We start from the raw sequence: 55438 nt of genomic DNA on the forward strand, positions 1-55438 counted from the left end.
GCACAAGCGTTTCCTGTTCGATGAGGTCGCCGAACTGGAACGGCTGGCGCGCGAAGCGAACCGGCCCTTCAATGGCGATCTGGAACGCGAAAATCGCCTCGGCACGATCGAGGACGTCAATTTCGATGATGGCGGCCGCTTCTTCCTGCACCCCGATATCAAGGATGAAGCGGGCATCACCGACGTGGCTTTCTTCTATGGCGTGGGCCGCTATTTCCAGATCTGGAAGCCGGAAGCCCTGATCGAAAGCCCCGATCGTCCGGCGCTGATCCGCAACAAGGTGAAGCGCTGGCTCGACGCGCGCACAGCGGAGGGCGGCAAGTGAGCCTGTCCGACGCTGATACCGGCACTGGCACCGCCCCGCATATCCCCGTTCTCCTCGACGAAGTTCTCCGCGCTCTTGCCATTACCCCTGGCGAGATTCATGTGGATGGCACGTTCGGCGCGGGCGGCTATTCGCGGGCGATGGCGATGGCGGGGGCGAGCGTCTTTGCACTGGATCGTGACCCCGATGCGATCCGTGAAGGGCAGGCGGTGGCGCAGGCGCATGGCATCACGCTGATCGCGGGCGAATTTTCGCGCATGGCGGAGTTGCTGGCCGAGCGCGGTATCGAGAAAGTGTCGGGCATCACGCTCGACATCGGCGTATCCTCGATGCAGCTCGACCGGGCTGACCGGGGCTTTTCGTTCCAGTCCGATGGTCCCCTGCTCATGACCATGAGCCAGGACGGGATGAGCGCGGCGGATTTTCTGAACAATGCGACGGAAGAGGAGATCGCCAACGTCCTCTATCGCTATGGCGAGGAGCCGCGGTCGCGCCGGGTCGCCCATGCCATTGTCGATGCGCGCCCGCTGGAGCGGACCGGGCAACTGGCGCATGTCATCCGCCGCGCGCTGGGCCACAAGCCGCACGACAAGAAAGACCCCGCGACCCGCGCCTTTCAGGCGATCCGCATCCATGTGAATCGCGAACTGGAGGAACTGGAGCGCGCGCTGGAGGCGGCAGAGGCGCTGCTTGAGGAGGGCGGCCGGCTGGCCATCGTCAGCTTCCACAGTCTGGAAGATCGCATCGTCAAGCAATTCCTGCGCAATCGCAGCGGTGGCGAGGGTGGCTGGTCACGGCACATGCCTGAAAAGCGCGCCGCCGACGCGCCGACCTTTGCCAAGCCTGCCAAGGCGGTGCGCGCGGGTGAGGCGGAACTGGCGCGCAACCCCCGCGCCCGGTCCGCCACGCTGCGTAGCGCCGTCCGCACATCTGCCCCTGTTTCGTCCTCCGGGAGTCCCCGCTCATGATCGCTGTCAAAAGGTTGCAGAGCCTGATCTGGGTGTTGCTGGTCGCGCTGGGTGCGCTGGGGGCGTATCTGATATCCTTGAAGGTCGCGACCGAGCGCAACGAGCTGATGCAGGTGCGGATGCAGATTGCGCGGGCGAAGGGGGACATTCGCTATCTGGAGACGGAGTTCAGCGCGCGGGCGTCGATGCGGCAGCTGGAAAGCTGGAACCAGCATGACTTCATGTATGGCACGCCGACCGTCGGCCAATATCTGGCGGGTGAGCGGGCGCTGGCGCAGCTGGACGGGGTGCAGCCCAACGGGCCGGACTATGTCGCGCCGCCGGTGATGGTGGCGATGGTCGAGACCCCCGCCGACCTGCCGTCCGCCCCGCAGGCCGCACCCGCCAGCCCCGCGGCGACCCAGATCCGCAGCGACATTGCCGTGATTCGTGAGGCGCACGCCGCCGACAATGTCGAGAAGCTGGCCAAGCCCGCGCCGCGCACTCCGGCGGTGCAGGCGAAGGCGGACGCCGACGTGTCGAAGCCCAATCCGGTCGCGCGCAAGGCGGAGCGCATGGCGATGCTGGACGCCAAGCTGCTGGACGACAGCACGCTGGGCGAGTTGAGCGCCACGGCGGCGCGCGAGCGCAAGAAGGGAGCGCGCTGATATGGCCACGATCATCGTCCAGCCCGGCGGGGCGCGGGCGGGACGGCAACGGGTCAGCCTGACCGCCATCGCCCATAACCGGCTGATGTTGTTGCTGATCCTGTTCATGGCGGTGACCATGGTACTGATCGGCCGACTCCTGTGGGTCGGCGTTTTTGCGCATGGCAACACCGGGGACGATGTGCTGAGCGCCTTCCTGCCCGCGCGCGCCGATATTGTCGATCGCAACGGCGTGCCGCTGGCACGGACGATGGACGCCTATTCGGTGGCGGTACGCCCGTCCAAGCTGATCGGTGAACCGGCCGAACTGGCGCGCAAGCTGCACGAGATTTTTCCCGATGAGGCTGAAGCGGTTTTTTACAAGAAGCTGACCGGCAAGGGCTGGGCCTATCTGCGCCGCCGCGCCATGCCCGAACAGGTGGCGGCGGTGAATGCGCTGGGCGAAATCGGCATCGAATTTCCGCGCGAGAAGGAACGCCTCTATCCGCAGCGGACGCTGGCGGCGCATGTGCTGGGCTTTGCGCCCAATTCCGAAGGCGTGGGTGGCATGGGGGTCGAGGCGGCCTTTAACGACCGGCTGACCGACGCGCCGCTACGTGGCCAACCCTTCGCCGTCTCGATCGACAGCCGGGTGCAGGGTGCGCTGGAAAGCGAACTTTATGCGCAGATGGTCGCGCAACATGCCAAGGGTGCGGGCGGCATCATATTGGACGCCAACACGGGCGAAGTGATCGCCATGGCCTCCATCCCGGTGTTCGATCCCAACAAGCTGCAAAATTATGCGGGCAAGTCGTGCAGCCAGTCGCCTTTGTGCAATCAGATGGTGCAGGCGCGCTACGAACTGGGGTCGACCTTCAAGCCGATCTCGATCGGGGCAGCGATGGACCGGGGCGTCGTCACGTCTATGAGCAAGCGGTACGACGCGACGGCACCCATCTCGATCGGCGGATTCCGCATCAAGGACGACCATGCGCTGGGCCGCTGGATCAACGTGCCTGACACGCTGGTCCATAGCTCCAACATCGCGACCGCGCGCATCGCCGACGAAATGGGCGCCGTCCCGATGCAGCAGATGTTCCGCGACCTGAAGTTCGACCAGCGCGCGCCCATCGAGCTGAAGGAGCAGGCGGGTACGATCTGGCCCAGCACTTGGGGGCGGATCACCACCATGACCGTATCCTATGGCCATGGCATTGCCGTTACCCCGCTGCATCTGGCCAGCGCCTATGCCGCGCTGGTCAATGGTGGCATCTATCGTCCTGCGACCCTGCGCAAGCTGGAGCCGGGTGAAGCGCCGCAGGGACATCGTGTCTATTCCGCCGCGACCAGCGCGCGGATGCGCCAGCTGTTGCGATTGATCGTGGCGGCGGGTACAGGGCGTAGCGCCGACGCCAAGGGATTCCGGGTGGGTGGCAAAACGGGTTCCGCCGAGAAACCTGAAGATGGTCGCTATAATAAGAGTTCGCTGGTGACGACATTTGCTGCCGCTTTCCCGATGGATAATCCGCGCTATGTCGTGCTGACCATGATGGACGGCGCGACCAGCGCGATCGGCCTGCGCACCGCCGCCTGGACCGCAGCGCCGGTGGTCAAGCGGGTGATAGAGCGCACCGGGCCGATGCTGGGCGTAATGCCGGACGAGCGGCGCGACGTCGATATTTCGGACCTGACGCCATTGCTGTGGAAGCCCAAGGGAGAGAGCGAATGACCCGCCTTGGCGGTCTGATCGACGGGCTGGATGCGGCGGTGAGCGACGGGGCGGCGCTGGACGCCAATGTCACAGGCTTTGCCATCGACAATCGCAAGGTCGCGCCCGGCACGGTGTTCGGCGCGTTCCAGGGGCTGCGCGTCAATGGCGAGGATTATATTGCCGACGCGGTGAAGGCGGGTGCCATCGCGGTCGTTGCCCGGCCTGAAGCCAAGGTGGAAGGCGCGATCCATATCGCCCATGCCAATCCGCGCCGCTTGTTCGCACAACTGGCCGCGCGCTATTTTACGCCCTTTCCCGATGTGACCGTTGCGGTCACGGGGACCAATGGCAAGACCAGCACGGTCGAACTGACCCGGCAATTGTGGCGGATGATGGGCTATCATGCCGCGTCGATCGGCACGCTTGGCGTCACTACATCGGTCGATCAGGTGTCGACTGGCCTAACCACGCCGGACATCGTCACTTTCCTGTCGAATATGTCGGGCCTGCGCCGCGAAGGCATCACCCATGCCGCGTTCGAGGCGTCGAGCCACGGGCTGGCCCAATATCGCACCGAAGGGCTGCCGGTGCTGGCGGGCGGGTTCACGAACCTGTCGCGCGACCATCTCGATTACCATGGCGACATGGACAGTTATTTCGACGCCAAGATGCGGCTGTTCGATGAGGTCGTGGCACCGGACGGCGCGGCGGTGGTGTGGGCGGACGACGCCTGGTCTGACAAGGTGATCGCGCGGGTTACGAAGCGGGGGCTTCGTGTGCTGAGCGTCGGGGTGCAGGGGCAGGCACTGCGTCTTGTCAACCGCACCCCGACCCAGTTGGGCCAGACGCTGGAAATCGAGGCGGACGGCAAGACATATAAGGTCAATCTGCCGCTGATCGGGGCTTATCAGGCGGCCAATGCGCTGACGGCGGCGGGGCTGGTCATTGCGACCGGTGGCGACGTGGCCAAGGTGCTGGAACTGCTGGGCCGGGTCCAGCCGGTGCGGGGGCGGCTGGAACGGGCGGTCATCAGCAAGGCGGGCGCGCCGGTCTATGTCGATTATGCCCATACGCCCGACGGGTTGCGCGCCGCTATCGAGGCGTTGCGGCCCCATACGAAGGGCAAGCTGATCGCGCTGTTCGGCGCGGGCGGGGATCGCGATGCGGGCAAGCGACCACTGATGGGGCAGGTTGCGGCGGAATTGGCCGATCATGTCATCGTGACCGACGATAATCCGCGCTCGGAAGAACCCTCCACGATCCGTGCTGCGGTGATGGCCGGGGCGGCGGGCGCGCAGGAAATTGGCGGGCGGCGCGCGGCGATTGCGGCGGCCATTGCGCTGGCGGGGGCGGACGACATCGTGCTGCTGGCGGGCAAGGGGCATGAACAGGGCCAGATTATCGGCGACCGGGTACTGCCGTTTGACGACGTGACCGTGGCGCGGGAGTGCGCGGGTTGATGCAGTTCTCAACTCCAATGCCGTTCGCCCTGAGCGAAGTCGAAGGGTTCTGCCGACCGGTAGGGAGGCTACTTCGCTACGCTCAGTGGAGGGCTTCGACTTCCCCCGGATCAAGTCCGGGGCCGAACGGAGGGGGTGAGTGATGGCGGACCTGTGGACCTCCGCCGAGATCGCCGAGGCAACGGGCGGCGCCGCGTCGGCGCCGTTTGCCGTTTCGGGCGTGGCGTTTGACAGCCGCGAAGTGACCGGCGGCGACCTGTTCGTCGCGATGAAGGGCGAAGCGACCGACGGGCATAAATTCATCGGCAAGGCCTTTGCGCAGGGGGCGGCGGGCGCGATCGTCAGCGAAGCGGTGGATCATCCGCACATATTGGTGAAGGACAGCGCCGCCGCGCTGGAGGCTTTGGGCCGGGCATCGCGCGCGCGCATGGGCGGCAAGGTGATCGGCGTGACCGGATCGGTCGGCAAGACGGGCACGAAGGAAGCGCTGTTCCAGGCGCTCGACCGCGCCCATCCGGGGCAGGTTCATCGGTCGGTCAAAAGCTATAACAACCATGTCGGCGTACCGCTGAGCCTGGCGCGAATGCCGCGTGAGGCGGCGTTTGGCATATTCGAGATGGGGATGAACCATGCGGGTGAACTGGCCGCGCTGACCCGGCAGGTGCGGCCCCATGTCGCGATCGTCACCGCTATCGCGCCCGCCCATATCGAATATTTTGGCACCGAGGCGAAGATTGCCGAGGCCAAGGCGGAGATTTTCGAGGGGCTGGAGCCGGGCGGCACCGCGATCATCCCCTATGACAGCCCGCATGTGGCGTTGCTTTACAACAAGGCGGAACGCCACGCCGCCAACATATTGACCTTTGGCATGAGCGCCGATGCGGATGTTCATGCGCGCGAGGCTGTGCCAGCGCCCGGTGGCGGGACGCTGGTGACGGCGAAGCTGCCGGATGCGGAACTCTGCTTTACCGTTGCGGCGCCGGGCGATCATTGGGTGTCCAATGCGCTGGCGGTGCTGGCGGCGGTGTCGGCGGTTGGCGGTGATGTGGCTGCCGCCGGGCTGGCTCTCGCCGAAATGCCCGGCCTGCCGGGGCGGGGTGAGCGGCGTATCCTGCCTGTGACAGGTGGCGAGGCGCTGCTGATCGACGAAAGTTATAACGCCAATCCGCTGTCCATGGCCGCGACGCTCAAGCAATTGGGGCGCGAAACGGCGGATCGGCGGATCGCCGTGCTGGGCGGGATGCGCGAACTGGGCGCGCGCAGCGCTGAACTGCACGCCGATCTGGCCGGACCGCTGGAGGCGGGGCAGGTCGATTATGCCATCCTGGTCGGCGCGGAAATGGCCCCGCTGGCCGATGCGCTCGACGGCAGCATGGCCTATGTCCATGTCCCCGACACGGCGAGCGCCATCACCCTTTTGACCACTGACATGCGCGCGGGCGATGCTATCCTCGTCAAAGGCTCCAACGGCATCGGCTTGTCCCGGCTTGTCGCGGCGCTTGGCGAACGCGCCCGCGACGGAGAGACCAACTGATGCTCTACTGGCTGGCCCAGACCATGGATTTTGCGGGCGGGTTCAACCTGATCCGTTATCTGAGTTTCCGCGCTGGCGCGGCGATCTTTACCGCTTTGTTCATCGGCCTGCTGATCGGTCCCAAATTCATCGGCTGGCTGCGGGTGCGGCAGGGTAAGGGGCAACCGATCCGCAGCGACGGGCCGCAGACCCATCTGGCCAAGCGCGGCACGCCGACCATGGGTGGGCTGATGATCCTGACCTCCATGGTGGTGTCGGTGCTGCTGTGGATGGACCTGTCGTCCACCTATGTCTGGGCCTGCCTGTTCGTGACTTTGGGTTTCGGTGCGATCGGTTTTCTGGACGATTATGACAAGGTGACCAAGGCCAGCCACAAGGGGCTGTCGGGCAAGGCGCGGTTGTTGTTCGAATTTCTGATCGCGGGCTTTGCCGCCTGGTTGATCGTGTCGCAGCATGGCAATACTGCGCTCTATGTGCCTTTCTATAATGGCCCAGCGATTGAACTGGGGCCGTTTTACTTCCTGTTTGCGGCGTTCGTGATCGTGGCGTTTGGCAATGCGGTGAACCTGACTGACGGGCTTGACGGGCTGGCGACCATGCCGGTCATCATCGCCTGTCTGGCCTTCATGCTGATCGTCTATCTGGTCGGGCGCGCCGATTTTGCCGAATATCTGGGCATCCCGCATGTGCCGGGCGCGGGGAACCTGACCATATTGTGCGGGTCGATCATTGGTGCGGGGCTTGCCTTTCTGTGGTTCAACGCGCCGCCCGCCGCCGTGTTCATGGGCGATACCGGGAGCCTTGCGCTGGGCGGGACGATCGGCGTGATCGCGGTGACCGCCCATCATGAAATCGTGCTGGGCATTATCGGCGGCCTGTTCGTGGTGGAGGCGATGAGCGTCATCATCCAGGTGTTCTTCTACAAGCGCACCGGCAAGCGCGTGTTCAAGATGGCGCCGATCCACCATCATTTCGAGCAATTGGGCTGGGCCGAACCGACCGTGGTGATCCGTTTCTGGATCATCGCCTTCATCCTGGCGTTGGCCGGCCTTGCGACGTTGAAGCTGCGATGATCGTTTCGGACGCCTTTAAGGGCAAGACCTATGCAGTGCTGGGGCTGGCGCGCTCTGGCCTCGCCACCGTCGATTGCCTGTCGGCCAGCGGCGCGCGGGTCGTGGCGTGGGACGGGCGTGAGGAAGCGCGCGCGGCGGTCGCGGGCAAGGCGGAACTGGGCGATCCGATGGAGATCGACCTTAGCGGCTTTGACGGCATCGTCGTGTCGCCGGGCGTGCCGCTCAATCGCCATCCGATCACCATGCGCGCGAAACTGGCGGGCGTGCCGATCATCGGCGACATCGAACTGTTCGCGCTGGCCCGCCCGACGCTGCCGCCGCACAAGGTGGTCGGCATCACCGGCACCAACGGCAAGTCGACCACCACGGCGCTGATCCACCACATCATCGAGCAGGCAGGCTATCCCACGGTGATGGGCGGCAATATCGGCCTGCCCGTGCTGGGCCAGCCGCCGCTGGAACCGAACCTGCATGGCGTGGGCGTCTATGTGCTGGAACTGTCGAGTTACCAGATCGATCTGACGCATAGTCTGGACTGCGATGTCGCGGTGTTGCTGAACATCACGCCCGATCATCTCGATCGCTATGACGGGTTTGAGGGGTATGTTGCGAGCAAGGCGCGGCTGTTTGCGATGCAGTCGGCTGAGCATGTCGCGGTGATCGCGGCGGAGGATGAATCGAGCCGGGCTATCCTTCATTCTCTCCGTCATTCCCGCGAAAGCGGGAACCCATCTCCCGATATCACGGGCCAAGGCGATGGTGGGGAGATGGGGCCCCGCCTGCGCGGGGATGACGTGACAGAGGTTGGGTCAAGTGACATTGATCCTGTTGCGCAACTCGGCTGGCCTGCCTTGCAAGGCCCGCATAATGCGCAAAATGCTGCGGTGGCGATCGCTGTCGCGGAAGCGCTGGGCATCGACGAAGCCACTATCGCCAACACGCTCACGTCTTACGCCAGCCTCCCCCATCGGATGCAGGCCGTGGCAACCCGCAACGGCGTCCTCTACGTCAACGACAGCAAGGCGACCAACGCCGCCTCCACCGCGCCTGCGCTGGCCGCGTGGCCTGCGATCGACGGCAAGCCCCGCATCCACTGGATATTGGGCGGGGTCGCCAAGTCCGACAATCTGGACGAGTGCGTGCCGCATTTCGGCAATGTCGCCCATGCCTATACGATCGGTGAGGCGGGGCATATGTTCGCTGACCTGCTGCGCGGGTCTATGGCGGTGGACGATAGCGAGATGCTAAGTGCCGCCGTGCGCCGCGCCGCGCGGATCGCGCAGCCCGGTGACATCGTGCTGCTGTCGCCTGCCTGCGCCAGTTTCGACCAGTTTCGCGATTTCGAGGCGCGCGGCGATGCCTTCGTCGCTGCCGTCGCGGCGCTGGAATAGGGTAATGGCCGGGGCGCGGGACCAACAGGGAAGGGACGGGGCAAATGTCTAGGGCAGGCGAACTGGTGAAGGGGTTTCGCACCCGCACCGTGCCGCGCGAACGCACCGCGCTCGCCATCTGGTTCTGGGAGATTGACCGCGTCCTCCTGTCGCTGATCGTCGCGCTGATGGCGATCGGGCTGGTCGCGGTGGCCGCAGCGTCGCCGGTTGCGGCGATCGACCGGTCGACCGCGCAGATTGCCGTCAATCCGCTCAACTATTTCTACCGCCAGCTGGTCTGGGTCGGGCTGGGCCTGCCGATCATGCTGGTCATATCGATGCTGCCCCGACCGCAGGCGCGACGGCTGGCGACGTTCCTGTGCGTCTTTTTCTTCGTCATGCTGCTGTTCGTGCCGCTGCTGGGCAGCACGGTGAACGGGGCCAAACGCTGGATCGACCTGCCCGGTTTCCGCTTCCAGCCGTCGGAGTTTCTGAAACCCGTCTATGTCGTGACTTTGGCCTGGCTGTTGTCGCTGCGCGGCAAGGATGCCACGTTGCCGGTGATCCCGCTGACCGGCGCATTGACGCTGTTGATCGCCGCGGTCTTGATGCGCCAACCCGACTTCGGACAGACGGTCATTTTCCTCGCCTGCTGGGGCTGCCTGTTGCTGCTGTCGGGGGTGCCGATGCGCTGGATTGCGGCGCTGGGCGGCGTGGGGCTGGCGGGGCTGGTCGCGGTCTATATGTTCTATGAAAATGGCCGTCAGCGGATCAACGATTTTCTGGGGATCGGCGTCGACCAGAGCGCCGGGCCGGACCAGACCGACCTTGCCTTTCGCACCATCACCCATGGCGGCTTTACCGGCGTGGGTCCGGGCGGCGGTCAGCATAAATTCCGCCTGCCCGAAGCGCATACCGACTATATCTTCTCGGTCATCGGGGAAGAGTTCGGCTTGCTCGCCTGCATCGCCATCGCGCTTGTCTATCTCGCCGTCGTCGTGCGGGTGCTGCTGCGCCTGCTGGATGAGGAGGATAGTTTCACCATTTTGGCGGCGGCGGGGCTGACGACGCAGTTCGGATTGCAGGCGATCATCAATATGGGCGTCAATGCGCAGATATTTCCGTCCAAGGGGATGACGCTGCCCTTTATCAGCTATGGCGGCTCCTCTATGCTGGCGCTTTGCATCGGCGTCGGCCTGTTGCTCGCCTTCACGCGACGCAACCCCTTCATGGGTCGGCATACGGTCGTCAAATGGAGTGGTCGATGAGCATTTCCCGTCACTTCGTCCTCGCCGCCGGCGGGACGGGTGGTCATATGATTCCGGCTCATGCCGTGGCCGAAGAGCTGATGGCGCGCGGCCATCATGTTGCTTTGGTGACCGATGAGCGGGGGGCGAAGATCCCCGGCATTTTCGACGGTGTTATGGGTAATAGGGCGCAAGTCCATGTCCTGCCCGCCGGGCGCATGACCAAGAATCCGAAAAGCTGGCCGGGGGCGCTGAAGGCGATATTGGCGGGCCGGGCGATGGCGCGGCGGCTCAATGAGACGTTCCGCCCGACTGCGGTGGTCGGATTTGGCGGTTATCCGGCGATGCCCGCACTGCTGGCGGCGCTGGCCGATGGCGTGCCGACGGCGGTGCATGAGCAGAATGCGGTGCTGGGCCGGGTCAACCGGCTGCTGGCAGGGCGGGTCGATGCGATCGCCACCGCCTATCCGGGGGTCGAACGGCTGAAAGACAAATATGCCGCCAAGGTTCACCTGATCGGCAATCCGGTGCGGGAGGAAGTCAAGCAGTTGCGCGAGGAGGATTTCCCCGCGCTGACCGATGAGAGCGTGTTCCGGGTGCTGGTGATCGGCGGCAGTCAGGGTGCGTCGATCCTGTCGAGTGTGGTCCCCGAAGGCCTGTCGATGCTGCCGGTGGCACTGCGCCGCCGCTTGCAGGTGACGCAGCAATGCCGGGCCGAGGATATTGAGCGGGTGCGCAAAACCTATGCGGAGATGGAAATCCCCGCGGACCTCGCCACCTATTTCAACGATGTGCCGGAGAAATTGGGCTGGTCGCATCTGGTGATCGCGCGGGCGGGGGCGTCTACGCTGGCGGAACTGACCTGCGCCGGGCGGCCTGCCATATTGGTGCCATTGCCGAGCGCGATGGACGATCACCAGACCGCCAATGCGAAGGAAATGACCGAGGCGGGCGGCGCGCGCACGATAACGCAGGTGCGCTTTACCGCGGTGGAACTCGCCAAGCAGATGCAGAAGATGGCGATGGAACCGGGCGCGTTGCAGAACGCCGCCAAGCGCGCGCGCGGTTGCGGCCGTCCCAATGCGGCGCGGGATATGGCGGATTTGCTGGAAAGCATCGGCCATGCGCCGATCGTCAATGATCCGGTGCGGGTCGGGCCAACGCCGACGACGCTCAATCTGGCGGGGGTTCCGGCTTGAAGAACGCCAATCTTTCCCCGTTCGGGCTGAGCCTGTCGAAGCCTTCCGCTGAGCGAAGTGAAGCTGCTTCGCCTGCGGCTCAGCAGAGCCCTTCGACTTCGCTCAGGGCGAACGGAAATTCTTACAAGGAAATATACTCATGAAGGGTGTCGGCACGGACATCGGCACGATTCATTTCATCGGCATTGGCGGCATCGGCATGTCGGGCATTGCCGAGGTGATGCACAATCTGGGCTATGATGTGCAGGGCAGCGATGTCGCCGAAGGCTATGTGGTCGAGGGGCTGCGGGCCAAGGGCATTCGCGTGATGATCGGCCATAAGGCGGAAAATCTGGGCGATGCGGCGGTGGTGGTGACATCGACTGCGATCAAGCGCGGCAACCCGGAGGTTGAGCTGGCGCTGGAAACGCGCGTGCCGGTGATCCGTCGGGCTGAGATGCTGGCCGAGCTGATGCGTTTGAAATCCACCGTCGCGGTGGCGGGAACGCATGGCAAGACGACGACGACGTCGATGGTCGCCGCGCTGCTCGACGCGGGCGGGGTCGATCCGACGGTCATCAATGGCGGCATCATCAACAGCTATGGTTCCAACGCGCGGCTGGGCAATAGCGACTGGATGGTGGTGGAGGCCGATGAAAGCGACGGCAGCTTCCTGCGCCTGGACGGCACAATCGCGGTCGTCACCAATATCGATCCTGAACATCTCGACCATTATGGCAGTTTCGACCGGGTGAAAGATGCGTTCGTCGAATTTGTCGGCAATGTCCCTTTTTACGGCGCGGCCCTGCTGTGCCTCGACCATCCCGAAGTGCAGGCGATTTTGCCGCGCGTGCAGGACCGGCGGATCGTGACCTACGGTTTTTCGGCGCAGGCGGATATTCGCGGCGACAATGTGGTCAGCTTCCCCGGCGGCAACCGCTTCGACGTGCAGATACGCGAGCGGGACGGATCGACCCGCAGGATAGAGGGCATCGAAATGCCGATGCCTGGCCGCCACAATGTGTTGAACGCCATGGCGGCGATCGGCGTGGCGCTGCACATGGGGATTGACGATGCGACGATCCAGACCGGCTTTGCCAAATTTGGCGGCGTGAAGCGGCGCTTTACCAAGGTTGGCGAGATTGCGGTCGGTGCTGGTTCCGCCACGGTCATCGACGATTATGGCCACCATCCGGTGGAGATCAAAGCGGTTCTGGCTGCGGCGCGTGAGGGCGCGCAGGGGCGGGTGATCGCCGTGGTCCAGCCGCACCGCTTCACCCGGCTGCGCGACCTGATGGATGATTTCCAGCAAGCGTTTAATGACGCCGACATCGTCTATGCCGCGCCTGTCTATACCGCTGGCGAACAGCCGATCGAGGGCGTGGATAGCGCGACTCTGGTTGCGGGATTGAAGCGGCGCGGGCATCGCCATGCCTCCATCATTGCTGATGCCGATGCGCTGGCGACGGCGTTGGCGACCGACATTCAGGCGGACGACATGGTCATCTGCCTGGGTGCGGGCGACATCACCAAATGGGCGGCGGGGCTGGCGGCTGCCGTTTCCACCAAGGTCAAGGAATCGGTCTGATGTTCGAGCTGTTCGCCGTAGGGCTGGAAATGCAGAAGCGCATGATCGACGTCCAGATGCAGGGCGTGGAGGTCGCGCGCGACATGGTGCAGGCGGCGCAGCAGAACGCCAAGGCCGGGATGGCCGCCAATCAGACGGGCGAGGCGGGGCTGAAGGCGATGAAAAGCTGGATGAATTTGTGGGGCGTGCGCGGTTGAGCGACAGGATTGCCCTTCCGCCTGTGCGCGGCAGTGTGAAGGCGGATGCGCCGTTGGCCCCGCTCGTCTGGTTCAAGGCGGGCGGCGCGGCGCAATGGCTGTTCGAGCCGAAGGATGCGGACGATCTGTCGGATTTTCTGGCGATGCTCGACCCGGACGTGCCGGTGATGGCGCTGGGGCTGGGGTCCAATCTGATCGTGCGGGATGGCGGTGTGCCGGGCGTGGTGGTGCGGCTGGGCAAGCCGTTCGCGAAGGTTGAGGCCCAAGACGAGGTGACGCTGACCTGCGGCGGCGGGGCGTCGGGGATATTGGTGTCATCGACCGCGCGCGACAATGGCATAGCGGGTCTTGAGTTTTTGCGCTCCATACCCGGCACGGTCGGCGGTTTTGTGCGGATGAATGGCGGCGCCTACGGGCGCGAGACGCGCGACATTTTGGTCGAGTGCGAGGTGGTGCTGCGGTCGGGCGAGCAGGTGACGTTGCTCAACCGCGACCTCCATTATACCTACCGCCATTCCAACCTGACCGACGGGGCGATCGTCGTCAGTGCGACGTTCCGGGGCTTGCCCGGCGAACCCGCTACAATCCAGGCGGAAATGGACCGCATCGCCGCCGCGCGCGAGGAAAGCCAGCCGCTGCGCAGCAAAACCGGCGGATCGACCTTCAAGAACCCGGATGGCCATAAGGCGTGGCAGCTGGTGGATGAGGCGGGCTGTCGCGGGCTGCAACTGGGCGGCGCGCAGGTGAGCGAGAAGCACACCAATTTCCTGCTCAACACCGGCGAGGCGACCAGCAGCGATATCGAAGCGCTGGGCGAGGAAGTGCGGCGGCGGGTCAAGGACAAGAGCGGCGTGGAACTGGAATGGGAAATTCAGCGGGTCGGCATGTTTGCCGACGACGCCAATACGGGAATTGTGGGGTTGGTGAAGTGAGTGTGGTTGGCTTGATGCTCCCCTGCAAGGGGAGGGGGACCGCTGGCGCAGCCAGTGGTGGAGGGGTGTCGCCCTATCGTGAGGAGGACGCCCCTCCGTCAGGCTTCGCCTGCCACCTCCCCTTAAAGGGGAGGATTTGGTTGTGACCCGTGGTCCCTGGCATGTCGCTGTCCTGATGGGCGGCTGGTCGGCGGAGCGGCCTGTGTCCCTGATGAGCGGCGAAGGTGTGGCCAAGGCGCTGGAATCGCGCGGGCATCGGGTTACGCGGATCGATATGGACCGTGATGTTGCGGCGCGGCTGGCGGAGACGAAGGCCGATGTCGTGTTCAATGCGCTGCATGGCGTTCCGGGCGAGGATGGCACGGTCCAGGGGATGATGGACCTGATGGGGCTGACCTACACCCATTCGGGTCTGGCTACTTCCGTCATCGCGATCGACAAGCAGCTGACCAAGCAGGCGTTGGTGCCGCACGGCATTCCCATGCCGGGCGGGCATATCGTGCAGAGCGAGAGCCTGTTTGCGGGCGATCCGCTGCCGCGCCCCTATGTGTTGAAGCCCGTCAATGAGGGCAGCTCGGTCGGCGTGGCGATCGTCACGGCGGAGGGCAATTATGGCAACCCGATCGCCCGCGACAGCGTGGGGCCGTGGCAGGATTTCCCCGAATTGCTGGCCGAACCCTATATTCGCGGGCGTGAGCTGACCACTGCGGTGCTGGGCGACGAGGCTTTGCTGGTCACCGAGTTGCGGCCCAAGAGCGGCTTTTACGATTTCGACGCCAAATATACTGACGGCATGACCGAACACGTCTGCCCCGCCGAGATTCCCGACGAGATTACGCAGGCGTGCAAGGCGCTGGCGCTGCGGTCGCATCAGTTGCTGGGGTGCAAGGGTGCGTCGCGGTCCGATTTTCGCTGGGACGATGAACAGGGTGTCGAGGGGCTGTTCCTGCTGGAGGTCAATACCCAACCGGGCATGACCCCTTTGAGCCTGGTTCCCGAACAGGCGGCAAAGCTGGGCATTGACTATGCCGAGTTGGTAGAGACTATTGTCGAGGAGGCGCTGCACCGCGCCAGGGGTGAGAAACATGGCTGAGGCACGGATCCGGCGCGGCGGCACTGCGCGGCTGAGCAGCGCGAAGGGTAGGGCGACGAAGGGCGGTCGCGGGCGCACGCTCAAGCGCCAGTCGACGCTCGACCGGCTGATCGAGGCGCTGCCGGTCAGCGAAGCGACGCTGCAACGGCTGGCCAGCTGGACGATCGTGGGGATTTTCGGGGCGATCCTGATCGGCTTTGCGATCTTTTTCGGCCTGCCCGCCATGGCGCAGCAACAAGCCGCCCTGATCGCCGCGCGCGCGGGCTTCGAGGTCGACAAGGTCGAGGTGCGCGGCGTCGAGCGGATGGACGAACTGCCGGTCTATAATATTGCGCTGGGGCAGGTGGATCGCTCGATGCTCTCGCTCGACCTGCCCAAGGTCCGCGCGGATATGCTGAAGCTGGGCTGGGTCAAGGATGCGCGCATTTCCCGTCGCCTGCCCGACACGCTGGTGGTCGACATCGTCGAGCGTGATCCGGTCGCGGTGTGGCAGCATGGCGGGCAGTTGCACCTGATCGATGTGGCGGGCGTGGTGCTGCAACCGGTATCGGCCAGCGCCATGCCGGACCTGCCGCTGGTCGTTGGTCCCAATGCCAATCGCCAGACCGCGGGCCTTAACCGGCTGATGGAAAATGCCCCGGCGTTAAAGCCGATGCTGGCGGGGGCCACCTGGGTCGGCAATCGCCGCTGGGATTTGCGTTTCCAGTCGGGCGAGACCCTGTCTTTGCCCGAAGGGGACAAGATTTCTGCCGCCGCTCTGGTCAATTTCGCGCGGATGGACGGGGTCAATCGGCTGCTGGGCCGGGGCATCGTGAAGTTCGACATGCGCGATCCTGATCGCTTCGTCCTGCGCCTGCCGCAGGGCAGGGTCGAGGAGAAGCCGGTGGATGCGGCCGACACGGCGGCCAGCACCGCCGCGCTGGGCGAGGAAGGCTAAGCCCCATGGCGCAGCCCAAGGTCGAAAAGCTGATCACCGCGATCGACATCGGATCGTGGAAGGTCTCTGCGTTGATCGCTGGGCGGACCGACACGGGAGAGCTGGCGATTTTGGGCACCGGCCAGCGCGAAAGCCGGGGCGTGCGGCGCGGCTTCATTGCCGACATGGAACGCACTGAACTGGCGGTGCGCGAAACGATCGAGCAGGCCGAGCGGGTTGCTGGCACCAATATCGAAGATGTCTGGGTCAGCTTTTCGGGCGGCAGCCTGGTCAGCGATGTCGTGACGGTCGAGCGCGACATGGGCGGATACCGCATTGAGCAGGCCGATATTGACGATTTGCTGACGACCGGCCAGCAGGGCATCGACCCCGATGGCCGGGTCGTGCTGCACGCGCAGCCCACCTGTTTCACCATCAATGGCAAGGTGCCGGTCAAGAAACCCGCCGGGATGCACGCGGACCTGCTGGGCGTGGATATTCATGTCGTGCTGGCTGATGGTGCGCCGCTCGCCAATCTCGACCTGTGCGTGCGGGGCGCTTATCTGAACGTCAACTCCATCGTCGCTTCGCCGATCGCGACGGGCCTCGCCTGCCTGTCAGAGGAAGAGCGCGATCTGGGCGTGGCGCTGGTCGAGCTGGGGGCGGGGGTGACCAATGTGTCGCTTTATGCCGGCGGGATGCTTGTGGGGCTGCACTCGATCCCGATCGGCGCGTCGGACATTACTGACGATATTGCGTCGGCCTTTGGCATTCGCCGCAGTCAGGCGGAGCGGATCAAATGTTTCTATGGCTCCGCGATGCAGAACCGCCGCGATTTCCGCGAGATGATCGAGATTGCGACGCCCCATGGCGATATCGCGGTGCCGGGGCAGAGTGCCGGTCCGAACGCCGAAGGGGGCAAGATCACCCGCGCCGCGCTGGTCGGGGTCATTTGCGAACGGCTCAACCAGTTGATGTCGGAAGTGAATGCGGCGCTGGCGGGCATGGGCTTTAATTCGCCAACCGGACGCCAGGTGGTGCTGACCGGCGGTGGCGCTGAAATGAAGGGCATTGCCGATTATGCGCAGGGTGCCTTGGGCCGTGCGGTGCGGATCGGGCGGCCACGGGGCTTGTCCGCCATGCCCGAAGCGCATAGCGGCCCGGCCTTTGCGACTTTGGCGGGACTGGCGCTTTACGGCGCTTCCAACCCGGTTGATCTCCGCACGATGGCGCCCGCGCCGCAAACCGTGCATCGTCTGGGAGCCCCCTTGTGGTGGCAACGGATGATGCGGGCGATAAAGACCAACTATTGAACGAAATTACAGTAAGACGAAAATAGCTGGTGAAATACTCCAGTTTCTGGTGTTAACATTTGGTGTTGGTTGTCGCTTCCTGACGAGGAAGCTGAGGGAGCAGAATATATGAGCATTGAGATCAGCCCTCCGCATGTGGATGAACTGAAGCCGCGCATCGCGGTGATCGGCGTCGGCGGCGCGGGCGGCAATGCCATCGCAAATATGATCGCAGCCCATGTCGAGGGCGTGGACTTCATCGTGGCGAACACGGATGCGCAGGCGCTGAATGCCTCGCCCGCCGAGCGCCGCATCCAGCTTGGCCCGCAAATTACCGAGGGTCTGGGCGCCGGGTCGCGCCCAGAAATCGGCAAGGCGGCGGCGGAAGAAACCATTGCCATGGTCGAAGCGGCGCTGGAAGGCGCGCATATGTGCTTCATCGCCGCTGGTATGGGCGGCGGCACCGGCACCGGTGCGGCGCCTGTCATCGCCAAGGCGGCGCGGGAACGCGGCATCCTGACCGTTGGCGTGGTGACCAAGCCCTTCACGTTCGAGGGCAATCGCCGCATGAAGTCGGCAGAGAGCGGCATTGACGAACTGCAAAAGCATGTCGACACGCTGATCGTCATTCCAAACCAGAATCTGTTTCTGATCGCCAACCCGAACACGACCTTCAAGGAAGCGTTCCAGATGGCGGACGAAGTGCTGCAGCAGGGCGTGCGCGGCATCACCGACCTGATGGTCATGCCCGGCCTCATCAACCTCGACTTTGCCGACGTCCGCTCGGTCATGGGCGAAATGGGCAAGGCGATGATGGGCACCGGCGAAGCCGAAGGCGACGGTCGTGCGCTTCAGGCCGCGGAAAAGGCGATCGCCAACCCGCTGCTCGACGGCGTGTCGATGCGCGGCGCGAAGGGCGTCATCGTCTCGATCGTGGGTGGCGAGGATATGCGCCTGATGGAAGTGGACGAAGCGGCCAACCATATCCGCGAACTGGTGGACCCGGATGCGAACATCATCTGGGGCAGCGCGTTCAACGACAATCTGAATGGCAAGATCCGCGTGTCGGTGGTTGCCACCGGGATCGACAATGATGTCGGCAATCATGCCGCGCCGCTGACCCAGCCGTTCAGCTTCGCCAGCCGCCCCGCCGTGTCGGTACCGCAGTCGGCAGCGCCCAAGGCCGCTGCGCCAGCGCCACTGGCGGCGCCAGTGCCCGCGCCGGAACCCGAAACGCTGGAACTGGACGTGCCGGAAGCGCCTGCACCCGCTCCTGTGGAGGCCGCAGCACCCGCGCCCTTTGCCCCGCCGCGTCCGGCAGCCGTCTTTTCGGACGACGATCCAGCCGAGGACGAGCTGGTCTTGGGCGCAGAAAGCGCTGCCCCGGCAGCGCCTGCCGAACCCGCGCCGCGCGTCGCATCGGGTGGCACCTTGTTCGAGCGGATGGCGGGCCTGACTCGTGGCACGGAAAAGGCACCGGGGGCTGACGAGCCTGCACCCGGCCTGGACATTCCGCGCTTCCTCAATCGCCAGAATAACCAGTAAGCGATCTGCTTGCAGGGGCATCTGTCCCGCCAAAAGCGCGCCGTCGGTCCCACAAGGCAACCGGGCGCGCTTTTTCGTGGAGGGTCATTTCCCATTCAGCACGGCATCGGCTAAGGCACGGATGTGAAACGCTCTCTTCCCTGGATCATTGCCGCGCTCATGCTTTCGGGCGGGGCGCAGGCGCAGGTTGATCAGTCGCAGCTGGTGCGTCCGCCGGATGCGGCGGACCTCAACACCTATCTTGCCCGCCTGTCCACTAATCCGCGCGACGTTGCGGCGCTGATCGGGGCGGGGGAGGCGGCGCTGGCGCTGGACGACCCACGCGCCGCAACCGGTTTCTTTGCCCGCGCCGATGCGATTGCCAGCGGCAATGGCCGGATCAAGGCGGGGCTGGGGCGGGTGATGCTGAAGCTGCAAAATCCCGGCGAAGCGCTGCGCCTGTTCGATCAGGCGGCTCGACTGGGCTATCCCGACGCGACCATGCTGGCCGATCGCGGGCTGGCGCGCGACATGACCGGGGATCAAGCCGGGGCGCAGCGTGATTATCAGGCGGGGCTGCAACGCACGCCCAATGATCTGGAGCTGCTTCGCCGCTATGCCGCGTCATTGGGCATAGCGGGCCAGGTCGAGGCGTCGGACAAGGTGATGCAGCCGCTTTTTTACAAGAGCGATCGTGCGGCCTGGCGGTCCCGCGCGTTCATATTGGCGATGAACAATCGACAGGCTGAAGCGCAGAAGATTGCCGAGCAGACCATGCCCGCGCAACTTGCCGCTGCCATCATGCCCTATATGCGCAAAATGCCCTATCTGACCCCGGCGCAGAAAGCCGCGGCGATCCATTTTGGCCATTTTCCGACGCAGATCGGCACGACCATCGCCGCGATCGTGCCAACTCCGCCGGCACCCGGCTACAGCCAGCCGGTTGTCGCCAAGACGCCGCCGGTTGCAGTGGCGGCGGCACCGACCAGCCCGGCGCAGGATCGCCGCGCGCGCCGTGCCGAACAGCAGCGCCAGCGCCGCGAAGCGACCCGGCTGGCACAGGCCGACACGGTGCGTCCGGCGGTGGTTAAACCGGCAGCGGCACCCACGCCTACGCCCACACCGACCCCCGCACCGCAACCTGTGCAGCCGCCACCGGCGCAGGTGCAGATGGTCCAGCCAACGCCCGCCGCCCCGGCACCGGCCCAGTCCGCTCCGCCGCAACAGCTTGTCGCTGCTTCCCCGCAAGTGCAGGGGCCGCCTGCGCCGGGCTTTGAATCGGTCGATACGTCCCGGCCGGCTGCCCCTGCCGCGAGCCAAGCTGCGCCCGCAACACAGCTCAATGCCATCACGCTGGCGCAGGCATCGGTCCCGCCGTCCACGACCCCCAGCGCGCCGCCGTCGTCGCCGGTCGTACAACCAACGCCAACGCCCACCGCGCCGCCCCCTCAGCCCGATCCGCAGGCGACCCGCACCCTCGCCGACATCATCCGCGCTATCGACGTGCCGGAAGCCGAGCGTCAGTCGACTGTCGCGGCGGTCGATCTAGCCGAGATCGAGAAGATCCAGGCCGCGCGCCGGGCCGAGCGTCTGGCCGCTGCCGACAAGGTGAAGAAGGCCGCCGCTGCCAAGGCCAAGGCGGAGGCTGACGCCAAGGCGAAGAAGGAAGCCGAGGAAAAGAAGCGCCTGGCCGACAATCCGGCGCGCAACTGGCTCCAGATCGCGACTGGCGCGAGCAAGAGCGCGCTGGGCTTCACCCTCAAGGTGATGCGCAAGAAATATGACGCGCTGGCCCCGCAAAGCGCCTGGGTCGCCAGCTGGGGCCGGACCAACCGGCTGGTCGTCGGTCCCTTCGCCAGCTTCACCCGCGCCAAAACACTCGAAACGAAGCTCAAAGGGCAGGGGGCGGACGTTTTTGCCTGGCAAAGCGATGCGGGAGAGGTGGTCGAAAGGCTGGGCGGCGAGTAGAGGGGCGTCCTATGACGATCCTTGCTTCCTATGCCTGCCATCCCGCCGCCAGCCGTGGCCGCCTGCATCCCGAAGAGGGGGGGGAGGTGCGCGGCCCGCGCGATATGTTCCAGCGCGACCGCGATCGCATCATCCATTCGATCGCGTTCCGCCGCCTGCGCCACAAGACGCAGGTGTTCATCTCGCCCGACGGCGATCATTTTCGCGTCCGGCTGACCCATAGTCTGGAAGTCGCGCAGATCGGCCGCACCACCGCGCGGACGCTGGGGCTGAACGAGGATCTGACCGAGGCGCTGTGCCTGGCGCATGACATCGGCCATCCGCCCTTCGGCCATGCCGGCGAAGATGCGCTGGAGGCGGCGATGGAGGCGCATGGCGGCTTCGATCACAACGCCCATACGCTGCGCACGCTGATGCTGCTCGAAAGTCCCTATCCGCGCTTTCGGGGACTGAACCTCAGCTGGGAGATGCTGGAGGGGCTGGCCAAGCATAATGGGCCGATCACCCGTCCCGGCTGGGCAATGCGCGAACTGGACGCGCTGTTGCCGCTCGACCTGGCCAGCCATGCCTCGCTGGAGGCGCAGCTGGCGGCGATTTCGGACGATATCGCCTATGACAATCACGACATTGACGATGGTTTGCGCGCTGGGCTGCTGACGCTGGAGCAGCTACTGGAGGTGCCGTTCGTCGCCCGATGCTGGGACCGGGTACGCAGCCGCTATCGCGATGTCGCGCAGGACCGGCTGCTGCGCGAACTGGTGCGCGAACAGATTGGCGTGATGGCCAATGACCTGATCGCCGCGACCCGCGCCAATATCGCGGAGTCGGGGGTGCAGACGGTGGAGGATGTCCGCGCGCTGGGCCGCACGCTGGTCGCCTTCTCGCCGGAATTGGCGGCGCAGGAGCGCGACCTCAAGCGCTTCATGTATGCCAGCCTCTATCATCATCCCGAACAATTGGCCGCCGCCGACCGGGCGCGGGTGATCGTCACCGACCTGTTCGCCGCCTATCAGGCCGACCCCGCGCTGATGCCGGACGAATGGCGCGATGAATGCGTCAGGCAAGAACCCGACCGCAGCCGCCACATCGCCGACTTCATCGCTGGGATGACGGATCGATACGCCGAGAAGCGCCATGCGGAGATATTTGGGGCGTTAGCCGATTGACGCGCCGGTGCGTTTGACGCAATGCAACGCATGTCTCCGACGCTGAGGATTCGGTGCCGGGCACGATGCGGGAGAGCATGGGCGGTCTTTCAGGCCAGGCCCGTCGCCGAAGGAGCAACCGCCCCGGAATCTCTCAGGCCAAAGGACCGCATCGCGCGCAGACACTCTGGAAAGCGGACAGGGAAACCTGTCCCACCGAAGGGGTAAGCCGTTTCCTGTGTCAGGACGGTCAAAGCTCTCAGGTTCCCGTGACAGAGGGGGTGACGAACAGGGCGGTCCCTTGCGGGCCGGGTTGATCGTCGCTGCGCCCTCTCACGGAAAGGCCGTCCTATGACCGCCAATGACAACATCGCCACGCTGGAAGACGCCCTGCCGCTGGAGGCCTTGCCGCTTGATGCCTGGCATCGGGCGCGCGGCGCGCGGATGGTCGGTTTTGCCGGTTATCATATGCCGATCCACTATGACGGCATCATGGCCGAACATGGCTGGACCCGCGAACATGCGGGCCTGTTCGACGTCAGTCATATGGGGCAGTTGACCTTCTCCGGTGAGGGCGTGGACGAGGCGCTGGAACTGCTGCTGCCCAGCGACATCAAGGGGTTGAAGCCCGGTCGCCAACGCTATTCGATGCTGCTGGATCAGGATGGCGGCATCCTTGACGACCTGATGGTGTCCCGTCCCGCAGACGGCGCGTTCGATGATGCGGCGATCTACATGGTCGTCAATGGCGCGACCAAATATGACGATATCGGCTGGATGATCGAGCATTTGCCCGACGCCGTCACGATGAACCATATGGCCGACCAGGCGCTGCTGGCGTTACAGGGGCCGGAAGCGGGCGAGGCGATGGCCGCGCTGGTGCCAGGGACGGCGGACCTCATCTTCATGCAGTGCGGCGCGTTCGACTGGAACGGGGTGCCGCTGTGGATCAGCCGGTCGGGCTATACGGGCGAGGACGGGTTCGAGATCAGCCTGCCCGCTGATGCGGCGGTCGCTTTTGCTGACGCCTTGTGCGCGCTGCCGCAGGTCAAGCCGATCGGCCTTGGCGCGCGCGATTCGCTGCGGCTGGAGGCGGGATTGCCGCTCTATGGCCATGACCTGACGCCCGCGGTCAGCACGATTGGCGCAGATCTGGGCTTTGCCATCCAGAAACGCCGCCGCGAGGAGGGCGGCTTTATCGGCCATGGCCGGGTGATGAAGGAATTGGCGGACGGTCCGGGCGCCAAGCGCGTCGGTCTGACGATCGAGGGTCGCCTGCCCGCGCGCGAGGGTGCGCAGATTTATGTCGGCGATGTGCAGGTGGGGGACGTCACGTCGGGCGGTTTTGCGCCGTCCGTGGGCGCACCGATTGCGATGGGCTGGGTTAGCCTGCCCCATAGCGCCATCGGCACCGCGCTGGAGATTGAGGTGCGCGGCAAGCGTATCGTCGCTGTGGTTGCGCCCATGCCGTTCGTGCCGCACCGTTACCGCCGCAAGGCCTGATTCTCACGCAAATCATGACCATATTTGTGATCATGATTTTCAAGCAAATCATTTCGAGGGGAGTATATCCATGAGCCGTTATTTCACCGACGAACATGAATGGATCGACGTCGAGGGCGAGATCGCCACGGTCGGCATCACCGATTATGCGCAGGAGCAGCTGGGCGACATCGTGTTCGTCGAACTGCCTGCCGAAGGCACGACGTTCGACAAGGGCGACGATGCCGCCGTGGTCGAATCGGTCAAGGCTGCGTCGGACGTTTATGCGCCGATTTCAGGCGAAGTCGTCGAAGCCAATGGCGCGCTGGAGGACGAACCGGCGCTGGTCAACAGCGATGCCGAGGAAGATGGCTGGTTCTTCAAGCTGCGCATCACCGACCCGTCCGAGCTGGAAGGGCTGATGACTGAAGCAGCCTACAAGAAGTTCGTGGCTTCGCTTTAACGCGCAAAAATAAGCCCCTCCCTTTCAAGGGAGGGGGAAGGGGTGGGTCGCGACCGCAGGGAGCGTCCGCCCGCCCGGCACGGAGCAACGTCGCTCCGCTCGCACCCACCCCCGGCCCCTCCCTTGAAAGGGAGGGGGGAGTATTGGACATGCGTTACCTACCCCTTACCGACACCGACCGGCAGGCGATGCTGTCCGTCATCGGCGCGGCCTCGATCGACGATCTGTTCGTGGACGTACCCGTCGAAGCTCGCCTGTCTGCCAAGATTGCGGGCCTGCCCGACCATGCCAGCGAACTGGCGGTCGAGCGCCATATGGGCAGGTTGGCGCGGCAGAATCTGTCGGCGGGGGAAGCGCCCTTCTTCTTGGGCGCGGGTGCTTACAAGCATCATGTGCCAGCCAGCGTCGATCATCTGATCCAGCGTGGCGAGTTTCTGACCGCCTACACCCCCTATCAGCCGGAAATCGCGCAGGGGACGTTGCAGGTATTGTTCGAGTTCCAGACGCAGGTGGTGCGTCTGCTGGGCTGCGACGTGGCCAACGCATCCATGTATGACGGGTCGACCGCCTGCTGGGAAGCGATCGGCATGGCGCGGCGGATCACCAAGCGGAGCAAGGCGATCTTGTCTTCGGGCCTGCACCCCCATTATGTGTCGGTCGCCAACACCATGGCGAAATTCACCGGCGACCGGTTGCTGCATGACGCGCCGACGCTGAGTGCTGACACAGATATCGACGCGCTGATCGCGGGCATCGACAAGGACACAAGCTGCGTCGTCGTCCAATATCCCGACATATTGGGCCGCATCGCCGACCTGACCCCGCTGGCCGACGCGGCCCATGCCGCTGGCGCGCTGCTGGTCGCGGTTGTGACCGAGCCGGTGGCGCTGGGCGCGCTGGTGCCGCCGGGCGAGATGGGCGCAGACATTGTGGTGGGCGAAGGCCAGTCGATCGGCGTCGGCCTGCAATTTGGCGGTCCCTATCTGGGCCTGTTCGCGTGCAAGCAGAAATATGTCCGCCAGATGCCGGGCCGCCTGTGCGGCGAGACGGTGGACGCGGCGGGCAAGCGCGGCTTCGTGCTGACGCTGTCCACCCGCGAACAGCATATCCGCCGCGAAAAGGCGACGTCGAATATCTGCACCAATTCAGGGCTTTGCGCGCTGGCGTTCAGCATCCACATGACCCTGCTGGGGGAACGCGGGCTGCGCGAACTGGCGGCGCTTAATCATGGGCTTGCCTGTCAGGCCGCCGATCGTCTGGCTCAGGTGCCGGGGGTGACGTTGCTCAACGACAGCTTCTTCAACGAGTTCACGCTGGTCCTGACCAAGGATGCGCGGGAGGTCGTGCGCAGCCTGGCCGACAAGGGCGTGCTGGCGGGTGTGTCGCTCGGTCGCCTGTTCCCGCAACACGCATCGGTCGGCAACGGCCTGGTCGTCGCGGTGACCGAGACGGTGACGGCGGAGGACATCGAAACGCTGGCCAAGGCGCTGGAGGAGGAACTGGCATGACCGTTTTTCTTTCTCCGTTCGGGCTGAGCCTGTCGAAGCCCTCGCCTGAGCGCAGCGAAGGCACCTCACTGCGTTCGGTGATGTCCTTCGACTTCGCTCAGGGCGAACGGACTATTTGCGGGAGGGATTGCTAAGATGACCATGCTCAAGGAAGGCCGTCCCACCGCGCCTGTCGCCGTCGCTGACGCGCATATGGCCCCCGCGACCGCCACGGGCAACCGGGCGTTGATGCTGGAAGAGGCGCTGATTTTCGAGATTGGATCGACCGAAACCACTGGTGTCGATTTCGCGCCCGCGCCCAAGGTGGCCAGCCGCCTTGGCGGGCTGGAGCGCAAGGCGATTGGCCTGCCGGGCCTGTCCGAACAAGAAACGGTGCGCCATTATACCCGCCTCAGCCGTCAGAATTACGCCATCGACCTTGGCCTGTTTCCGCTCGGCAGCTGCACGATGAAGCATAATCCGCGTCTGAATGAAAAGGTCGCGCGGATGCCCGGTTTTGCCGATCTCCATCCGCTGGCCCCGCAATCGACGGTGCAGGGCGCGCTGGCAGTGATTCACGAACTTGCCGGATGGCTCGTCACGCTGACGGGGATGCATGCGGTGGCGATGTCGCCCAAGGCAGGCGCGCATGGCGAATTGTGCGGCCTGCTGGCGATCCGCGCGGCGCTCGAAGCGCGCGGCGATGCGCGCAGCGTCGTGCTGGTCCCGGAAAGCGCGCATGGCACCAACCCCGCCACGGCGGCCTTTTGCGGCTATAAGGTCGAGGATATTCCTGCCACGCCCGAAGGTCGGGTCGATCTGGCGGCGCTGACCGCGCGGCTGGGGCCGGATGTGGCGGCGGTGATGATCACCAACCCCAATACGTGCGGCCTGTTCGAGCGCGATCTCAAGACGATTTCCGACGCGGTCCATGCGGCGGGCGCGTTCGTCTATTGCGATGGTGCCAATTTCAACGCCATTGTCGGGCGGGTCCGCCCCGGCGACCTGGGCGTCGATGCGATGCACATCAATTTGCACAAGACCTTCTCCACCCCCCATGGTGGCGGCGGTCCCGGCTCCGGCCCGGTGGTGCTGTCGGAGGCGCTGGCACCTTATGCGCCGCTGCCCTTCGTGGAAAAGCAGGGCGACACATTCGTCCTGATTGAGGAGGAGTCGGCGCAGGATCATCATGCCGGGACGTTCGGCCGGATGGTCGCCTTCCATGGCCAGATGGGCATGTTCACCCGCGCATTGGCCTATATCATGAGCCATGGTGCGGACGGCCTGCGGCAGGTGGCGGAGGATGCGGTCCTGAACGCCAACTATATATTGCGCAGCCTGGACGATGTGCTGGACGCGCCCTTCGGTGGCAGCGGCCCCTGTATGCATGAGGCTTTGTTCAGCGATAAGGGGCTGGCCGAGGGCTTTACGACGCTCGACATCGCCAAGGGGCTGATCGACGAGGGCTTCCACCCGATGACCATGTATTTCCCGCTGGTCGTCCATGGCGCGATGCTGGTCGAACCGACCGAGACGGAAAGCAAGGCGGCGCTCGACCAGTTCATCATGGCGTTGCGCAGTCTGGCGCAGCGGGCCAAGGCGGGGGACGAGGCGTTGAAGGGTGCGCCCTATCATGCGCCGCGCTGTCGTCTGGACGAGACGCTGGCGGCGCGGAAGCCCGTGCTGACATGGGAAGCGCCGACGCTGGCGCAGGCGGCGGAATGACGCTCTGGGTTCCGGGCGAAGCGGGCGGCGAAGCGCAGAAACGCCACGCCCCCGCGACGCTGCGGAACCGGGACGCCATCCTGACCGTCCTGCACGATGCCTTGCCGTCCGCCGGGCTGGTGCTGGAGGTGGCGAGCGGCAGTGGCGAACATGCGATTCATTTCGCCGCAGCAATGCCCGCACTTGACTGGCAACCGAGCGACCCCGATCCCGCCGCTCTCGCCTCGATCGCGGCGTGGCGGGCGGAAGCGGGGCTACCGAATCTGCGCGCGCCGATCCTGCTCGACGCGGCGGGTGACTGGCCGATCGACCGGGTTGATGCGATATTGTGCATAAACATGGTGCATATCAGTCCGTGGGACGCGACTTTGGGGTTGATGCAGGGGGCAGGGCGGGTCTTGCCGCCCGGCGGTCTGCTCTATCTCTACGGCCCTTATATTCGCGATGATGTGGAGACTGCGCCCAGCAATCTGGCGTTTGACGCCTCGCTCAAGGCGCGCGATCCGCGCTGGGGGTTGCGGCGGGTGGAGGATGTCGTGGCGGCGGCGGAGGCGCAGGGTTTGCGCTTTGACCGGCTGATCGAGATGGCGGCGAATAATCTGTCGGTGATTTTCAGGCGAGCGGTTGCCTGAAATCCAAGAACGGGCCTTCGACAAGCTCAGGCCGAACGGATATGGGGAGCGCAATGCCCAGCCAACTCATCCCCCTCGTCACCGCCGAACTCGCCACCCCCGCCGATCCGCACGCGGCGGCGATGGCGGGTGCGCTGGCGGCGAAATATCCGCAGGCTGCCCGCGCGGTGCTATTTTACGGTTCCTGCCTGAGGGAGGCCAATCTCGACGGGTTGATGCTCGATTTCTACCTCATCGTGTCGGACTATCGTGCCGCTTATGGCAAAAGCTGGCTGGCGCGGGCCAACCGCCTAATCCCGCCCAATGTCTTTCCGTTCGAGCATCAGGGGCTGATCGCCAAATATGCGGTGCTGTCCGAAGCCGATTTCGCCCGGCTGTGCAGTCCGGCGGCGGACAATGTGTCGGTGTGGGCGCGCTTTGCGCAACCGTCGCGGTTGTTGTGGGTAGCGGGTGATAGGGCGCGCGAACATGCCATCGCCGCCGTGGCGCAGGCTGCGCCGACTTTGCTGTCGCTCGCGCGACCGATGGCGGAAGGGCAGGATGCGCTGTCCCTGTGGAAGCAAGGCTTCACCCTGACCTATGGGGCCGAATTGCGCGCCGAGCGCAAGGGGCGGTCGCTCTCGATCGTGGACGCTGACCCGGATCGCTATCGCCGTTTCGGTGAGGCGGCACTGGCGGACGGCCTGCCGCCGTCGCCCGACCAGGCGGCCCGGCTCTGGCGTCAGCTCCAGCGGCGCGGCAAGTGGTTGTCGGTGGTCCGGCTGGCCAAAGCGAGCTTCACCTATGCAGGCGGGATCGACTATCTGGCGTGGAAGATCAATCGCCATGCCGGAACCGCGATCGTCATCAAGCCCTGGCAACGGCGCTGGCCGCTGCTGGGCGCTCTCACTCTGCTGCCGCGACTGTTCCGCTCTGGGTCGATCCGTTGAGCGCGGTCGACAGCGCATTGGCCAGCGCCATCAGCGTATAGGGTTTGCGCAGCACTTCATGGCCGACAAAATCGGCGCTCTCGGTCGCGTCCCCGGCATAGCCGGTCACGAACAGTACCGGCAGATGGCGATATTGGGCGGGCAGCGCGCGGATCATTTCCGGGCCGGTGAGGTCGGGCATCAGCACGTCGCTCATGATCAGGCCAATGTCGCTGTTGTTGGCCAGCAGCTTGGCCGCCTTGGACGGATGATCGCAGGCGATGGGCAGGTGGCCAAGTTCCGCCAACGCCGCCATCGTCTGGTTCAGCACGCGCGGATCATCCTCCACCACCAATATGCGGGTGGGGGGATGGAGCGTTGCGACGCGCGCGGGCGATGCCGTATCGACCGCATCGTCCACCGCGCTCCCTATGCGGCGGGGCAGGTAGATATGGACGCTGGTGCCCTTGTCGGGTTCGGATTCGATGCGGATTTCGCCTTCGCACTGGCGCACGAAGCCGAAGATCTGGCTAAGGCCAAGGCCGGTGCCCTTGCCAACCGGCTTGGTGGTGAAGAAAGGCTCAAACACGCGGGTCAGCACCTCCGCGCTCATGCCGCAGCCATCGTCGGCGACAGTCAGCACGACATAATCGCCCGCCACGCAATCGCCCACTTCGCCTGCCGCCAGCACCGCCTGGTCCGTGCCGATAGTCAGCCGCCCGCGTCCGTCCATCGCGTCGCGCGCATTGACGCACAGGTTCAGGATCGCATTTTCCATCTGGTGCTGGTCAACGAAGATGCGCCAGCCTTGCGCTCTGGGCGCGAGCGCGACGATGATCTGATCGCCGATGGTGCGGTCGATCAGGTCGGCCATGCCCGACACCAGTGCATCGGGATCGACCGCGCTGGGCAACAGCGGTTCGGACCGGGCAAAGGCCAGCAGGCGACGGGTGAGGGCGGAGGCGCGATTGGCCCCCTCCATCGCATTGTCGAGATGGCGGGATGCTTCTGTCGGCTTCAAGCGGATATTGCGCTTGGCCAGTTCCAGCCCACCGACAACGACGGCCAGCATATTGTTGAAATCATGGGCGATGCCGCCAGTCAGCTGACCCACCGCGTCCATCTTGTGCATCTGGCGCAGATTTTCCTCCGCCGCCGCGCGCTCTATCGATTCCTGCTTTAGCCGTTCATAGGCGTCGGTCAGTTCCGCCGTCCGCGTGCGCACAGCCAGGTCCAGCCGGTCGGCGCGCTCCGCCTCCGTCTCCGCCAGTCGCCGGGCGTTGCGACGGTCGCTATAGGCGACATGGGCGAACCAGGCGGCGAACAGGACGCACACCAGCATCGCTAGCCCCAGCAGGCGCGATGTCTGCCCCATCCATTCGGTGCGATCCCCCGCCAGTGTCACGGCCAGGCTGCGTTCGCGCAGGCGCAGATTTTCCGCCTGGATCACCCGGTCGAGCAAAGCGGTGATGCGTTTGAGGTCGCGCGATGTCCCGGCCTCATGAAAGCGGCCTAACGCAGCCATTTTCTGGTCATAGGTGGTGCGCAGACCGATTTCGTTGAGCGTCTTGCCGCGCGCCGTATAGGCATGTTGCAGCGCCTCGACATTGCCGCGCTGCCAGCCAGTGCCGCGCGTCGCATAGCCCAGCGCCTTCAATTGCGCGCCGGCGGTGCGCCACTGGTCCTGAAACAGGCGGCCTGTGTCCGGGTTCAGGCCGATGACATAGCGGGCGAGAGTCACTTCGGCGCGGGCGGTCTGCGCCTCGAACGCGCGGGCGAGGGCAATAATCTCGAAGCTGCGCTGCTGTTCGGCCAGCGCCTGTTGATGTTCGCGCGAGGCGTTGCTGGCACTATAGAGAAGGGCGCCGAGCGACCCGATCAGCAGGATGCCGAGCAAGAAGGGCAGCAGGCGCCGTGTCGCAACGCGCCAGCCTGTTTCCCGATCATCCATATGGTCGTTGTCCGCCATCACTCGTCACACTAGCGGAACAAGGATAGCAGCGAAACAACGCTGATCAATGGCGCGCCGGTCAGGCGATCGCGCCCGTTGCCTTGCCCGCGACCTTGAACATGCCGATAATCTGTTCGACCTGCTCGTCGCTATGGTCCGCGCAGAGCGAACAGCGCAGCAGGAAGGTGCCGGCGGGGGTTGCGGGCGGGCGGGCCATGTTGACGTAGAGGCCCAGTTCCAGCAGCGTCTGCCAGATTGCGACCGCCTGGGCCTGATCGGTCAGGATCACCGCGATGATCGCCGATTGCGGCGTCTTGGTCCCCAGCGTGAAGCCAAGGTCCGTCAGCCCCTTGTGCAGCCGTTTGCTGTTCTTCCACAGATGGGCGCGCTTTTCGCCTGCATGCATCAGCTTGCGGATGCTGGTCGCGGCGGTCGCGACCACGCTGGGCGGCAGCGACGCGGTGAACACATAGGGGCGGCAGACCAGCCGCATAATCTCGAACTTGGGATGGTTGGAAACGCAGAAGCCGCCGACCGTGCCGACCGATTTGGAGAAGGTGCCGACGACGAAATCGACGTCCTTGTCGACGCCCTGCTCTTCATAGACGCCGCGGCCATTGGGACCGAAAAAGCCCATGCCATGGGCTTCATCGACCAGGATCATGCAGTTTGGATGCTTGCGCACTGCCGCCACCATATCGGGCAGGGGGGCGATGTCGCCGAGCATCGAATAGACGCCTTCCAGCACCACCAGCTTGAGCGCGTCGGCGGGCAGGCGGCCAAGCCGCTTGTCGAGATCCTCGACGCTGTTGTGGCGGAAGCGGACGATTTCCGCGTCACCCAGGAAGCAGCCATCATAGATGGACGCATGGCTGTCGGCGTCCAGCACGACATAGTCGCCGCGCCCGGCCAGCGTGGAAATCACGCCCAGATTGGCCTGATAACCGGTCGAAAAGACCATGGCGGATGACGTGTCGTAAAATTCTTTCAGCGCATCCTCGACTTCGCGGTGACCCTGATAGGTGCCGTTCAGCACACGGCTGCCGGTGGTGCCAGCACCAAATTCACCGAGCGCCTTCTTGCCCGCCGCGACCACATCGGGGTCGAAGGTCATGCCCATATAATTATAGGTGCCCAGCAGGATGGTTTCCTTGCCCTTGATGATCGCGCGGGTGGGCGAAAGCACCTGATCCATCACGATGGAGAAAGGATCGCGCACGCCGGTGTCCAGCAGCGCTTGGCGCTCCGCGATCAGGGGATCGAATTTGGACAATAGGTCGCGGGCTTCGGCGGCGATGGCGGTGTCGGTCATATGTAAAATCCGTTGTAATCAAATCCCCGTTCGGTTCGAGCCTGTCGAGAACTATGCGCCTTGTTCTCGACAGGCTCGAACCGAACGGAGGTTGGAGAGGCAGATCAGGCCTTCAGCTTCGCGACGGCGTCCACCAGCTGGCCGATCGTTTCGATCTCTGCCTGCATGTTCATGGTGATGAGGATGTCGAATTCATCCTCGATCGCGGCGACGAAATCCATCACGGTCAGGCTGTCCCATTCCAGATCGCCGGCAAAGCTGGTGGTTTCGGTCAGCGCGACGCCCTTCTTGTTGAAGGGGGCGACCTGCGCGGTGACGCTGTCGAAAATTTCGGTGCGATCCGTCATCTTTTGCTTCTGTCTTTCCGTAAAGCACGGCTTTTGCCGCCTCGCCCTGCCCTATGGCAAGCGAATAAGGCGGCAATCGGGCAGCATCGCGCCCGAATTTGCACGGTGCTTTTGCGCCTTTACCGGAAATTGTCGGCGTAGGCCTGCAATTTCAGCGTCTTGGGCGGGGTGGCGATAACGGTGTAGGCGACGCCCTGCTTTTGCGCATAGGCGATGGCGGCATCCTGCGAGGGGAAGCTGAGCTTGAGCTGCTGCTGCGTGTCGCCAGAGCCAGCCCAGCCGGTCAGCGGATCAGCCTGCTTGGCCTCGGCTGGCGCATATTCCAGCACCCATTTATGGGTCAGCGCCTTGCCCGATTGCAGGGCGTTCTTCTGGATCTGGTAAATGCGCGCGCTCATCGCGAAAGACTCCGGTAAATCGTCATGCTGCGTTGCACCAGCGTCCGGCGTGAAGTCAAGAGCGGCTGCGGGCATCGGCGCGCTTGGTGCGCAGCGTGGGCGGCGCGGCGGTCGGATCGTCGGGCCAGGGATGGCGGGGATAGCGGCCACGCATTTCTTTGGCGACGTCGCGCCAGTTGCCTGCCCAGAAGCCGGGCAGGTCGCGCGTGGTCTGGATCGGGCGGCCAGCGGGCGAGGTGAGCGAGAGGACCAGCGGGATGCGCGCGCTGCCAACCGTCGGATGCTCGGCCAGGCCATAGAGCGCCTGTACCCGCAATTCGACGCGCGGGCCGCCATTGGCCATATAGTCGATCGCGTGGGTGCTGCCTGCGGGGGAGCGGAAATCGGGCGGGGCGAGCCGGTCGACCTGCTGCTTCCCCTCCCAGCCGATCAGCCCGTCCAGCACGCCCGATAATTGCGACCGGTCGATATCCGACAGGCGACGTTTGCCCACAAGCAGGGGCGGGAGCCAGTCGTCGAGGCTGGCCATCAATATTGCATCGGACAGCGCCTCGACCCCCGCGAAATCAGCGCGCATCCGCAGCGATTGCGCGGCCTCCGACCAGGGGAGGAGGTCAAGGCCGCCCTGCCGCACCCCGTCCAGCAATGCTGCAATCACCGCTGCCGGATCTGGCCGATCATCGGAGCCGGACGACAGGCGCACCGCGCCCAGCCGCCGTTCCCGCAATGCCTCTATCCCGCCATTGGCGGGGCGGAAGCGGACGGTGCGGCTGGTCATGATCCGGTCGGGGAACAGCGCCTGCACATCCGCTTCGCTGATCGGCGCGGCGGAGAGGATGCGTGCGCCCGCGGCGCTGCCCTGCACCTCGCCCACGGCCAGCCATTCCTCACGGGCTAAAGGGGAGAGGGGGTCAAGCCGGAAGCCGCGCCCGCCCACGCTCGCCCAGTCCGCGCCGTCGGCGGAGCGGCGCTTCGACACGCGATCGGCGAAGGCGAGGGCGAGGCAGAGGCCGACGCTGGCTTCGGAAGCACCTACCCCAACCCCTCCCTTGGAAGGGAGGGGCTTAACAAGTCCTGTCCATCGTTTCGCCAGCGCGCGTCCCGCGTCCGCGCGCTTGCCGCTTTCGCGCCGCCAGCGTTGCAGGCGCAGGGTCAGGTCGGTGTCCTGCCCGCCAATACCGCGCTCGCCCAGCAGCACGGCGATTTCGGCGGCGGTCTGCGCCAGTCCCATCTCGCCCGCGCGCACCAGCATATGGGCGATGCGGGGGCTGAGCGGCAGTTTGGCCAACGCCTTGCCATGCGGAGTGATCCTCCCGTCACCGTCCAGCGCCTCCAGCGCCGTCAGCCGGGTCCGCGCTTCGGCGACGGCGGCGGGGGGGGGCGGATCGAGCCAGCGCAGCGTCCCTGGATCGCTCACGCCCCACAGCGCGCAGTCGAGCAGCAGGCTGGAGAGGTCGCTTTCCATGATCTCCGGTGGATCGAAGGGCGGCATCCCGGCGCTGGCGGCGGCTTCCCACAGGCGATAGGCGACGCCGGGGCGCTGCCGCGCGGCGCGGCCTGCGCGCTGGGTCGCCGACGCCTGACTGGCCCGTTCGGTCACCAGCCGGGTGACGCCTGCCGCCCGGTCATAACGGGGGCGCCGCGCGAGTCCTGAATCGACCACGATCCGCACACCGTCGATGGTCAGGCTGGTTTCGGCGATGCTGGTCGCCAATATGATCTTGCGCGCGCCCGACCGCGATGGCCGGATGGCGGCGCGCTGGGCTGCCGGATCGAGCGAACCGTGGAGCAGATGGACCTCATAGCGACCGCCCTCGATCCGTTCCGCCGTCCGCTCAATCTCCCGCACGCCGGGCAGGAAGGCGAGCAGGTCGCCCTCGCTTTCCTCGCTGATGGCGCGGCGGATGGCGGCGGCCATCTCATCCTCAATCTTGCGCTCTGCATTGCGGCCGATATGGCGCAGTTCGAGCGGCTGGATGCGGCCCTCGCTCTCGATCACCGGGACGTCACCCAGCAATGCAGCGAAGCGCGCCCCGTCCAGCGTTGCCGACATCGGCACGATGCGCAGGTCCGGGCGCAGCGCCTCCTGTGCATCCAATGCCAGCGCGAGGCCGAAATCGCTGTCCAGGCTGCGCTCATGCACTTCGTCGAACAACACCGCCGACACGCCCGCCAGTTCCGGGTCGTCCTGAATCCGCCGCACGAATATGCCCTCGGTCAGCACCAGCAGCCGGGTGCGCGCCGACGACTTGCTGTCCATCCGCGTGGCATAGCCGACCGTGCCGCCGGGTTGCTCACCCAGCATCTCGGCGATCCGCTCGGCAGCAGCGCGGGCAGCCAAACGGCGGGGGGAGAGCAGCAATATCTGACCGCTGCACCATGGTTCGTCCAGCAAAGCGGGCGCGACTGCCGTAGTCTTGCCAGCGCCCGGCGGCGCGACCAGCACGGCATTGCTGCCGGTGCGCAGCGCGGCAAGCAGGTCGGGCAGGACGGCATGGATGGGCAGGGCGGTCATCGCCTTCCCTCTCGCGCCAATCCCGCCAAATCGCAAGCGGGACGAAAAATGCGGACTCCTGGGAAAGAAACGCCGTTCCAGGCGTTCGCGCGGCAGGCAGGCATTCCAACCCCTGCGCCACCATATGGAAGATCAGGGGGACAATCGGGGCATGTCGGCATTTACAGAAGATGCGGAACGCTATCGGACATTGTTTGAAACGATGGACGAAGGCTTTTGCATCATCGAATTTTTCGATGGGCCGCACGGACCGTTAAGCGACTATATCCATATCGAGGCGAACGCCGCCTATGAACGCAATGCCGGCATCCCCAATGTCGTTGGCCAGAAATTGCGCGAAATGGTGCCGGACGAAGCCGATGGCTGGGCCGAACTTTATGGCCGCGTATTGCACACCGGCGAACCGATCCGCTTCCAGCGCGAACTGGTCGCGACCGGTCGCTATCTCGATATATCCTCCTTCCGCGTTGGTAGTTTCGAGGACAAGCAGGTCGCTGTCCTGTTCAAGGATGTGACCGACCGCATCCGCATCGAAAACGAACTCCGCCAGCTCAACGAAACGCTGGAGGCGCGGATTGCGCAGGCGCTGGCCGAGCAGGAGGAGGCCGAGGCCGCGCTGCGCCAGGCGCAGAAGATGGAGGCGGTGGGCCAGCTGACTGGCGGCCTGGCCCATGATTTCAACAATTTGCTGGCCGGCATTTCCGGCGCGTTCGAGATGATCGGGCTGCGGCTGGCCGAAGGGCGCACGGCGGATGTCGAACGCTATCTGGCCGCCGGGCAGGGCGCGACCCGCCGCGCCGCCGCGCTGACCCATCGTCTGCTGGCCTTCTCCCGCCGCCAGACGCTGACCCCCAAGCCGACCGTCATCAATCGCCTGTTCACTGATTTCACCGAACTGGTGCGCCGCACCGTCGGCCCGCAGATCGAGGTGCAGACGATCGCGGCGGGCGGGCTGTGGCCTGCGCTGGTCGATGCCAACCAGTTGGAAAATGCGCTGCTCAACCTGTGCATCAATGCCCGCGACGCGATGCCGGACGGGGGCAAGATCACGATCGAGACGGCCAATCGCTGGCTGGACGATCGCACCGCGCGCGATCATGGGCTGACGCCCGGCCAATATGTGACGGTGTGCGTCAGCGATACCGGGACCGGCATCGACAAGGCAATCCTGGACCGGGTGTTCGATCCTTTCTTCACCACCAAGCCGATGGGGCAGGGGACCGGGCTTGGCCTGTCGATGGTCTATGGCTTTGCCCGGCAGAGCCATGGCCATGTCCGAATCTATTCCGAAATCGGGCAGGGGACGATGGTGTGCGTCTATTTGCCCCGCCATCGCGGTGAGGAGGATGAAGAGGCGCCCGTCGCCCCGGATGCCGTGGTCGAGGCGGAGGCGGGCGAAACCGTGCTGGTGATCGACGATGAACCATCGGTCCGCATGTTGATGGTCGATGCCCTGACCGATCTGGGCTATGCCTGCGTCGAAGCAGGCGACGGGCCGTCTGGCCTTAAAATCCTAGAATCGCGGACGCGGGTGGACCTGCTGGTCACGGATGTCGGCCTGCCGGGCGGGCTGAACGGACGGCAGGTGGCGGATGCCGCGCGGGCGCTGCGGCCGGACCTGCGGATATTGTTCGTCACCGGCTATGCCGAAAATGCAGTGCTGAACCATGGCCATATCGAACATGGGATGGAAGTGCTGACCAAGCCCTTCGCGGTCGACGAACTGCGCCGCCGGGTGGCCGGGCTGCTCCAGCCGGACGATCAGCCGAACAGATAGATGTGGATCGGATTTTTCGGATCGATCAGCATCTTGGCGGTCAGCGCCAGCGACATGATGATCAGTAGCGGCTTGATCAGTCTGGAGCCGAACCGCATCGCGAGGTGCGAGCCGACCTGCCCGCCAATGACGCTGCCGATGGCCATGGTGAGACCCGCGATCCACAGCACATGGCCGCCCGCGACCATGGTGAGCAGGCCCGCGACATTGCTGGCGAAATTGGCGGCCTTTGTCTGGGCAGTGGCGCGCAGGATCGACAGGCCGCCGAGCGCCAGAAAGATGGTGGTGTAGAAAGCCCCCGCGCCAGGGCCGAAAAAGCCGTCATAAAAGCCGATGACGCCGATCAGGCCGCTGAGCGCAGCTATGCCGACGCGGGCGTGCCGGTCGGCCTCGCCCAGCTTGGGCGAGAAGGTGAAATAGGCGGCAATGGTGATAAGCAGGGCAGGCATCAGTCCGGCCAGGATCGACGGATCGACCCGTTGAAGCAGCCAGGCGCCGCCGACCGATCCGACAAAGGCGGCGATCACCGGCGCTTTGTAGGTTTTGAGGTCCATATGCCCCCGCCGGGCATAGGCGAGGCAGGCACCGAATGTGCCAAAGCAGCTTTGCAACTTGTTGGTCGCGACCGCCTGCACCGGCGGGATGCCCGCGGCCATTAGCGCTGGCAGGGTGATCAGGCCACCCCCACCGGCCATCGCGTCGATACACCCGGCCATCAATGCGGCGGCCAGCAGGAAGGCGAGGGTTTCGGGGTTCAGGATCATGGAAGCCTATCCGTTCGGCGCCGGACTTGATCCGGGGGGAGTGGAAGCCCTGGACCGAGCGAAGTGAGGTGCCTCGCTTCGCTTGGCAGCGCCCTTCGGCTTCGCTCAGGGCGAACGGGATTAGAAACGGACGAGGATGCGCATAGCCTCAATAAGCCCGGATCGTCGCGAATTCGACCGCTTCGGTCAGCGCGGCCTTGGCCTTGCCATTGTCGAACATGCCGAGCGCATCGATCGCGCGCTGGCCGTAATGGCGGGCGCGGGCCAGCGTGTCGGCGATCGCGCCGGTGCGACGCAGCAAGCCGGTGGCGTGGGCCAGATCATCGTCGCCAATCTTGTGGCCTGCAATCGCGGCCTTCCAGAAGGCGCGATCCTCGTCGCTGCCACGGGCGTAAGCGAGGATGACGGGCAGCGTCACCTTGCCATCGCGGAAATCGTCGCCCGCATCCTTGCCCATGGTCGCGCCGTCCGATTCATAATCGATCGCGTCGTCGATCAGCTGGAAAGCGATGCCCAGATTGCGACCATAGACGTCGAGCGCCTGTTCTTCCCGCTCGTCACGGTCGGCGACCACGGCGGAAATGCGGCAGGCGGCTGCGAAAAGCGCAGCGGTCTTGGCACCGATAATGTCGAGATACTGGTCCTCGCTGGTGTCGATCTTGCGCTGGGCGGTCAGCTGGTTGACCTCGCCCTCCGCGATCACGGCGGAAGCATTGGCCAGGATTTTGAGGACTTTGAGCGACTCCGCCTCGACCATCAGCTCGAAGGAGCGGGAGAAGAGGAAATCGCCGACCAGCACGCTGGCGCTGTTGCCCCAGATGATGTTGGCGGTCTTGCGGCCCCGGCGCAGGCCAGAGCCATCGACGACATCGTCATGCAGCAGGGTGGCGGTGTGGATGAATTCGACGGCGGCGGCCAGCTTGTAATGGCGCGACCCGGCATAGCCAACCAGATCGGCGCAGGCCAATGTCAGCATTGGCCGCAGCCTCTTGCCACCGCCCGCGATCAGATGGCCGGCCAGTTCGGGGATCAGCGGAATGCGCGACTGCATCCGGTCCAGAATCACGGCATTGACCTGGTTCATGCCGTCGGCGACCAGATTCATGATGGGGGCCAGCGACGGGGCGCTTTTGGCGCGGCCGATGGGGTGGACGTTACCGGGGGCGGGTGCTGTCATGACCTGCGTCCCTTGGCGGGGCAAAATGCAGATGGCAAGCGGGAATAGCTTGCCTGAAAGGCCATATGGCGCAAAAAGCGCGCCGACTGAGCGGAGGACGCCCAATTGACCGGAGGACGGACGTGACCGACACATTGCAGCGCTATCGCGAGAGCATCGACAATATCGACGCGGCGCTGGTGTTCATGCTGGCCGAGCGGTTCAAGGTGACGCAGGCGGTAGGCGAATATAAGGCGACCCATGCGCTGCCCCCCGCCGATCCGGGGCGCGAGGAGCGGCAGGTCGCGCGGCTGCGCCAGCTGGCGCTGGACGCCAATCTGGACCCGGACTTCACCGAAAAATTCCTGCGCTTCATCATCGACGAAGTGATCCGCCACCATGAAAGGCTGCGGGAGGTTTAGGCCGGTTCGGTCAGGTCGGCTTTTTTCGCAGGGGCCGATCGACCGAGCAATACGCCGCCCAGCGCCAGCGTAAAGCCGATCAGCTGCACCGGGCCAAGCCGTTCGCCAAAGAGCAGCCAGGCCTCGATCGCGGCGAGCGGGGGCACGAGCAGCAACAGCATCGACATGGCGGTCGGACCCTGATGCCGCACTAGCCAGACCAGCAGGCTGAGGCCCGCCGCTGACAGGCCAAGGACCGACCAGCCGAGCGCCGCCCATAGCAAAGGATCATTGTCCCAGCGCCATTCGCCCACGATCAGCGTGGCGATGATGGCGACCAGCGCGCCGCCGACATTCTGGACGCCGCCGGACACCAGAATCGGATCGTCCGCCAGTCCGCCGCGCTGGATCAGCGTGCCGCCGGTCATGGCGATGATCGCGACGATCCCAGCTATGGCCAGCACCACGGTGATGGAGCCGGTGCCGGTGCGGGCGATGGCAGGCAGCAGGACGCAGGTGACGCCCATGATCGCGATGGCCAGCCCTGCCCAGGTGCGGCGCGGCAGCCGGTCGCCCAGCAGGACGACACTGGCGACCGCGACCATCAGTGGCTGGAGCGATCCGAGCAGTGCCATGACGCCTGCGGGCATCCCCCGGCTGACCGCCCACCAGCTGACCGTCAGATAGACTCCATGCAGCATCGCGCCTGCAACCAGATGGAGCGCAAGTCTGCGCCCGCGCGGGAAGCCTTGTCGCGCAAACAGCGCCGCGCCGCACAGCAGCAGCGCGACCAATGTGAGTCGGATCGCCAGCACCAGTTCGGGCGCGCCGTGCGGCACCACCGCGCGGGCGACGATGAAGCCGGTGGACCAGATCAGGACGAACAGGGCGGAGGCGGCAAGAGCAAGCATGGTCGCGGCTTTGGCGCAGGCGCAACGCGATGTCGAGTGGCGGAAGGGATAGGGATGTCCGACTCTGGCTCCCCTCCCGCAGGCGGGAGGGGCTGGGGGTGGGCCAGTCCGACCTGGGTCTATTCCCGCCCCGCCCGTATCGCCGCGCCACCGGCAAAAGGCGTGATCGCGACCAGCAATAGCGAGGCGGCAGCCAGGAATTTGAGCGCCGCGCCGCTGCCATCGCCGAGCGTGCCTGCGCCGAAGATCAGCAGCGGCACGGCGAGTGGCAGGGCCAGCAACCCCGCCAGCGCGCCGCTCGACCGCAGGCCTGCCGTCAGTGTCGCGACCAGCAGGCCGAGCGCTGCCAGCGCCGGGGTGCCGACCAAGAGACCCGCCTCCAGCATCCAGATCGTGCCGCCTTCCAGCTTGAGCAACGCGGCGGCGGGCAGGGTGGCGAGCATCAGTGGTGGGCCAAAGCCCAACCAATGGGCGATCAGCCGGGCCAGCACGACCATTTCATCGCTTATGCCGCGCAGCGCGATCTGGTCCAGCACGCCCGCGTCCCGATCCGGCGCGATCAGCCGGTCGACCGGCAACAGGCTGGCCAGCAGCGCGGCGATCCACAGCATCCCGCCACCGGTGCGGCGCAGCAGGCTGAGGTCCGGCCCAACCGCAAAGGGGTAAAGGCTGGCGACCAGCAGCAGGAAGGCGACCGGCAGCCACAGGCCCGACGATCGCCAGGCTGCACCCAGATCGCGTGATGCAAGCAGCCAAAGCATCCTCATGTGTCCCACTCCGCCGGGTCGGGCAGATGGTCGGTCAGCGACAGAACAACCGGTGCGCCCAGCGGCAGCGGCTGGTGCGAGGCGGTGACGACGATGCCGCCGCCCGCCAGATGCGTCGCAACCGCCGCGCCGAGCAAGTCCAGCGATGCGGTATCGAGCCCATTGCCCGGCTCGTCCAGCAGCCAGATCGGCGCGCCGCTGGCGATCACCCGCGCCAGCATCGCCCGCTTGCGCTGCCCGGTCGAGAGCATCCGCACCGGCACGTCGGTGAGCGGGGTAAGCGCCATCGCATCGAGCGCCGCGGCGACCGCACCGCCTGCGCTGTCGTCCAGCCGCGCCCAGAAATCGAGCGCGCGGGCGAGCGGCAATTCGCTGTCCAGCGCCAGCCGCTCATCGGCCAGTGCGACCGCGCCAGTGCGCTTGATCGTGCCGGAAAAGGCAGGGAGCAGCCCGGCGCACAGCCGCAACAGGCTGGACTTGCCGACGCCATTGGGACCGGTCAGCAGCGCGCTGGCCCCTGCATTCAGCGTCAGGCTGATGCCCCGGAACAGCATCCGTCCGCCGCGCAGGCAGGCGACATCGGACAGGCGTAACGCCGCCCTGCTCATGGCGCGACCATATCCTCCAGCACATGCATGTCGAGGTCGGACAGGCCGAAATGATGGCCGATTTCATGGACGACGACATGGGTGATCAGCGCATCCAGCGGCACCCCTGTTTCCACCCATTCATCAAGCAGTGGGCGGCGGAACAAATGGACGGTGGGCGGCGCGTCGCCGGTCTGTGCCTCCTGCCCCACGGGACGACCGGTATAAAGGCCCGTCAGGCCGAACGGGTCGTCAATCTCCATGTCTTTCAGAACTTGCGCGTCGGCAAATTCCTCCACGAACAGGACGACATTATGCAGATGGTCGGTGAAAGGGGCGGGAAGGCGGCTGAGCGCTTCGAGCGCCAGCGCCTCAATATCCTGCGCGGTGGGAGCGAAGCGGGGCGGTTGACCGTTGTGCGACATGGCTGCCACATAGGCGAAACTATTTTCAGAGGATAGGGACATGATCGAGAAGCTGAGCGATGAGGCGCGCGCGCTGGCGCTGGCTAAGCTGCCCGAATGGACCGTGGTGTCGGACCCGGACGGCATTTCGCGCCGCTTCACCTTCCCCGATTTCGTCGCGGCGTTCGGCTTCATGACGCGGGTGGCGATATTGGCGGAAAAAGCGGACCATCATCCTGAGTGGAGCAACGTCTATAACCGGGTGGACATGCTTCTGACCACCCATGACGCAGGTGGGCTGTCGCAACGGGACATTGATCTGGCGCATCAGGTGGACGGGTTGTTGGGCTGAAGGAATTACGCCCCCGTTCGGGCTGAGCGAAGTCGAAGCCTTGGCCTGAACGCAGTGAAGGTGCTTCGCCTGCGGCTCGGCAAAACCCTTCGACTTCGCTCAGGGCGAACGGAGAAGAGATGCGTGGGGAGTAAATTCTACTCCTCCTCCCGCCCCTCGATCCGGTCCTCATAGCTGTGCAGCGCGGCGGTGACGGACGGGTTGCTGGCGTAGCGGCGGCGCAGCATCGCCAGGGTCGCGTCGGACCCGTGGCACAATTCCGCGACATTTTCCGCAATAAAGGCGCGGCGTTCCGCGTCATAGGGAGCCTCGCCCCGGAAATGATCGCAGCCATCGCGCGCGACCATGAACTGGGTCACTTCGCGCGGAAAGGGCGCGGCGGTCGCGGCAACGTCCGACGGGGGCAGGTCGAGCGGGAAATAGGGCGCGGGTTGTGCGCGGACGGTGACGACCGGTCCGGCTTTGGGCGGCGGGTTGACCACCGGTTGGGGCAACGGCAGTGGTTGCGGAGCGACAGGCGCGACGGCGACGGCAACGGGCGGAGCAGGGCTTGGTTCGGCCTGCGCGACTTCCGGCGACGAGTCTCCGCAGCCCGCGACGAGCGCCAGCATCATGCCTATCGGAACCAGCCTCAAACGCCTGCTCACCCGATTTCCTCCCGCAAGCTGGCGATCAGGTCCGCGACATGGAGCAGCCGCGACTCTTCTTCGTCCAGGATCGCCAGAAAAGCCGCCCGCCTATAGTCCCGCTGCGCGTCGGGGGAAAGGCGGCTTGCGGCGGGCATGGTCGAAATCACGATGTCCAGCAGCCGCTCGACTCCGTGTAGCCGTCCCCACAGATAGTCGTTTTCGCGATAGACCCTGCTAAAGAAGGCACCGAAATTATTGAATTCAATGCCTTTGAGCGTAGCCGCCGCGCCACCGGGACGGATGGCGGAGCAATCTTCGGGCGAAATCCGGTCGACCTTCACCGGATCATATTCGTCCATAGTGTCACCCTGGAGCAACGGTAGGGTGGCGATGTCGTAGAAGGGGAAGCCGAGATAGGCGAGCAGCATCGACCGGCGCCCCGCCTTTGGTAGGGCGGCAAAGGCTTCGGCCAGGATCAGGTCTGCGCCATCGTCCCGCGCCCGCAGGTCACGGTCCCGCGCCACCGCTTCCAGCGCGGCGGCGGCATTGCCCGGCACGTCGCGGGCGGCGGCCAGCACGGTGGCCCCATGAAAATCGCTTTCCTCGCACGCGGCATAGAGGGCCAGCGCGCGGTAGATCGCGTCATGCATCGCCAGCACGGCTTCATCTTCCGCCGCGCCGTCGCTTTCCAGCGTATCGGCCAGATGCCGCGCCAGAAAGCGCAGCCGGCGGATGCGGAAGGCCAGATCATGGGTGCGGAAGAAGGTAACGGGCGCGGAACCTGACCCGCTACTCTCGTTCAGCTGGTCCGCGCCATCCTTGCGCACCTGCGCCCAGATCGCGGTGCGGTATGTTTCGCGCAGCATCCGACTGTCCTCTCCCGACAGGCGGAACAACAGGGTGGCGAGCGATTCGACGATGCCCGACAGTTTCAGATGACCATAGGCCGGGAAGGCGAAACCGGCGGAACTGGCCGCCCGCTGCTGCGCCTTGGCGCGCCAGGCCGACAGGCGGGCGGGGGTCGGGCGGTCCAGGAACAGCATCCGGCCGATCGCCCCTTCCACCTCCGCCTCGATACCGGGGCGCAGCGCGTTCAATATGCGGCGCATCCGGCGGATACGCGCGGAATGGCGGTCGATCGCCTCCAGATTGTCGCGGATCGGCTGTTCGCGCGGAATGTCGCTCAGCGCGCCGAAGATGGTACGGAAAAAGCCGGGCAGCGGCGCATCCTCGCCGGTCGGCACCGCGACCTGATCGCCATGGCGGTTGAGTTGAATGGTGCGATGGCCGGGCTTGGGATCGATATAGACGAAGCGCCGGTCAACCTCCCGCCGCGATGGCCGGTTGCGCAGCGCGCCGATCGCCTGCGCGAAAGGTGCGTTGGCCAGCACCGATCCGTCGATCAGCACGGCGTCCTCCGCCGTGCCGCGCGCCCAATGGCGGGGCAGGGCACGGGCGAGGAAGGCGTCGCGCGTCGGCCAGCTGCGGTGGCGGCGCTTCAACACCCGGTCCAGTTCCCGCACGGTGAAGGGCGGGAAAGCGCCGGGGAAGCTGGCGGTGGCGCGCGCGGCGAACACCAGTTCGGCGGTATCGGCAAAATCGCGTGTCCCCCGGCCGCGCGCCCGGAAGCCAATCGACAGGCGATGCTCGGTCTCGATCACCTGGGGCGGGCTATTGAGGGTCAGGCTTTGCGGATGCCCCTCAAAATCGGTGACTGTGACGAACAGGTCGAGCGGATGGCCGTCGGGCAGCAGCACCGGGCCGCGTTCGCTGGCGGCCATCGCGTCGAAGGCGTCGAGGATCAGGGTGGTGAAAATCTCCCCGCCAAAGGGCGGCTCGAACCAGCGCGAGCGAATGAAGCGGGACAGTTTCATCCGCACTTCCTCTCGTGTGTCCGGCGCGACGGTGCGCTCGACTGCATCGCCGGGTCGCCGCGCCGCCATCCAGACCAAAGGCGTCGCCCAGAATTTGGTGAGCGCGCGGGCAGGGCGGGCGTCGGGGTCGAGCAGGCTGTCGACATCGGCATTGTCCAGCCACAGGTCGGTCAGCGGTTCGAGCGACTGGCCGGTCTCGATCGCCTGCGCCAGAAAGATGCCGTTGATCCCGCCTGCACTGGCCCCGGCGATGATGTCCGGCAAGACGCGCAGCCGCACGCCGCTGGCCGCCTCCATGTCCGCCAGCAGCTTGTGATAGATGGCTTCGCTGCCCGTGGTCGGCGGCACGCCATCATGGAAGGCGCGACTGGCGCGCGCCAATCGCCACACCTCCTTGGTGATGCCATGCATGTAGATCGCCAGGCTGATGCCGCCATAGCAGACCAGACCGAGCCTGAGTTCCCTCTCCTTCATGGGGCGAACGTCGCAGAGCGCAGGCGGCTTGTCGAGGGGGTGTCAGGCGCGGAAATCGGCCCAGATCGGCAGATGGTCGGACGCCTTGCGCGACGATGCGCTGTCATGGACGCCGCAGTCGGTCAGCGTCAGGCGGGCGCAATGCATGATCCGGTCGAGCCGCGCCACCGGGCGACGCGCATGAAAACTGCGCCCGCACGGCGCGAAACTATAATGATGGGCAAAGTCAGCGAGGCAGCCGCGATTGGCGCTCCATTCATTGAGGTCGCCCATCAGCACGGTCGGCATTGCCGCGCCCTGCGCCGCTGCATGGATCACCGCTGCCGCCTGCCGCCGTCGCCACAGGCCCGACAGGTCGAGATGCATTCCGAACACGCGCAGCGACAGGCCGCTGACCGTCACTTCCGCCATGGTCGCGCCGCGCGGTTCCAGATAGGGCAGGTGCAGCACATCGCTAAGGTCGATTTGCGCGGCCTTGCGCACCAGCAGCGCATTGCCGTGCCAGCCCATCGAATCGATCTGCACGTTGAGCGGCACCGGCTTATAATCGCTCAGCCGCTCCATCAGCAGCGGCGGGATGGCGGCGGATCGCACGCCAAAGCGCCGGTCGGCCTCTTGCAAGGCGACGACGTCCGCATCCACCTCGCCCAGCACCTCCAGCACCCGTTCGGGCATTCGCCGCCGGTCGGTGCCGATGGCCTTGCGGATATTGTAACTGGCAACGCGGATTGTCCTCATCGCCGCTTCAATGCCTGAGCCGTGACGATGTTTCCAGTGTATCGCGGGATGTTCTTGCAATGTTCGCGCATGGTCGGCATATCTTCGCCATGGCCAAGGCAAAGCGCAAATATGTCTGTCAGCAATGCGGCACCGTGGCGGCACGGTGGCAGGGGCAATGTGAGGATTGCGGTGAGTGGAACAGCATCGTCGAGGAGGCGCCGGAAACCGCTTTTTCGGCGCGGCATGATCTGCACGCTGGCGGGCGGGCGATCATACTCAGCGGTCTCGACAGCAAGATCGAGCTGCCACCGCGCACCAGCACCGGCATTGCCGAGTTCGACCGGGCGCTGGGCGGCGGAATCGTCGCGGGATCGGCGACGCTGATCGGCGGCGATCCGGGCATCGGCAAATCGACATTGCTGTTGCAAGCGGCGGCACGGGTCGCGGCGCGCGGGCTGTCCGTGGTCTATATCAGCGGTGAGGAAGCGACCGATCAGGTTCGCCTGCGCGCGCAGCGGCTGGGGCTGGGCAATGCCCCGGTCATGCTGGCGAGCGCTACGTCGGTGCGCGACATATTGACGACATTGGGGGAGGGGGAGCCGCCCGCCCTGCTGATCATCGATTCGATCCAGACGATGCACAGCGACCTGATCGAGGGCGCGCCCGGCACCGTCAGCCAGGTGCGGGCTTCGTCACAGGAGCTCATCCGCTTCGCCAAGCAGCGTAACACCGCACTGGTGCTGGTCGGCCATGTCACCAAGGATGGCAGCATCGCAGGTCCCCGCGTGCTGGAACATATGGTCGATACGGTGCTGGCGTTCGAGGGGGAGCGCAGCCACCAATATCGCATCCTGCGCGCGATCAAGAACCGCTTTGGCGGCACCGACGAGATTGGCGTGTTCGCGATGGTGGCAGAAGGACTTGAGGAAGTCTCCAACCCGTCCGCCCTGTTCCTGACCCATCGTGACGAAAGCGTGACCGGCGCGACCGTGTTCCCCGCGCTGGAAGGGACGCGGCCGGTGCTGGTGGAGATACAGGCGCTGGTCGTGCGCCTGTCGAGCGGAGCGACGCCGCGCCGGGCGGTGGTCGGCTGGGACAGCGGGCGGCTGGCGATGGTGCTGGCGGTGCTGGAATCGCGCTGTGGCCTGAGCTTTTCGACCTGCGAAGTCTATCTGAACGTCGCTGGCGGCTATCGCCTGTCGGACCCGGCGGCGGACCTGGCCGTGGCGGCGGCTTTGGTGTCGGCTCTGTCGGAAAAGCCGGTGCCTGCCGATGTCGTGCTGTTCGGCGAAATTGCGTTGTCGAGCGAAATCCGGCCCGTCGCCCATGCCCCGCTGCGGCTGCGCGAATCGGCCAAGCTGGGCTTCAACCGCGCCTTCATTCCCGCCGCAGCAGCCGACGGGGTGAAGGGGATTGCGGTCAGCGGCTTCCGAACTTTGGCGGGGCTGGTTGACCAGATGCTGGGCAGGGGATAGCCACGCTGGCGATGAACGCCGTCGATATTCTCGTCCTGCTCGCCATTGGCGGTTGCGCCGTGCTGGGGCTGCTGCGCGGTTTCGTGCTGGAAACCCTCTCGCTCATGGCCTGGGTGCTGGCGATCTTCGCCATCCGCCTGTTCCATGCGTCGGCGACCGACCTACTCAGCGCCTTTGTCGGCACGACCAGCGGCGCGGCGGTGCTGGCGCTGGTGCTGGTGTTCGGCGTGACTTTCGCTGCGGGCAAGATGATCGCCCACGCCATTGGCCGCCGCACGCGCCAGTCGGTGCTGGGTCCGGTCGATCGGGTGCTGGGTGGTGGTTTCGGTGCGGTCAAGGGGCTGATCGGCGCAACCCTGATCTTCCTCGCCTTCAGTCTGGTGTACGACACCATGTATGGCAGCGGCGCGCGCCGCCCCGACTGGCTGTCCGACGCCCGCACCTTCCCGCTGCTCAATGCCAGCGGACAGTCGATCAGCGAATTTCTGGCGGAACAGCGGGCGAAGAAGGTGGTGGCGGCTGAGTAGCTGACTTAAGCCCCTCCCCTTCAGGGGAGGGGTTGGGGGTGGGGGTTCGCCCCACGCTCAACGACGGAGGACAGCCCCCACCCCAACCCCTCCCCTGAAGGGGAGGGGCTAATCAAGATCACACCCAACCCTTCGCCCGATACGCCTCCGCCGTCGCCTTCAATCCCGCTTCGGTCGGCACCTGCGGCATCCATAATTGTTTCGGTACATGCGCGCCCGTAGCGGCGACCCAGTCGGGGTGGCAGAAATAGTCGACCCGGTCGGGGGTCAATTTCGCGCCCTTGCCCCGGATCATCCGGTCGGTCCGCGCCGCCACGCCCAGCAGCCAGGCCGGAGTCGCCAGCGTCCGCACGGCGCGGCCCATGGCCCGGCCGATCGCGGCGCCAAAATCCTTATGGTCCCAGCCGCCCACCGTGCCGTCATCCGCCTCATAGATGTGGGTCAGGCTAATCTCCCGCTCACCCGCCAGCGTCAGCAGCAAGCGCGCCAGATCGCCGACCTCGATCACTGAAAGCCGCCCGCCCGGCGGCAGCATCATGATGCCGCGCTTGGCCATGCGGAACAATTCCAGCATTTCCCGGTCGTTCGGCCCGTAAATGGCGGGCGGACGCACGATCGTCCAGTCCAGCCCGCTGGCTTTCACATGGCGTTCGGCCAATGCCTTGGACCAGCCATAGTCGGACAGGTCCGGCTCCCGTGCGGCCAGCGACGACACATGCACCAGCCGCCGCACACCCCGCTTGCGCATCGCGTCGATCACGGCGATCGTCCCGCGCGCATTGCCTGCCTCGAACGCATCGCGATGGGGCGCGTTCACCACGCCCGCGATATGCACCACGACATCGGCGTCGCGCACCAGCGTGTCGAGGCCCGCCGCATCGTCCAGCGACCCCGGCACCCATTTCAGCCGCGCGCGCGGCGGCTGCGCCTTGCGGGTCAGGGCGGTGACATGATGCCCCGCCGCCAGCGCCTGATCCAACGTCTCCGCGCCGACGAAACCCGTCGCGCCGGTCATAGCCATCCGCAATGCCATGGCGTCAGACCATCGCCATATGGTCGCGATGGACCAGTACGGATCGGGGCAGGTGGCCGAGCAGCGTAGCGATATCTTCGCTGCGCTTGCCTGCGATCCGCACCGCTTCCTCGCTGTCATATTCGCTCAAGCCGCGCGCGATCACCCGGCCATCGGCGGTCATGATGTCCACCACATCGCCGCGCGCAAACACGCCCTCCACGCTGGCGACCCCGGCAGGCAGCAGGCTGTTTCCCTTACCCAGCGCCCGTTCCGCGCCTGCGTCCACGATGATCCGCCCGCGCACCGTCAACCGCCCGGCCAGCCAGCCCTTGCGCGCGCGTTTGGCGGGCGCGGCCAGGAAGATCGACCCCTTGCCGCCACCCGTCCAGTGCGACAGCGGCGCATCGACCTTGCCCGAAATGATCGCCAGATGCGCACCCGCGCCAGTCGCGATCTTCGCCGCTTCGATCTTCGACGTCATGCCGCCCGATCCCATGCCGGACGCGGAGCCACCGTCGGCCATGGCGGCGATTCGCGCATCGATGCGCTCTATTGTTTCGATCAGCATGGCGTCCGCATCGACGTGCGGGTTGGCGGTGTAAAGCCCGTCCACGTCCGACAGCAGGACAACTGCGTCAGCCCGTGCCGCCTGTCCGATACGCGCCGCCAGCCGATCATTATCGCCAAAGCGGATTTCGGCGGTGGCGACGCTGTCATTCTCATTGACCACCGGCACGACGCCCAGCGCCATCAGCCGTTCGAGCGTCGCGGACGCATTGAGATAGCGGCGGCGATTCTCCAGATCATCGAGCGTCACCAGCATCTGCGCTGCGACGATGCCCTGTTCGTCGAGCAGGCTGGCCCAGCATTGCGACAAAGCAATCTGCCCGGTTGCCGCCGCCGCCTGTGCATCTTCCAGTGATCCGCGACCGCCCTTGGGCAATTTCAGCCGCCGCGCCCCCAGCGCGATCGCGCCCGACGATACGATGATGACCTGCTGCCCCGCCACTTTACGCGCCGCGACATCGGCCACCAGCGTCCGCAACCAGTCCACCCGCACCTGTCCCGCCGGATCGACCAGCAGGGCAGAGCCGATCTTGATGACCAGACGGCGGATAAGGGCGGGCGGAAAGCCGGAGAGGGGGTTCATGGGATTAAAACAACATCCGTTCGGTTCGAGCCTGTCGAGAACTATGTGCGCCGTTCTCGACAAGCTCGAACCGAACGGTGGGCGGGTTGACGCCTATAAGGGCGACCATGGGCGTTCGCCCTCGTCGTCCGCGTCGCTGTCCGGCTTCGCATCGTCCAGCGCCTGCCCCACGATCGGCAGGATCGCGTCGAGCAGCGCTTCCACGCCCTCGCCGGTTCCGGCGGAGATGATGAACACATCCTCCACGCCTTCCTCACGCAGCTGGTCGGCAATATCCTCCATCAGTTCCGGGCCGAGCAAATCGCCCTTGTTGAGCGCCACGATCTGCGGCTTTTCGTCCAGCCCCTCGCCATAGGCGGACAATTCGTCCTGCACGATATGGAAGGCCTCGATGGGATCGTCCCCGGTCGCGTCGATCAAATGGAGCAGCACGCGGCAGCGTTCGATATGGCCCAGAAACCGGTCGCCAATCCCCACGCCTTCCGCCGCGCCCGCAATCAGGCCGGGGATGTCCGCCAGCACAAATTCCCGCTGCTTGTGCAGCACAACGCCCAATTGCGGCTTAGTGGTGGTAAAGGCGTAGGCGCCGACCTTCGCCTTGGTATTGGTGACCTGATTGATCAGCGTCGATTTGCCCGCATTGGGCATCCCGACCAGGCCGACATCGGCCAGCAGTTTCAGCCGCAGCCACACCCACATTTCCTGGCCCGGCCAGCCCGTGCCATGCTGGCGCGGGGCGCGGTTGGTGCTGGTCTTGTAGGACATATTGCCCCGGCCGCCATCGCCACCGCGCAGGAAGGTGACGCGCTGCCCCACTTCGGTGAAGTCGGCCAGCACGTCCTGATCCTCATAATCGGGAATGCCATCCTCATCCTCGCTGCCCTCGATCGGCTTGGGATCGGACAATATCTGCGTGCCGACCGGCACCTTGATGACCAAGTCCTTGCCACCCGCGCCATAGCGATTCTTGCCCATGCCCGGCGTGCCGCGCTGCGCCTTGAAATGCTGGGTATAGCGAAAGTCGATCAGGGTATTGAGACCCTGCACCGCTTCAAAGATGATGTCGCCGCCCTTGCCGCCATTGCCGCCGTCCGGGCCGCCATATTCCTCATATTTTTCACGCCGGAAACTGACCGCACCGGGGCCGCCCCAGCCGGACTTGATGAAGATTTTTGCTTGATCGAGAAAATGCATGGGGCGCCCATAGCGCCTAATGGCGCGAAATTAAACCTTTGCGCGCGACGATAAACGCGCGCGGCTTGACGGGGGGCTGGCGGCGGCCTTTCATCGCGGCATGATGACCGCGCCGTTGCTCCATACCGACCGCCTGATCCTGCGCCCGCACGGCCTTGCCGACTATCCCGCCTGCTGCGCGCTGTGGAGCGATGAGGCGGTGGTCCGCCATATTGGCGGATCACCGCAGGACGCGCAGGCCGTGTGGTTCCGCCTGCTGCGCTATGCGGGCATGTGGTCGCTGCTGGGCTATGGCATGTGGGTGATGGAGGATCGCGCGACCGGCACGATGATCGGCGAGGCGGGCTTGCTGAGCGCCGCGCGTGGCCTGCCCGAACTGGACGGTGTGCCTGAAGCGGGCTGGGTACTGGGACCACAGGCCTGGGGTCGCGGGCTGGCGACCGAAGCCATGGCCGCGGTGCTGGGCTGGGCGGACGTCAGTCTGGATGCCATTGCGATCCGCTGCATCATCGAACCGGACAATGGCGCGTCGATCAAGGTGGCGGCGAAGCTGGGCTTTGCCGTGCTGGGCGACGCGGTGTTGGGCGGCAAGGCGATCAGGATGTTCGACCGGCGGGGGTTGTCGGCATGATCGGTTGGGCCATGCCTGTGCTGGTTAGCATTGCTGTACCTGCGATCGGAGAGGCGGATCGCGCGGCCATCGCTGTCCGCGTCGCCGATTTTGGCGCGATGATGCAGGAAGGGCGCATCGCCGACAGCTTAGACTTTATTCCGCCCCGTCTGCTGCGCAGCATCGCGCAGCGTTTCGGCGTGCCGGAAACCGATGTGAAGGCGATGGTTGGCGCACAGATGGCCAATGCTGTGGCGGGTGTTCGTTTCCTGTCCTTTGCCATGGATATGCAGGCAGCGACAGTTGCCACCACGCCAGGCCGGCGGCGTGCCTATATGCTGATCCCGACAGAGAGTCAGATCGCCATTCCCGATTTGGGGACGCTGCGCAGCCAGACCAGCACGTTGGCGTTGCAGGATGAGGGCAAATGGTATCTCATCCGAATCGACAGCGCGCAACAAGTTGCCCTGCTGCGCGCGGCCTACCCCGAATTTACCGGTGTAGATTTTCCGTCAGGGTCCTCGACCATGGTGGACGGGCCGGTGCCTACGCCGCCATAGCGGGCAGGGCATCGGCGTACAAATCCATCGCCGGGTCATCACCCTGTCGCGCCACAGCACCTTCCTCAAAGATCAAACACGGCGCAGTGCCGCCGCGGGCCGGGCTGAAGCGCGGCTCGACGCGGCCATTATGACGAAAGCCGAGCTTGCGCAGCACATTGCCCGACGCGCCATTGTCGGCGAAATGCGCGGCGCGGATGTCGCCCACGCCGTTGGCGCGCGCCATGCGCAGCACCGCGTGCGCCGCTTCGGTTGCGAAACCTAGACCCCAATAGGGGCGGGCGATCCAGTAGCCCAGGTCATGGCCGCCATCTTCGGCGCGCATGACGCCGCAGCCGCCGACCAGACGCGGCGCGCCATGGGTGCGGGTGAAGGCGAGCAGGCTGGGCTGGCGCACATCCTGCGTCCGGGCCAGAAATTCCTGTGCGTCCGCCAAGCCATAGGGGCTGGGCGCGCGGGTCAGGTTGCGCAGGACCGCCGGGTCGCCAATGGCCTGGGCCAGGGCAGGGGCATCCTCCATCCAGCCCGGACGCAGGAGCAGGCGGGGGGTACGGGCGAACATTCTCGTCTCTCCTCTTTGTCTGCGCCGATAGCCGCCAATGATGACGGCTTGACGACGGCATGGCTTCTGGACTGGCCCCGCCCGCATGACGCGCGGGAAGGGCTTTAGTTCCAGGGGCTTGAGGGAAATGGTAAAGAGGTGCGCCGTGTAATCGCAGGCTGATTTTACTGTCTCCAAAATCCTCCCCTGCAAGGGGAGGGGGACCGCCAGCGTAGCTGGTGGTGGAGGGGTGTCGCGCTATCGAGAGCATGACACCCCTCCGTCTGGCCTGCGGCCAGCCACCTCCCCTGCAAGGGGAGGATGCCTATGGAAACAACATCATCGCCAAACGAAAAAGGGGCGCTCCTTGTGGAAGGAGCGCCCCTTTTTCCCTCGAAAACCGACAGCGCCTGATGGCCCTGTCGGGAGGATCGCCCCTTTGCGGAGGGACGATCCGTCATCGATCGTCCGTTATTCGGCGGCCTGTGCTACAGGAGCATCGACCGACACATATTTGCGGCCCTGCTTGCCAGCGTGGAATACCACGCGGCCTTCGCCCAGGGCGAACAGCGTGTGGTCCTTGCCCATGCCGACGTTACGGCCGGGATAGACGCGGGTGCCGCGCTGGCGAATGATGATGTTGCCGCCGATCACTTCCTGACCGCCGAACTTCTTGACGCCAAGGCGCTTCGATTCCGAATCACGACCGTTGCGCGACGAACCGCCAGCTTTCTTATGTGCCATTGTCTAAACTCCTAATTCTAGTCGCGAAGCGATCAGGCTTCAGCAGCGGCAGGGGCCGCGTCATCGGTCTTGGCAGCGGCCTTCTTGGCCTTCTTCTCTTCGCTGCCGATCGACACGATCCGCAGGATCGTGTGACGCTGACGGTGGCCGTTCTTGCGGCGATAATTGTGGCGGCGGCGCTTCTTGAAGACGATGACCTTCTCGCCCTTCGCCTGCGCGATGATCTCGGCTGCGACGGTCAGGCCGGCCACATCCTTGAGGTCGCCGCCTTCACCGGCCAGCAGGACGTCGTCCAGCGTGATCTTGTCACCGGCCTCACCGGCCATTTTCTCGACGACGATCTTGTCTCCGGCGGCGACGCGATATTGCTTGCCGCCTGTGCGCACGATAGCGAACATGGCTTGTCTCTTCTCGTTCAAATCTGCTTTACGCAAATCACCAAAGACATGAAGCCTTAGCCGACCCGCGCGGGAATGTGGCCCGGTAGTGGAATGACTCGGACCTGTCAACCACGATGGGCCGGTTCAGGGGGTGGTTTTCCACCTGCCTTGCCCTATCTATAGCAGGATAAAGGGATAGTGGCACGCATGAAGCGCATCGGAGCAGACAGCAAAGGATTTGCGGGCCAAGGCCTGCCAGTCATCGCTGCCCTGTGGATGCTGATTGCTATCGTCTTGCTCTCCGCCCTCGCGCCGCTTGGACCGCCGCTCAGCCGGGTTGCCGGGCCCGCCTTCAATCCCGCGACGAGCGATGTGGTGATCAAGGCGCGCGCGCCGCTGGCGCCGCAAGCAGTGCAGACCGGGCAGCCGGACGGGGATGGTCCTTTGGCTTTCCACTTGCTCCTGACAGTCGTGGCAGCCTCTTTGCTCATTTTCTGGCGGCTGTGTGCCGTCCCGGCATTGTCTCTCTCAGTGGCGACAGTGCGATCTGGCGCTCGCTCCCGCACTAGGGAAGCGCGCGCACCCCCTGCCTGTTCCTGACGAATCGATTCCGGCCCCTGTGCGCGGGCCTTCGTTCGGAACAAGGATTTGCCTATGCCCCACCACACGCCCCTGATCGGCACGATCGTTGCCGGTCTCGTCGTCGCCTTCATCATGGGGGCGATCGCGCATCGCCTCAAACTCTCGCCGCTGGTCGGCTATCTTGTCGCCGGGATCATGGTCGGTCCCTTCACCCCCGGTTTTGTGGCCGATGCCAGCCTCGCCAACGAACTGGCCGAAATCGGCGTCATCCTGCTGATGTTCGGGGTGGGGCTGCATTTCTCACTGAAAGACCTGCTGTCGGTCAAGCATATCGCCATTCCCGGCGCGCTGGTGCAGATCGCGGTCGCGACCGGCCTTGGCATGGCGCTGGCGCATGTCATGGGCTGGCCGCTGATGGGCGGCATCGTCTTTGGCCTCGCTTTGTCGGTCGCCAGTACCGTCGTCCTGCTGCGCGCC

The 55438-nt window shown here is 65.3% G+C and carries 55 protein-coding genes and 1 riboswitch (2 of these 56 cut by a window edge); of the genes, 35 read left to right on the top strand and 20 right to left on the bottom strand.

The genetic code is table 11. The annotated features are described in order from the left end of the window. The 26 genes from ACODSR_RS04340 to ACODSR_RS04465 form a co-directional block, all read left to right on the top strand. Nucleotides 1-325: the 3' portion of a division/cell wall cluster transcriptional repressor MraZ gene (locus ACODSR_RS04340; RefSeq protein WP_489074017.1), read on the top strand. Its footprint begins 173 nt before the window's first position; the window shows 325 of its 498 coding nt (coding positions 174-498); its start codon lies off the left edge, out of view; the stop codon is at nt 323-325. Then, on the top strand, nt 322-1293 hold the full coding sequence (rsmH, locus tag ACODSR_RS04345; RefSeq protein ID WP_489074019.1) for a 16S rRNA (cytosine(1402)-N(4))-methyltransferase RsmH: 972 nt from the start codon (nt 322-324) through the stop codon (nt 1291-1293). Before ACODSR_RS04340 ends, rsmH begins: the two co-directional genes overlap by 4 nt. Further along, nucleotides 1290-1940 (top strand): colicin transporter, encoded by a 651-nt coding sequence (locus ACODSR_RS04350; RefSeq protein ID WP_489074021.1) that lies wholly within the window; start codon nt 1290-1292, stop codon nt 1938-1940. The genes rsmH and ACODSR_RS04350 overlap by 4 nt, the downstream gene beginning before the upstream one ends. 1 nt (nt 1941) lies before the next feature. Continuing rightward, on the top strand, nt 1942-3648 hold the full coding sequence (locus tag ACODSR_RS04355; RefSeq protein WP_489074023.1) for a peptidoglycan D,D-transpeptidase FtsI family protein: 1707 nt from the start codon (nt 1942-1944) through the stop codon (nt 3646-3648). After that, on the top strand, nt 3645-5090 hold the full coding sequence (locus ACODSR_RS04360) for a UDP-N-acetylmuramoyl-L-alanyl-D-glutamate--2,6-diaminopimelate ligase (RefSeq protein ID WP_489074025.1): 1446 nt from the start codon (nt 3645-3647) through the stop codon (nt 5088-5090). Before ACODSR_RS04355 ends, ACODSR_RS04360 begins: the two co-directional genes overlap by 4 nt. A gap of 142 nt (nt 5091-5232) precedes the next feature. After that, the gene (locus ACODSR_RS04365; protein WP_489074027.1) at nt 5233-6624 is read left to right on the top strand and encodes a UDP-N-acetylmuramoyl-tripeptide--D-alanyl-D-alanine ligase; all 1392 of its coding nucleotides are present in this window, start codon (nt 5233-5235) and stop codon (nt 6622-6624) included. Continuing rightward, on the top strand, nt 6624-7697 hold the full coding sequence (gene mraY / locus ACODSR_RS04370) for a phospho-N-acetylmuramoyl-pentapeptide-transferase (RefSeq protein WP_489074029.1): 1074 nt from the start codon (nt 6624-6626) through the stop codon (nt 7695-7697). Before ACODSR_RS04365 ends, mraY begins: the two co-directional genes overlap by 1 nt. Beyond that, nucleotides 7694-9088 (top strand): UDP-N-acetylmuramoyl-L-alanine--D-glutamate ligase, encoded by a 1395-nt coding sequence (gene murD, locus ACODSR_RS04375; RefSeq protein WP_489074031.1) that lies wholly within the window; start codon nt 7694-7696, stop codon nt 9086-9088. The genes mraY and murD overlap by 4 nt, the downstream gene beginning before the upstream one ends. A gap of 44 nt (nt 9089-9132) precedes the next feature. Beyond that, a complete protein-coding gene (gene ftsW, locus ACODSR_RS04380) occupies nt 9133-10335 on the top strand; it encodes a putative lipid II flippase FtsW (RefSeq protein ID WP_489074033.1) in 1203 nt (400 codons plus the stop codon). Further along, nucleotides 10332-11513, top strand: a complete 1182-nt coding sequence (murG, locus tag ACODSR_RS04385) for an undecaprenyldiphospho-muramoylpentapeptide beta-N-acetylglucosaminyltransferase (protein ID WP_489074035.1) — start codon at nt 10332-10334, stop codon at nt 11511-11513. The genes ftsW and murG overlap by 4 nt, the downstream gene beginning before the upstream one ends. Before the next feature lie 139 nt (nt 11514-11652). Beyond that, nucleotides 11653-13080, top strand: coding sequence for a UDP-N-acetylmuramate--L-alanine ligase (gene murC, locus ACODSR_RS04390; RefSeq protein WP_489074037.1), 1428 nt, complete (start codon nt 11653-11655; stop codon nt 13078-13080). After that, entirely contained in the window at nt 13080-13277 is a 198-nt protein-coding gene (locus tag ACODSR_RS04395) for a hypothetical protein (RefSeq protein ID WP_489074039.1), read from the top strand. Before murC ends, ACODSR_RS04395 begins: the two co-directional genes overlap by 1 nt. Then, nucleotides 13259-14209: a UDP-N-acetylmuramate dehydrogenase gene (gene murB / locus ACODSR_RS04400; protein ID WP_489074041.1), complete on the top strand. Its 951-nt coding sequence runs from the start codon at nt 13259-13261 to the stop codon at nt 14207-14209. The genes ACODSR_RS04395 and murB overlap by 19 nt, the downstream gene beginning before the upstream one ends. Nucleotides 14210-14351: 142 nt before the next feature. Beyond that, nucleotides 14352-15302: a D-alanine--D-alanine ligase gene (locus ACODSR_RS04405; protein WP_489074043.1), complete on the top strand. Its 951-nt coding sequence runs from the start codon at nt 14352-14354 to the stop codon at nt 15300-15302. After that, nucleotides 15295-16239: a cell division protein FtsQ/DivIB gene (locus ACODSR_RS04410; RefSeq protein WP_489074045.1), complete on the top strand. Its 945-nt coding sequence runs from the start codon at nt 15295-15297 to the stop codon at nt 16237-16239. The genes ACODSR_RS04405 and ACODSR_RS04410 overlap by 8 nt, the downstream gene beginning before the upstream one ends. A 5-nt stretch (nt 16240-16244) precedes the next feature. After that, nucleotides 16245-17531, top strand: coding sequence for a cell division protein FtsA (gene ftsA / locus ACODSR_RS04415; protein ID WP_489074047.1), 1287 nt, complete (start codon nt 16245-16247; stop codon nt 17529-17531). Nucleotides 17532-17639: 108 nt separating this feature from the next. Continuing rightward, entirely contained in the window at nt 17640-19055 is a 1416-nt protein-coding gene (gene ftsZ, locus ACODSR_RS04420; protein WP_489074049.1) for a cell division protein FtsZ, read from the top strand. A gap of 159 nt (nt 19056-19214) precedes the next feature. Then, nucleotides 19215-21002: a tetratricopeptide repeat protein gene (locus tag ACODSR_RS04425; protein WP_489074179.1), complete on the top strand. Its 1788-nt coding sequence runs from the start codon at nt 19215-19217 to the stop codon at nt 21000-21002. Between the two features lie 11 nt (nt 21003-21013). Continuing rightward, nucleotides 21014-22168, top strand: a complete 1155-nt coding sequence (locus tag ACODSR_RS04430) for a deoxyguanosinetriphosphate triphosphohydrolase (protein WP_489074051.1) — start codon at nt 21014-21016, stop codon at nt 22166-22168. Nucleotides 22169-22226: 58 nt separating this feature from the next. Then, a riboswitch (glycine riboswitch) is annotated at nt 22227-22327 on the top strand. A 171-nt stretch (nt 22328-22498) separates the two neighbouring features. Further along, a complete protein-coding gene (gcvT, locus tag ACODSR_RS04435; protein WP_489074053.1) occupies nt 22499-23650 on the top strand; it encodes a glycine cleavage system aminomethyltransferase GcvT in 1152 nt (383 codons plus the stop codon). Between the two features lie 70 nt (nt 23651-23720). Beyond that, nucleotides 23721-24092 carry a glycine cleavage system protein GcvH gene (gene gcvH, locus ACODSR_RS04440; RefSeq protein WP_489074055.1) on the top strand — a complete coding sequence of 124 codons (372 nt, stop codon included), beginning with the start codon at nt 23721-23723 and terminating at the stop codon, nt 24090-24092. A 149-nt stretch (nt 24093-24241) separates the two neighbouring features. After that, complete coding sequence (gene gcvPA, locus ACODSR_RS04445; RefSeq protein WP_489074057.1) at nt 24242-25600, top strand: aminomethyl-transferring glycine dehydrogenase subunit GcvPA; 1359 nt, start codon at nt 24242-24244, stop codon at nt 25598-25600. Beyond that, complete coding sequence (locus ACODSR_RS04450; protein WP_489074059.1) at nt 25597-25734, top strand: hypothetical protein; 138 nt, start codon at nt 25597-25599, stop codon at nt 25732-25734. The genes gcvPA and ACODSR_RS04450 overlap by 4 nt, the downstream gene beginning before the upstream one ends. A gap of 1 nt (nt 25735) precedes the next feature. Continuing rightward, nucleotides 25736-27304, top strand: a complete 1569-nt coding sequence (gene gcvPB, locus ACODSR_RS04455) for an aminomethyl-transferring glycine dehydrogenase subunit GcvPB (protein WP_489074061.1) — start codon at nt 25736-25738, stop codon at nt 27302-27304. Then, nucleotides 27301-27936 carry a DUF938 domain-containing protein gene (locus tag ACODSR_RS04460; protein ID WP_489074063.1) on the top strand — a complete coding sequence of 212 codons (636 nt, stop codon included), beginning with the start codon at nt 27301-27303 and terminating at the stop codon, nt 27934-27936. The genes gcvPB and ACODSR_RS04460 overlap by 4 nt, the downstream gene beginning before the upstream one ends. A gap of 53 nt (nt 27937-27989) precedes the next feature. Beyond that, a complete protein-coding gene (locus ACODSR_RS04465) occupies nt 27990-28865 on the top strand; it encodes a hypothetical protein (RefSeq protein WP_489074064.1) in 876 nt (291 codons plus the stop codon). Here ACODSR_RS04465 and ACODSR_RS04470 read toward each other — a convergent pair. The 5 genes from ACODSR_RS04470 to hrpB form a co-directional block, all read right to left on the bottom strand. Next, nucleotides 28822-30813: an ATP-binding protein gene (locus ACODSR_RS04470; RefSeq protein ID WP_489074066.1), complete on the bottom strand. Its 1992-nt coding sequence runs from the start codon at nt 30811-30813 to the stop codon at nt 28822-28824. The genes ACODSR_RS04465 and ACODSR_RS04470 overlap by 44 nt on opposite strands. 61 nt (nt 30814-30874) lie before the next feature. After that, complete coding sequence (gene spt / locus ACODSR_RS04475) at nt 30875-32107, bottom strand: serine palmitoyltransferase (protein ID WP_489074068.1); 1233 nt, start codon at nt 32105-32107, stop codon at nt 30875-30877. A 104-nt stretch (nt 32108-32211) separates the two neighbouring features. Then, nucleotides 32212-32454 carry an acyl carrier protein gene (locus ACODSR_RS04480; RefSeq protein ID WP_489074070.1) on the bottom strand — a complete coding sequence of 81 codons (243 nt, stop codon included), beginning with the start codon at nt 32452-32454 and terminating at the stop codon, nt 32212-32214. Nucleotides 32455-32573: 119 nt separating this feature from the next. Further along, nucleotides 32574-32852, bottom strand: a complete 279-nt coding sequence (locus ACODSR_RS04485) for an ETC complex I subunit (protein ID WP_489074072.1) — start codon at nt 32850-32852, stop codon at nt 32574-32576. A 55-nt stretch (nt 32853-32907) separates the two neighbouring features. After that, nucleotides 32908-35367 (bottom strand): ATP-dependent helicase HrpB, encoded by a 2460-nt coding sequence (hrpB, locus tag ACODSR_RS04490; RefSeq protein WP_489074074.1) that lies wholly within the window; start codon nt 35365-35367, stop codon nt 32908-32910. Nucleotides 35368-35518: 151 nt separating this feature from the next. Here hrpB and ACODSR_RS04495 point away from each other — a divergent pair, with 151 nt between their 5' ends. Then, nucleotides 35519-37144 (top strand): ATP-binding protein, encoded by a 1626-nt coding sequence (locus ACODSR_RS04495; RefSeq protein ID WP_489074076.1) that lies wholly within the window; start codon nt 35519-35521, stop codon nt 37142-37144. Here ACODSR_RS04495 and ACODSR_RS04500 read toward each other — a convergent pair. Together ACODSR_RS04500 and ACODSR_RS04505 are read right to left on the bottom strand one after the other, a co-directional pair. After that, entirely contained in the window at nt 37129-37908 is a 780-nt protein-coding gene (locus tag ACODSR_RS04500) for a TSUP family transporter (protein ID WP_489074078.1), read from the bottom strand. The two genes, ACODSR_RS04495 and ACODSR_RS04500, sit on opposite strands and share 16 nt — an antisense overlap. Before the next feature lie 148 nt (nt 37909-38056). Then, the gene (locus ACODSR_RS04505) at nt 38057-39085 is read right to left on the bottom strand and encodes a polyprenyl synthetase family protein (protein WP_489008154.1); all 1029 of its coding nucleotides are present in this window, start codon (nt 39083-39085) and stop codon (nt 38057-38059) included. Nucleotides 39086-39207: 122 nt separating this feature from the next. Here ACODSR_RS04505 and ACODSR_RS04510 point away from each other — a divergent pair, with 122 nt between their 5' ends. Next, complete coding sequence (locus ACODSR_RS04510; RefSeq protein ID WP_489074079.1) at nt 39208-39486, top strand: chorismate mutase; 279 nt, start codon at nt 39208-39210, stop codon at nt 39484-39486. Here the strand turns inward: ACODSR_RS04510 and ACODSR_RS04515 are convergent. From ACODSR_RS04515 to ACODSR_RS04530, 4 genes are all read right to left on the bottom strand, one after another. After that, the gene (locus ACODSR_RS04515) at nt 39483-40376 is read right to left on the bottom strand and encodes a DMT family transporter (protein ID WP_489074081.1); all 894 of its coding nucleotides are present in this window, start codon (nt 40374-40376) and stop codon (nt 39483-39485) included. The genes ACODSR_RS04510 and ACODSR_RS04515 overlap by 4 nt on opposite strands. Before the next feature lie 119 nt (nt 40377-40495). Continuing rightward, nucleotides 40496-41143 (bottom strand): heme exporter protein CcmB, encoded by a 648-nt coding sequence (locus ACODSR_RS04520; protein WP_489074083.1) that lies wholly within the window; start codon nt 41141-41143, stop codon nt 40496-40498. Continuing rightward, nucleotides 41140-41751 carry a heme ABC exporter ATP-binding protein CcmA gene (ccmA, locus tag ACODSR_RS04525; protein ID WP_489074085.1) on the bottom strand — a complete coding sequence of 204 codons (612 nt, stop codon included), beginning with the start codon at nt 41749-41751 and terminating at the stop codon, nt 41140-41142. The genes ACODSR_RS04520 and ccmA overlap by 4 nt, the downstream gene beginning before the upstream one ends. Continuing rightward, nucleotides 41748-42197 carry a metallopeptidase family protein gene (locus ACODSR_RS04530; RefSeq protein ID WP_489074087.1) on the bottom strand — a complete coding sequence of 150 codons (450 nt, stop codon included), beginning with the start codon at nt 42195-42197 and terminating at the stop codon, nt 41748-41750. Before ACODSR_RS04530 ends, ccmA begins: the two co-directional genes overlap by 4 nt. Here ACODSR_RS04530 and ACODSR_RS04535 point away from each other — a divergent pair. Beyond that, a complete protein-coding gene (locus ACODSR_RS04535) occupies nt 42196-42486 on the top strand; it encodes a 4a-hydroxytetrahydrobiopterin dehydratase (protein WP_489074089.1) in 291 nt (96 codons plus the stop codon). The two genes, ACODSR_RS04530 and ACODSR_RS04535, sit on opposite strands and share 2 nt — an antisense overlap. 137 nt (nt 42487-42623) lie before the next feature. Here ACODSR_RS04535 and ACODSR_RS04540 read toward each other — a convergent pair whose 3' ends face one another. Genes ACODSR_RS04540 through ACODSR_RS04550 form a run of 3 tightly spaced genes read right to left on the bottom strand, consistent with a single transcriptional unit; the run spans nt 42624 to nt 46201 of the window. After that, nucleotides 42624-43133, bottom strand: a complete 510-nt coding sequence (locus ACODSR_RS04540) for a hypothetical protein (RefSeq protein ID WP_489074091.1) — start codon at nt 43131-43133, stop codon at nt 42624-42626. Beyond that, nucleotides 43130-45463, bottom strand: coding sequence for a patatin-like protein (locus ACODSR_RS04545; protein ID WP_489074093.1), 2334 nt, complete (start codon nt 45461-45463; stop codon nt 43130-43132). Before ACODSR_RS04545 ends, ACODSR_RS04540 begins: the two co-directional genes overlap by 4 nt. A 42-nt stretch (nt 45464-45505) precedes the next feature. Then, nucleotides 45506-46201, bottom strand: coding sequence for an endonuclease/exonuclease/phosphatase family protein (locus ACODSR_RS04550; RefSeq protein WP_489074095.1), 696 nt, complete (start codon nt 46199-46201; stop codon nt 45506-45508). A gap of 89 nt (nt 46202-46290) precedes the next feature. On the opposite strand from ACODSR_RS04550, the gene radA reads away from it, so the two are divergent. Then, on the top strand, nt 46291-47658 hold the full coding sequence (gene radA, locus ACODSR_RS04555) for a DNA repair protein RadA (RefSeq protein WP_489074181.1): 1368 nt from the start codon (nt 46291-46293) through the stop codon (nt 47656-47658). A gap of 11 nt (nt 47659-47669) precedes the next feature. Beyond that, complete coding sequence (locus ACODSR_RS04560; RefSeq protein WP_489074097.1) at nt 47670-48185, top strand: CvpA family protein; 516 nt, start codon at nt 47670-47672, stop codon at nt 48183-48185. Between the two features lie 118 nt (nt 48186-48303). Here the strand turns inward: ACODSR_RS04560 and ACODSR_RS04565 are convergent, their stop codons facing one another. From ACODSR_RS04565 to obgE, 3 genes are all read right to left on the bottom strand, one after another. Further along, nucleotides 48304-49218 (bottom strand): NAD-dependent epimerase/dehydratase family protein, encoded by a 915-nt coding sequence (locus ACODSR_RS04565; RefSeq protein ID WP_489074099.1) that lies wholly within the window; start codon nt 49216-49218, stop codon nt 48304-48306. 4 nt (nt 49219-49222) lie between these two features. Beyond that, nucleotides 49223-50350: a glutamate 5-kinase gene (gene proB / locus ACODSR_RS04570; protein ID WP_489074101.1), complete on the bottom strand. Its 1128-nt coding sequence runs from the start codon at nt 50348-50350 to the stop codon at nt 49223-49225. 93 nt (nt 50351-50443) lie between these two features. Further along, nucleotides 50444-51544, bottom strand: a complete 1101-nt coding sequence (gene obgE / locus ACODSR_RS04575) for a GTPase ObgE (protein ID WP_489074103.1) — start codon at nt 51542-51544, stop codon at nt 50444-50446. A gap of 100 nt (nt 51545-51644) precedes the next feature. Here obgE and ACODSR_RS04580 point away from each other — a divergent pair, with 100 nt between their 5' ends. After that, the gene (locus ACODSR_RS04580; protein WP_489074105.1) at nt 51645-52175 is read left to right on the top strand and encodes a GNAT family N-acetyltransferase; all 531 of its coding nucleotides are present in this window, start codon (nt 51645-51647) and stop codon (nt 52173-52175) included. An 11-nt stretch (nt 52176-52186) separates the two neighbouring features. Further along, a complete protein-coding gene (locus tag ACODSR_RS04585; RefSeq protein WP_489074107.1) occupies nt 52187-52714 on the top strand; it encodes a hypothetical protein in 528 nt (175 codons plus the stop codon). Here the strand turns inward: ACODSR_RS04585 and ACODSR_RS04590 are convergent. From ACODSR_RS04590 to rplU, 3 genes are all read right to left on the bottom strand, one after another. Continuing rightward, on the bottom strand, nt 52701-53276 hold the full coding sequence (locus ACODSR_RS04590) for a GNAT family N-acetyltransferase (protein WP_489074109.1): 576 nt from the start codon (nt 53274-53276) through the stop codon (nt 52701-52703). The genes ACODSR_RS04585 and ACODSR_RS04590 overlap by 14 nt on opposite strands. A 450-nt stretch (nt 53277-53726) precedes the next feature. Then, nucleotides 53727-53999, bottom strand: a complete 273-nt coding sequence (gene rpmA / locus ACODSR_RS04595; RefSeq protein ID WP_489074111.1) for a 50S ribosomal protein L27 — start codon at nt 53997-53999, stop codon at nt 53727-53729. A 32-nt stretch (nt 54000-54031) separates the two neighbouring features. Then, a complete protein-coding gene (gene rplU / locus ACODSR_RS04600; protein ID WP_489074112.1) occupies nt 54032-54397 on the bottom strand; it encodes a 50S ribosomal protein L21 in 366 nt (121 codons plus the stop codon). Nucleotides 54398-54586: 189 nt separating this feature from the next. Between rplU and ACODSR_RS04605 the strand changes: the two genes are divergently transcribed. Then, nucleotides 54587-54979: a hypothetical protein gene (locus ACODSR_RS04605; RefSeq protein ID WP_489074114.1), complete on the top strand. Its 393-nt coding sequence runs from the start codon at nt 54587-54589 to the stop codon at nt 54977-54979. A 54-nt stretch (nt 54980-55033) separates the two neighbouring features. Continuing rightward, on the top strand, nt 55034-55438 hold the beginning of the coding sequence (ybaL, locus tag ACODSR_RS04610) for a YbaL family putative K(+) efflux transporter (RefSeq protein ID WP_489074116.1). The gene runs 1233 nt beyond the window's last position; 405 of the gene's 1638 nt are visible here — the first part of the coding sequence; its start codon is at nt 55034-55036; its stop codon lies off the right edge, out of view.

It is taken from the genome of Sphingobium sp. FG125 (genome assembly GCF_057809795.1).

Bases quoted from the DNA above. Each gene is read 5' to 3' on its own strand.
- ACODSR_RS04450 (WP_489074059.1), top strand. From the start codon at position 25,597: ATGACCGTTTTTCTTTCTCCGTTCGGGCTGAGCCTGTCGAAGCCCTCG.
- ACODSR_RS04465 (WP_489074064.1), top strand. From the start codon at position 27,990: ATGCCCAGCCAACTCATCCCCCTCGTCACCGCCGAACTCGCCACCCCC.
- ACODSR_RS04580 (WP_489074105.1), top strand. From the start codon at position 51,645: ATGATGACCGCGCCGTTGCTCCATACCGACCGCCTGATCCTGCGCCCG.
- ftsW (WP_489074033.1), top strand. From the start codon at position 9,133: ATGTCTAGGGCAGGCGAACTGGTGAAGGGGTTTCGCACCCGCACCGTG.
- ACODSR_RS04565 (WP_489074099.1), bottom strand. From the start codon at position 49,218: ATGGCATTGCGGATGGCTATGACCGGCGCGACGGGTTTCGTCGGCGCG.
- ACODSR_RS04605 (WP_489074114.1), top strand. From the start codon at position 54,587: ATGAAGCGCATCGGAGCAGACAGCAAAGGATTTGCGGGCCAAGGCCTG.
- ACODSR_RS04485 (WP_489074072.1), bottom strand. From the start codon at position 32,852: ATGAGCGCGCGCATTTACCAGATCCAGAAGAACGCCCTGCAATCGGGC.
- ccmA (WP_489074085.1), bottom strand. From the start codon at position 41,751: ATGAGCAGGGCGGCGTTACGCCTGTCCGATGTCGCCTGCCTGCGCGGC.
- radA (WP_489074181.1), top strand. From the start codon at position 46,291: ATGGCCAAGGCAAAGCGCAAATATGTCTGTCAGCAATGCGGCACCGTG.
- ACODSR_RS04355 (WP_489074023.1), top strand. From the start codon at position 1,942: ATGGCCACGATCATCGTCCAGCCCGGCGGGGCGCGGGCGGGACGGCAA.
- gcvT (WP_489074053.1), top strand. From the start codon at position 22,499: ATGACCGCCAATGACAACATCGCCACGCTGGAAGACGCCCTGCCGCTG.
- ACODSR_RS04480 (WP_489074070.1), bottom strand. From the start codon at position 32,454: ATGACGGATCGCACCGAAATTTTCGACAGCGTCACCGCGCAGGTCGCC.
- ACODSR_RS04430 (WP_489074051.1), top strand. From the start codon at position 21,014: ATGACGATCCTTGCTTCCTATGCCTGCCATCCCGCCGCCAGCCGTGGC.
- gcvH (WP_489074055.1), top strand. From the start codon at position 23,721: ATGAGCCGTTATTTCACCGACGAACATGAATGGATCGACGTCGAGGGC.
- ACODSR_RS04515 (WP_489074081.1), bottom strand. From the start codon at position 40,376: ATGCTTGCTCTTGCCGCCTCCGCCCTGTTCGTCCTGATCTGGTCCACC.
- rplU (WP_489074112.1), bottom strand. From the start codon at position 54,397: ATGTTCGCTATCGTGCGCACAGGCGGCAAGCAATATCGCGTCGCCGCC.
- ACODSR_RS04505 (WP_489008154.1), bottom strand. From the start codon at position 39,085: ATGACAGCACCCGCCCCCGGTAACGTCCACCCCATCGGCCGCGCCAAA.
- ACODSR_RS04425 (WP_489074179.1), top strand. From the start codon at position 19,215: ATGCTTTCGGGCGGGGCGCAGGCGCAGGTTGATCAGTCGCAGCTGGTG.
- ACODSR_RS04395 (WP_489074039.1), top strand. From the start codon at position 13,080: ATGTTCGAGCTGTTCGCCGTAGGGCTGGAAATGCAGAAGCGCATGATC.
- ACODSR_RS04535 (WP_489074089.1), top strand. From the start codon at position 42,196: ATGATCGAGAAGCTGAGCGATGAGGCGCGCGCGCTGGCGCTGGCTAAG.
- murG (WP_489074035.1), top strand. From the start codon at position 10,332: ATGAGCATTTCCCGTCACTTCGTCCTCGCCGCCGGCGGGACGGGTGGT.
- ACODSR_RS04550 (WP_489074095.1), bottom strand. From the start codon at position 46,201: ATGAGGACAATCCGCGTTGCCAGTTACAATATCCGCAAGGCCATCGGC.
- ACODSR_RS04410 (WP_489074045.1), top strand. From the start codon at position 15,295: ATGGCTGAGGCACGGATCCGGCGCGGCGGCACTGCGCGGCTGAGCAGC.
- ACODSR_RS04360 (WP_489074025.1), top strand. From the start codon at position 3,645: ATGACCCGCCTTGGCGGTCTGATCGACGGGCTGGATGCGGCGGTGAGC.
- proB (WP_489074101.1), bottom strand. From the start codon at position 50,350: ATGAACCCCCTCTCCGGCTTTCCGCCCGCCCTTATCCGCCGTCTGGTC.
- ACODSR_RS04590 (WP_489074109.1), bottom strand. From the start codon at position 53,276: ATGTTCGCCCGTACCCCCCGCCTGCTCCTGCGTCCGGGCTGGATGGAG.
- murD (WP_489074031.1), top strand. From the start codon at position 7,694: ATGATCGTTTCGGACGCCTTTAAGGGCAAGACCTATGCAGTGCTGGGG.
- ACODSR_RS04350 (WP_489074021.1), top strand. From the start codon at position 1,290: ATGATCGCTGTCAAAAGGTTGCAGAGCCTGATCTGGGTGTTGCTGGTC.
- mraY (WP_489074029.1), top strand. From the start codon at position 6,624: ATGCTCTACTGGCTGGCCCAGACCATGGATTTTGCGGGCGGGTTCAAC.
- ACODSR_RS04530 (WP_489074087.1), bottom strand. From the start codon at position 42,197: ATGTCCCTATCCTCTGAAAATAGTTTCGCCTATGTGGCAGCCATGTCG.
- ACODSR_RS04365 (WP_489074027.1), top strand. From the start codon at position 5,233: ATGGCGGACCTGTGGACCTCCGCCGAGATCGCCGAGGCAACGGGCGGC.
- obgE (WP_489074103.1), bottom strand. From the start codon at position 51,544: ATGCATTTTCTCGATCAAGCAAAAATCTTCATCAAGTCCGGCTGGGGC.
- ACODSR_RS04500 (WP_489074078.1), bottom strand. From the start codon at position 37,908: ATGATCCTGAACCCCGAAACCCTCGCCTTCCTGCTGGCCGCCGCATTG.
- ACODSR_RS04470 (WP_489074066.1), bottom strand. From the start codon at position 30,813: ATGGCGGACAACGACCATATGGATGATCGGGAAACAGGCTGGCGCGTT.
- ftsZ (WP_489074049.1), top strand. From the start codon at position 17,640: ATGAGCATTGAGATCAGCCCTCCGCATGTGGATGAACTGAAGCCGCGC.
- spt (WP_489074068.1), bottom strand. From the start codon at position 32,107: ATGACCGACACCGCCATCGCCGCCGAAGCCCGCGACCTATTGTCCAAA.
- ftsA (WP_489074047.1), top strand. From the start codon at position 16,245: ATGGCGCAGCCCAAGGTCGAAAAGCTGATCACCGCGATCGACATCGGA.
- ACODSR_RS04545 (WP_489074093.1), bottom strand. From the start codon at position 45,463: ATGAAGGAGAGGGAACTCAGGCTCGGTCTGGTCTGCTATGGCGGCATC.
- rpmA (WP_489074111.1), bottom strand. From the start codon at position 53,999: ATGGCACATAAGAAAGCTGGCGGTTCGTCGCGCAACGGTCGTGATTCG.
- gcvPB (WP_489074061.1), top strand. From the start codon at position 25,736: ATGACCATGCTCAAGGAAGGCCGTCCCACCGCGCCTGTCGCCGTCGCT.
- ACODSR_RS04560 (WP_489074097.1), top strand. From the start codon at position 47,670: ATGAACGCCGTCGATATTCTCGTCCTGCTCGCCATTGGCGGTTGCGCC.
- ACODSR_RS04520 (WP_489074083.1), bottom strand. From the start codon at position 41,143: ATGAGGATGCTTTGGCTGCTTGCATCACGCGATCTGGGTGCAGCCTGG.
- gcvPA (WP_489074057.1), top strand. From the start codon at position 24,242: ATGCGTTACCTACCCCTTACCGACACCGACCGGCAGGCGATGCTGTCC.
- ACODSR_RS04460 (WP_489074063.1), top strand. From the start codon at position 27,301: ATGACGCTCTGGGTTCCGGGCGAAGCGGGCGGCGAAGCGCAGAAACGC.
- murC (WP_489074037.1), top strand. From the start codon at position 11,653: ATGAAGGGTGTCGGCACGGACATCGGCACGATTCATTTCATCGGCATT.
- ACODSR_RS04495 (WP_489074076.1), top strand. From the start codon at position 35,519: ATGTCGGCATTTACAGAAGATGCGGAACGCTATCGGACATTGTTTGAA.
- hrpB (WP_489074074.1), bottom strand. From the start codon at position 35,367: ATGACCGCCCTGCCCATCCATGCCGTCCTGCCCGACCTGCTTGCCGCG.
- ACODSR_RS04585 (WP_489074107.1), top strand. From the start codon at position 52,187: ATGCCTGTGCTGGTTAGCATTGCTGTACCTGCGATCGGAGAGGCGGAT.